Origin of the sequence: Myxococcus sp. CA056 (assembly GCF_013336715.1) — a bacterium.
GTDB classification, from domain to species: domain Bacteria; phylum Myxococcota; class Myxococcia; order Myxococcales; family Myxococcaceae; genus Myxococcus; species Myxococcus llanfairpwllgwyngyllgogerychwyrndrobwllllantysiliogogogochensis.
The window spans coordinates 529,887-586,070 of the sequence record NZ_JABUMT010000005.1; the positions used below are offsets into that span (position 1 = coordinate 529,887).

52 protein-coding genes and 2 tRNA genes (2 of these 54 running past the window's edge) are annotated in these 56,184 nt (G+C 69.1%); 39 read left to right on the plus strand and 15 right to left on the minus strand.

The features are described from left to right. Positions 1-853, plus strand: the 3' end of a protein-coding gene (locus tag HUA76_RS46500; RefSeq protein ID WP_174462197.1) for a protein kinase. The gene continues 1,763 nt to the left of window position 1, outside the view; only the last 853 of its 2,616 coding nucleotides appear in the window; its start codon lies beyond the left edge, outside the window; the stop codon is at positions 851-853. A gap of 76 nt (positions 854-929) precedes the next feature. Here the strand turns inward: HUA76_RS46500 and HUA76_RS24270 are convergent, their stop codons facing one another. Both HUA76_RS24270 and HUA76_RS24275 read right to left on the minus strand, forming a co-directional pair. Beyond that, on the minus strand, positions 930-2,240 hold the full coding sequence (locus HUA76_RS24270; RefSeq protein ID WP_174462198.1) for a tetratricopeptide repeat protein: 1,311 nt from the start codon (positions 2,238-2,240) through the stop codon (positions 930-932). 11 nt (positions 2,241-2,251) lie between these two features. Then, a complete protein-coding gene (locus HUA76_RS24275) occupies positions 2,252-3,625 on the minus strand; it encodes a DUF4331 domain-containing protein (protein WP_174462199.1) in 1,374 nt (457 codons plus the stop codon). Positions 3,626-3,855: 230 nt separating this feature from the next. Between HUA76_RS24275 and HUA76_RS24280 the strand changes: the two genes are divergently transcribed. Then, the gene (locus tag HUA76_RS24280; protein ID WP_174462200.1) at positions 3,856-6,012 is read left to right on the plus strand and encodes an alpha-amylase family glycosyl hydrolase; all 2,157 of its coding nucleotides are present in this window, start codon (positions 3,856-3,858) and stop codon (positions 6,010-6,012) included. A 60-nt stretch (positions 6,013-6,072) separates the two neighbouring features. Here the strand turns inward: HUA76_RS24280 and HUA76_RS24285 are convergent, their stop codons facing one another. Then, positions 6,073-6,285, minus strand: a complete 213-nt coding sequence (locus tag HUA76_RS24285; RefSeq protein ID WP_141648720.1) for a hypothetical protein — start codon at positions 6,283-6,285, stop codon at positions 6,073-6,075. Positions 6,286-6,511: 226 nt separating this feature from the next. Between HUA76_RS24285 and HUA76_RS24290 the strand changes: the two genes are divergently transcribed. Together HUA76_RS24290 and HUA76_RS24295 are read left to right on the plus strand one after the other, a co-directional pair. Next, the gene (locus tag HUA76_RS24290; protein ID WP_046713894.1) at positions 6,512-6,787 is read left to right on the plus strand and encodes a hypothetical protein; all 276 of its coding nucleotides are present in this window, start codon (positions 6,512-6,514) and stop codon (positions 6,785-6,787) included. 61 nt (positions 6,788-6,848) lie between these two features. Then, complete coding sequence (locus HUA76_RS24295; RefSeq protein ID WP_141648719.1) at positions 6,849-7,595, plus strand: PHP domain-containing protein; 747 nt, start codon at positions 6,849-6,851, stop codon at positions 7,593-7,595. Between the two features lie 12 nt (positions 7,596-7,607). Here HUA76_RS24295 and HUA76_RS24300 read toward each other — a convergent pair whose 3' ends face one another. From HUA76_RS24300 to HUA76_RS24310, 3 genes are all read right to left on the minus strand, one after another. Next, positions 7,608-8,354 (minus strand): hypothetical protein, encoded by a 747-nt coding sequence (locus HUA76_RS24300; RefSeq protein ID WP_174462201.1) that lies wholly within the window; start codon positions 8,352-8,354, stop codon positions 7,608-7,610. Between the two features lie 310 nt (positions 8,355-8,664). After that, complete coding sequence (locus tag HUA76_RS24305) at positions 8,665-9,003, minus strand: FmdB family zinc ribbon protein (protein ID WP_174462202.1); 339 nt, start codon at positions 9,001-9,003, stop codon at positions 8,665-8,667. Between the two features lie 15 nt (positions 9,004-9,018). Then, the gene (locus HUA76_RS24310) at positions 9,019-10,203 is read right to left on the minus strand and encodes a hypothetical protein (protein WP_371823514.1); all 1,185 of its coding nucleotides are present in this window, start codon (positions 10,201-10,203) and stop codon (positions 9,019-9,021) included. A gap of 403 nt (positions 10,204-10,606) precedes the next feature. Here HUA76_RS24310 and HUA76_RS24315 point away from each other — a divergent pair, with 403 nt between their 5' ends. From HUA76_RS24315 to HUA76_RS24330, 4 genes are all read left to right on the plus strand, one after another. Then, positions 10,607-11,089 (plus strand): Fur family transcriptional regulator, encoded by a 483-nt coding sequence (locus HUA76_RS24315; protein WP_174455471.1) that lies wholly within the window; start codon positions 10,607-10,609, stop codon positions 11,087-11,089. A 1-nt stretch (position 11,090) separates the two neighbouring features. Next, complete coding sequence (locus HUA76_RS24320) at positions 11,091-11,603, plus strand: TlpA disulfide reductase family protein (protein WP_174455472.1); 513 nt, start codon at positions 11,091-11,093, stop codon at positions 11,601-11,603. Between the two features lie 81 nt (positions 11,604-11,684). Continuing rightward, positions 11,685-11,966 (plus strand): septum formation initiator family protein, encoded by a 282-nt coding sequence (locus tag HUA76_RS24325; protein ID WP_141648665.1) that lies wholly within the window; start codon positions 11,685-11,687, stop codon positions 11,964-11,966. Then, positions 11,963-14,128 (plus strand): diguanylate cyclase, encoded by a 2,166-nt coding sequence (locus tag HUA76_RS24330; RefSeq protein WP_174462204.1) that lies wholly within the window; start codon positions 11,963-11,965, stop codon positions 14,126-14,128. The genes HUA76_RS24325 and HUA76_RS24330 overlap by 4 nt, the downstream gene beginning before the upstream one ends. Positions 14,129-14,197: 69 nt before the next feature. Here HUA76_RS24330 and HUA76_RS24335 read toward each other — a convergent pair whose 3' ends face one another. Further along, entirely contained in the window at positions 14,198-16,447 is a 2,250-nt protein-coding gene (locus HUA76_RS24335) for a di-heme oxidoredictase family protein (RefSeq protein ID WP_174462205.1), read from the minus strand. A gap of 208 nt (positions 16,448-16,655) precedes the next feature. Between HUA76_RS24335 and HUA76_RS24340 the strand changes: the two genes are divergently transcribed. Both HUA76_RS24340 and HUA76_RS24345 read left to right on the plus strand, forming a co-directional pair. Continuing rightward, on the plus strand, positions 16,656-17,453 hold the full coding sequence (locus HUA76_RS24340; RefSeq protein WP_174462206.1) for a class I SAM-dependent methyltransferase: 798 nt from the start codon (positions 16,656-16,658) through the stop codon (positions 17,451-17,453). A 97-nt stretch (positions 17,454-17,550) separates the two neighbouring features. Continuing rightward, entirely contained in the window at positions 17,551-18,450 is a 900-nt protein-coding gene (locus HUA76_RS24345; RefSeq protein ID WP_217440080.1) for a hypothetical protein, read from the plus strand. A gap of 84 nt (positions 18,451-18,534) precedes the next feature. On the opposite strand, the gene HUA76_RS24350 is transcribed toward HUA76_RS24345, so the two are convergent. Then, positions 18,535-20,244 carry an HAD-IG family 5'-nucleotidase gene (locus tag HUA76_RS24350; RefSeq protein ID WP_141648660.1) on the minus strand — a complete coding sequence of 570 codons (1,710 nt, stop codon included), beginning with the start codon at positions 20,242-20,244 and terminating at the stop codon, positions 18,535-18,537. 389 nt (positions 20,245-20,633) lie between these two features. On the opposite strand from HUA76_RS24350, the gene HUA76_RS24355 reads away from it, so the two are divergent. The 5 genes from HUA76_RS24355 to HUA76_RS24375 are packed head-to-tail and all read left to right on the plus strand — an operon-like array spanning position 20,634 to position 26,842. Continuing rightward, positions 20,634-22,685 carry a serine/threonine-protein kinase gene (locus tag HUA76_RS24355; RefSeq protein ID WP_174462208.1) on the plus strand — a complete coding sequence of 684 codons (2,052 nt, stop codon included), beginning with the start codon at positions 20,634-20,636 and terminating at the stop codon, positions 22,683-22,685. A gap of 2 nt (positions 22,686-22,687) precedes the next feature. Next, positions 22,688-23,353: a response regulator transcription factor gene (locus tag HUA76_RS24360; protein WP_174455477.1), complete on the plus strand. Its 666-nt coding sequence runs from the start codon at positions 22,688-22,690 to the stop codon at positions 23,351-23,353. A gap of 26 nt (positions 23,354-23,379) precedes the next feature. Continuing rightward, complete coding sequence (locus tag HUA76_RS24365; protein ID WP_141646480.1) at positions 23,380-24,696, plus strand: pitrilysin family protein; 1,317 nt, start codon at positions 23,380-23,382, stop codon at positions 24,694-24,696. 8 nt (positions 24,697-24,704) lie between these two features. Continuing rightward, positions 24,705-26,147: a pitrilysin family protein gene (locus tag HUA76_RS24370; RefSeq protein WP_174462209.1), complete on the plus strand. Its 1,443-nt coding sequence runs from the start codon at positions 24,705-24,707 to the stop codon at positions 26,145-26,147. Beyond that, positions 26,144-26,842, plus strand: a complete 699-nt coding sequence (locus HUA76_RS24375) for an RluA family pseudouridine synthase (protein WP_174455479.1) — start codon at positions 26,144-26,146, stop codon at positions 26,840-26,842. Before HUA76_RS24370 ends, HUA76_RS24375 begins: the two co-directional genes overlap by 4 nt. 9 nt (positions 26,843-26,851) lie before the next feature. Here the strand turns inward: HUA76_RS24375 and HUA76_RS24380 are convergent, their stop codons facing one another. The 3 genes from HUA76_RS24380 to HUA76_RS24390 are packed head-to-tail and all read right to left on the minus strand — an operon-like array spanning position 26,852 to position 29,595. Then, positions 26,852-27,622, minus strand: a complete 771-nt coding sequence (locus HUA76_RS24380) for a hypothetical protein (protein ID WP_174462210.1) — start codon at positions 27,620-27,622, stop codon at positions 26,852-26,854. Continuing rightward, a complete protein-coding gene (locus tag HUA76_RS24385) occupies positions 27,619-29,013 on the minus strand; it encodes a hypothetical protein (protein ID WP_217440081.1) in 1,395 nt (464 codons plus the stop codon). Before HUA76_RS24385 ends, HUA76_RS24380 begins: the two co-directional genes overlap by 4 nt. Positions 29,014-29,037: 24 nt before the next feature. Further along, positions 29,038-29,595, minus strand: coding sequence for a hypothetical protein (locus tag HUA76_RS24390; protein WP_141646475.1), 558 nt, complete (start codon positions 29,593-29,595; stop codon positions 29,038-29,040). Between the two features lie 198 nt (positions 29,596-29,793). On the opposite strand from HUA76_RS24390, the gene HUA76_RS24395 reads away from it, so the two are divergent. The 17 genes from HUA76_RS24395 (at position 29,794) to HUA76_RS24475 (ending at position 45,390) form a co-directional block, all read left to right on the plus strand. Continuing rightward, on the plus strand, positions 29,794-30,609 hold the full coding sequence (locus HUA76_RS24395) for an ABC transporter permease (protein WP_141646474.1): 816 nt from the start codon (positions 29,794-29,796) through the stop codon (positions 30,607-30,609). Between the two features lie 53 nt (positions 30,610-30,662). Then, complete coding sequence (locus HUA76_RS24400; RefSeq protein ID WP_141646485.1) at positions 30,663-31,400, plus strand: ABC transporter ATP-binding protein; 738 nt, start codon at positions 30,663-30,665, stop codon at positions 31,398-31,400. A gap of 100 nt (positions 31,401-31,500) precedes the next feature. Beyond that, positions 31,501-33,030 carry an MlaD family protein gene (locus HUA76_RS24405; protein WP_174455481.1) on the plus strand — a complete coding sequence of 510 codons (1,530 nt, stop codon included), beginning with the start codon at positions 31,501-31,503 and terminating at the stop codon, positions 33,028-33,030. Between the two features lie 115 nt (positions 33,031-33,145). Beyond that, complete coding sequence (locus HUA76_RS24410) at positions 33,146-34,072, plus strand: PfkB family carbohydrate kinase (protein WP_141646472.1); 927 nt, start codon at positions 33,146-33,148, stop codon at positions 34,070-34,072. Between the two features lie 102 nt (positions 34,073-34,174). Further along, positions 34,175-34,528, plus strand: a complete 354-nt coding sequence (locus tag HUA76_RS24415) for a TIGR02266 family protein (protein WP_141646471.1) — start codon at positions 34,175-34,177, stop codon at positions 34,526-34,528. Positions 34,529-34,554: 26 nt separating this feature from the next. Then, entirely contained in the window at positions 34,555-35,286 is a 732-nt protein-coding gene (locus tag HUA76_RS24420) for a metallophosphoesterase (RefSeq protein WP_141646470.1), read from the plus strand. 55 nt (positions 35,287-35,341) lie between these two features. Beyond that, on the plus strand, positions 35,342-36,058 hold the full coding sequence (locus tag HUA76_RS24425) for a hypothetical protein (protein WP_141646469.1): 717 nt from the start codon (positions 35,342-35,344) through the stop codon (positions 36,056-36,058). A gap of 13 nt (positions 36,059-36,071) precedes the next feature. After that, positions 36,072-36,914: an archaetidylserine decarboxylase gene (asd, locus tag HUA76_RS24430; protein WP_141646468.1), complete on the plus strand. Its 843-nt coding sequence runs from the start codon at positions 36,072-36,074 to the stop codon at positions 36,912-36,914. A 26-nt stretch (positions 36,915-36,940) separates the two neighbouring features. Continuing rightward, complete coding sequence (gene hisS / locus HUA76_RS24435; RefSeq protein WP_217440148.1) at positions 36,941-38,209, plus strand: histidine--tRNA ligase; 1,269 nt, start codon at positions 36,941-36,943, stop codon at positions 38,207-38,209. 137 nt (positions 38,210-38,346) lie between these two features. Beyond that, complete coding sequence (locus HUA76_RS24440) at positions 38,347-38,754, plus strand: S24/S26 family peptidase (RefSeq protein WP_256434488.1); 408 nt, start codon at positions 38,347-38,349, stop codon at positions 38,752-38,754. Further along, a complete protein-coding gene (locus HUA76_RS24445) occupies positions 38,751-39,047 on the plus strand; it encodes a PqqD family protein (protein ID WP_141646465.1) in 297 nt (98 codons plus the stop codon). Before HUA76_RS24440 ends, HUA76_RS24445 begins: the two co-directional genes overlap by 4 nt. Next, complete coding sequence (locus HUA76_RS24450; protein WP_174455485.1) at positions 39,047-39,589, plus strand: hypothetical protein; 543 nt, start codon at positions 39,047-39,049, stop codon at positions 39,587-39,589. Before HUA76_RS24445 ends, HUA76_RS24450 begins: the two co-directional genes overlap by 1 nt. A gap of 16 nt (positions 39,590-39,605) precedes the next feature. After that, on the plus strand, positions 39,606-42,704 hold the full coding sequence (locus HUA76_RS24455) for a PQQ-binding-like beta-propeller repeat protein (RefSeq protein ID WP_174462213.1): 3,099 nt from the start codon (positions 39,606-39,608) through the stop codon (positions 42,702-42,704). Continuing rightward, on the plus strand, positions 42,701-42,880 hold the full coding sequence (locus HUA76_RS24460; RefSeq protein ID WP_141646463.1) for a hypothetical protein: 180 nt from the start codon (positions 42,701-42,703) through the stop codon (positions 42,878-42,880). Before HUA76_RS24455 ends, HUA76_RS24460 begins: the two co-directional genes overlap by 4 nt. Then, on the plus strand, positions 42,868-43,770 hold the full coding sequence (locus HUA76_RS24465; protein ID WP_371823515.1) for a hypothetical protein: 903 nt from the start codon (positions 42,868-42,870) through the stop codon (positions 43,768-43,770). Before HUA76_RS24460 ends, HUA76_RS24465 begins: the two co-directional genes overlap by 13 nt. Beyond that, a complete protein-coding gene (gene miaA, locus HUA76_RS24470) occupies positions 43,763-44,689 on the plus strand; it encodes a tRNA (adenosine(37)-N6)-dimethylallyltransferase MiaA (protein WP_174462214.1) in 927 nt (308 codons plus the stop codon). The genes HUA76_RS24465 and miaA overlap by 8 nt, the downstream gene beginning before the upstream one ends. A 116-nt stretch (positions 44,690-44,805) precedes the next feature. Further along, complete coding sequence (locus tag HUA76_RS24475; RefSeq protein ID WP_174455488.1) at positions 44,806-45,390, plus strand: HdeD family acid-resistance protein; 585 nt, start codon at positions 44,806-44,808, stop codon at positions 45,388-45,390. 145 nt (positions 45,391-45,535) lie between these two features. On the opposite strand, the gene HUA76_RS24480 is transcribed toward HUA76_RS24475, so the two are convergent. The 3 genes from HUA76_RS24480 to HUA76_RS24490 form a co-directional block, all read right to left on the minus strand. Further along, entirely contained in the window at positions 45,536-47,272 is a 1,737-nt protein-coding gene (locus HUA76_RS24480) for a response regulator (protein ID WP_174462215.1), read from the minus strand. Between the two features lie 48 nt (positions 47,273-47,320). Continuing rightward, entirely contained in the window at positions 47,321-48,277 is a 957-nt protein-coding gene (locus tag HUA76_RS24485; RefSeq protein ID WP_141645883.1) for a diguanylate cyclase, read from the minus strand. Between the two features lie 397 nt (positions 48,278-48,674). Continuing rightward, positions 48,675-49,421, minus strand: coding sequence for a lipopolysaccharide assembly protein LapB (locus tag HUA76_RS24490; protein ID WP_141645884.1), 747 nt, complete (start codon positions 49,419-49,421; stop codon positions 48,675-48,677). Positions 49,422-49,517: 96 nt separating this feature from the next. Here HUA76_RS24490 and HUA76_RS24495 point away from each other — a divergent pair. From HUA76_RS24495 to HUA76_RS24525, 7 genes are all read left to right on the plus strand, one after another. Continuing rightward, a tRNA-Leu gene (locus HUA76_RS24495) sits at positions 49,518-49,603 on the plus strand. A gap of 99 nt (positions 49,604-49,702) precedes the next feature. Further along, the gene (locus HUA76_RS46320) at positions 49,703-50,371 is read left to right on the plus strand and encodes a response regulator (RefSeq protein WP_174462216.1); all 669 of its coding nucleotides are present in this window, start codon (positions 49,703-49,705) and stop codon (positions 50,369-50,371) included. A 96-nt stretch (positions 50,372-50,467) separates the two neighbouring features. Further along, a complete protein-coding gene (locus HUA76_RS24505) occupies positions 50,468-51,772 on the plus strand; it encodes an RsmB/NOP family class I SAM-dependent RNA methyltransferase (RefSeq protein WP_254614431.1) in 1,305 nt (434 codons plus the stop codon). Positions 51,773-51,828: 56 nt separating this feature from the next. Then, positions 51,829-52,230: a hypothetical protein gene (locus tag HUA76_RS24510; protein ID WP_174455490.1), complete on the plus strand. Its 402-nt coding sequence runs from the start codon at positions 51,829-51,831 to the stop codon at positions 52,228-52,230. Between the two features lie 55 nt (positions 52,231-52,285). After that, positions 52,286-52,358 (plus strand) — tRNA-Ala (locus tag HUA76_RS24515). A 383-nt stretch (positions 52,359-52,741) separates the two neighbouring features. Continuing rightward, entirely contained in the window at positions 52,742-54,526 is a 1,785-nt protein-coding gene (locus HUA76_RS24520; protein WP_174462217.1) for a TolC family protein, read from the plus strand. A 54-nt stretch (positions 54,527-54,580) separates the two neighbouring features. Then, complete coding sequence (locus HUA76_RS24525) at positions 54,581-55,216, plus strand: phospholipid-binding protein MlaC (protein WP_174462218.1); 636 nt, start codon at positions 54,581-54,583, stop codon at positions 55,214-55,216. Between the two features lie 74 nt (positions 55,217-55,290). Here the strand turns inward: HUA76_RS24525 and HUA76_RS24530 are convergent, their stop codons facing one another. Continuing rightward, positions 55,291-56,184: the 3' portion of an NAD(P)-dependent oxidoreductase gene (locus HUA76_RS24530; RefSeq protein ID WP_141645867.1), read on the minus strand. Its footprint extends 108 nt past the window's final position; the window shows 894 of its 1,002 coding nt (coding positions 109-1,002); its start codon lies off the right edge, out of view; its stop codon occupies positions 55,291-55,293.

The window sequence follows — 56,184 nt, forward strand, 5'->3', positions numbered from 1 at the left end:
GAACGAGGAGCGCCGCCACACCATCCACCTGGAGTGGATGACCACGGACCTGAGCAGGAGCCTCTTCGTGGACGGCCTGGACCCCATGGAGGTGTACACGCTGTTGCTGGAGCCGGTGGAGGGTGGGGCCTTCACGCGAGGAAGAGATCAAGGGCCGGTGGTGACGGTGGCGTGCGTGCAGCAGGTGTCGGTGGAGCGTGATGGTCCGAGCACGCCTCCGGCCCGGGCGCAGCGCTTCCTCCTGTCGCGGGGCGAGGACGTGAAGCTCAGCGGCGTCCACGGGTTGTACTGCGGCTTCATCGACGATGACCCGACGGACAACCAGGGCGCGGTGTCGGTCCGCATCGAGACGGCCCGAGCCACCGCGGAGCGCGCCGCCGCGGCCGCCGAGCGTGCCGAGGCCGAAACCGTCGAGGTCGAGGTCGAGTCCGCCAACATCGGGCACGAGGATGCGGGAGCGCGCCCTGGGGGACATGTATCGACGGGGACGCGTACGACCACGAGCAAGCCGGCGACATCCGGCAAGCAGCAGGAAATCGTGGTGGAGCCGGAGGAGTCGCCGGAAGCGAGTCGAGGCGAGCTGGCGCTCGAACAGGCCAAGGCCCTGTTCAAGTCAAAGCAGTTCGAGTCCGCGAGGACCCGGGCGCGCGAGTGCGTCGCGATGGAGCCGGAGAACTTCGAGTGCCACCTGTTCCTGGGCTCGGTGGCGGCGCGGCTCGGCCGCAAGGAGGAGGGTGCGAAGCACTACCGCCTCTTCCTCGACCTGGCCCCGTCATCTCATGCGCAGGCGAGCAAGGTGCTGCGCGTGCTGGAGGAGTACGAGTCCATGCAGGGCTCACCTTCCGAGCCGTAGCGCGACTGGCTCGGATGTTCGAGGGCCAGGGGACATGCTCCGAGCCGTCGCGACACCGGCGCGGAGATGCACGGCCTCACTTCATGGGCTGGCCGAGGGTCTGGGCGCTGACATTCGGCGAAGGGGAAGCGAGGGCGCCGAGCAGCGCCCGCGCCCGCTCCACCTGTCTCGGTGGAAGCGGTGGGAAACCTCGCAGCGCCGCGTCCAGGTGAAGCCGGGCCTCGTCCCGGGCCCCGTCCGCCGAGGCCACGAGTCCCGCGACATACTCCAGCCTCGCGTTGCGAGTCCCCAGCCGCAGCGCGGCCTCCGCCAGGGGACGCGCCTCGTCCAGCTTGCCGGCGCTGACGAGCGCATAGGCCAGCACCGCCTGCGTGAAGACGTCCTGACGGCGTGTCAGCTCACGCCGCGCGAGCACCTCCGCCTGGGCCACATCTCGTCCCAGGTCCAGGAGCAGCCGCGCCTGCTCCCTCGCGTCCTGGGCCGTGTCCTGGAACGCCTGGGTGTATTCGGCCTGGGCCTCCTGCTCGCGCCCCGCGGCCATGAGCGCGTCGGCCAGAAAGGCCCGATGTCCTGACTTGGGACGAGCGGTCATCGCCGCCCGGTACTCCACCGCCGCCGCGTCGGGGAGTCCTCGCATGCGCAGCACATGCCCCCGTCCCGCGTGCGCGCGGTCCAGGCCGGGCGCATGTGAGAGCGCCACGGTGAAGTACTCGATGGCCGTGTCCGGCTCGCCTCGCGCGAGGTACGCATCGCCCAGCTCACACAAGGCCCGAGCCACCGTGTCTCCATCCCGAGGGTCCGCCGACGTCGCAGCCAGCTTGAGGACGGAGATGGCCCCGTCCACGTCTCCGCGCATGAGGCGCAAGTAGCCCACGCGGGTGTACGTCGCATGCGAGGGCTTCAAGTCCATCATCCGCGCGTAGGCCGTCTCCGCCTCGTCGTAGCGCCCCAGCTCCAGCTCCGCGTCTCCGAGCAGCCCCTGGAAGAAGGCGTCGTGCGGGAACAACTCCGTCAGTCGCCGCGCGGCGTCGCGAAGGTCCTGGAACTGATGGTCGTGGTGGAGCAGGAGCAGCTCCACCTTGAGGGCGTCCACGCGCTCGGGGTCCACCAGCAACGCGCGTCGTGCGGCGACACGCGCATGCAGGAGGTGTTGCTCATCCCCCGAGCGGAGCCCCTCCCGCATCCACTCCGTGGCGAGTCGGGCCTGGGCCGGGGCATCGTCCAGCGAGGCTTCGCGCTGCATCCGAGCCAGTCGCTCCCCCGTGGATTCGGACGCCCGCGAGCCCGGGGGCGTCTGCCGTGCGGGCGCGAGCCACCACCGCGTGAGCCCGCCCGCGGAGATCGCCACCACCGCGACACCGAGGGCGAGCAGTTGTCGAGAGGCCATGGCGCGCGGGCTCAGGGGGTCGGGTCGCCGGAGTGGGGAGGCGCCAGGTACGGGAAGGTCGTGAGGAAGGCCTTGTCGTTGGCCGCCACGCCATCACTGAGCCCCGCGGCCGCCGCGGCGAAGGTGCCGCCTCCGTCGGGAAGAATGGCGGGACCTCCGTCCGCGAAGGTCGTGAAGAAGGCGCCGCCCACCGCCTTGAGCGCCACGTCCGTCACGTCGTCGGTCAGCAGCCGCCCGTTGGGGAACGTGGAGTCCGTGCCCGTGTTGATGTGGAGCATCTCGCCCGTGGGCTTGCCCTGGGTGTTGCGAGTGAAGATGGTGGCCAGGTCCGTGCGCGGCGCGGGTGGGGCCAGGGGAATGAAGCCCTTGGCCTGGAGGAGCTGGGGCAGCTCCGGATTGGAGATGATGGCGACGATGGCCGGCGTGGACAGGTCGTTCTGCGGCTTGGAGGCGTTGAAGAAGTCCTTGAACTTCATCGGGACGACCACCTCGTTCACCAGCGGATTGCCCAGGCGGGACACCTGGACCCACGAGCCGCTCGTATCCACCCCGCCATCCGTACGGCGCGTCGTGACCTTCGGCCGGCTGGACGTGGTCCAGATTCCCAGGTGCGGTGAGCTGAACTCCGTCAGCGGCAGCTCGATGACGAGCGACAGCACGTTGAGCCCCGCCAGGTCATCGCGGTTCGGCTTGCCGTCGTAGTTGAGGAAGTCGAACGTCTTCGAGAGGTTGACGAAGAACGGGTCGTCCCGAGGGCCCGCGAAGATCTTGTACTTGGCCGCGGTGCCCAGCCCCGTCTGGATGGCGCTCTGGGTGATGGGGTCCAGCACGGAGGCCCCCGCGGTCTGCGGATAGGCGGGCGTCGTCAGTCGCCCCACGTTGTTGGGGGCCACCGGTGCGTCCCGGACGACGACCTGCTGCGAGCCGCCCACGACCTTGGTGAGCGTGTACGTCTGGTAGCGGAGGATCTCCGGGGCCGTGGCCGTCTTCACGCCCGAGAAGGCGTAGAGGAAGGAGTCCTTGTACGCGTCATACCCCGCCACCGCGCCCACGGAGGGCAGGGGGCTGGGCCGAATCTGCGTGCGGAAGCGGAACTGGAAGCGCATGTCGGGCGCGCCGTCTCCCGACTGGTCGACCTGGATTTCGTAGAGGACGTTGTCGTCGAACAGGTAGTAGTTGGGGCCGCCGTAGGGAATGCCAATGGGGTAGTAGTTGGCGACCAGCACCAGGTTGCCGCCCTGCTTCCAGGTGTACATGTCCGTCCCGTCCGCCGCCGGGTCGTTGCTGATGAGCGGGGCCTCGCGATGGCTGGACGCCACCGCGACGCTGGCTGCGAGGAACAGCGGAACCGCGAGGAGATGCCACGCCGGATTGGGAGCTCTCATTCGTTTTCCTGGGAGGGGGGAAACCACGAGGGCGGGCGCGGGACGAAGCTGCGGGCTCGTTCGCCAGGGCCCCCTCCGTACCCGGCAGGTTGGGTCCCTGGCTCCTGTCCCAAGGTGCCGGAGGGCCTCCAGTGTCCGGTGGGCATCAGCCCGGCATGTCGCGGTGAGTCATAAAGCTGGCGGAGGGGGGCTTGGAAAAGCGAGGGGCCCTCCCGTAGAAAGGCAGCCGCATGACGCACTCCCGCATCGTCCGTTCGCTCGCGCTTCCGGTGTTGCTCCTCTCCGCGGCTTGCGGTGACTCCGAGGACTCGATTCCCGTCCGGACCTGCGAGGTGACGCTGACGTACGCGCCCCAGCAGTCACTCCAGGGCGCGGTGTCCATCACGGGCGAATGGAATGGCTTCTCCGCCACGTCCGCGCGCATGGCGGACCGGGGTGACGGCGTGTTCACCGCGCGCCTGGAAGGACTGGAGCCGCGCGACTACGGCTACCGCTTCGTGGTGGGCAAGCAGGAGCTGTTGGACCCGCAGAACCCGTACTCCCGCTGGGTGCGCACGGAGGAGTACTCGCGCCTGACGGTGCCGGACTGCCGCGAGCCCGTGCTGGAGCTGCGGCGCTTCGTGTCGACGCCGGAAGGCTCGCTCGACGTGGACGTCGCGTACGTCGACGGAACCGACGAGGTGGGGCCCGCCACCGACAAGGTGATGCTGTCCCTCGACGGGGAGGAGAAGCCCGGCGCCTTCGACGCGGGAACGGGGCGCTTCCGCTTGCAGGTCCAGGGACTGGCCCAGGGCAAGCACCACGTGAAGGTGGTGGCCGTGGACGCGTCCGGCCGCGCGGCGCCGCCGCTCTACCTGCCGTTCTGGGTGGAGCCCCAGAAGTTCCGGTGGGAGTCGGGGCTGATGTACTTCGCCTTCACGGACCGCTTCCTCAACGCGCGCTCGGAGAATGACGGAGCCGTGGCGGACGTGGACCCCATCGCCAACTACCAGGGTGGCGACTTCGCCGGCATCACCCAGAAGATCGAGGACGGCTACTTCGACGCGCTCGGCGTGCGCACGCTGTGGATCTCCCCGGTGGACCAGAACCCCGAGGGGCGCTTCATCGGCACGGGCGGCAAGTACTACGCCGGCTACCACGGCTACTGGCCCTCCCAACCGCGCGCGACGCAGCACCGCTTCGGTTCCATCGAGGACCTGCGCGCCCTCACCGCCGCGGCCCATCGCAAGGGCATCCGCGTCATCGCCGACCTGGTGCTCAACCACGTCCATGAGGAGCACCCGTACTGGGTGAGCCACCGGAACGACGACTGGTTCAACACCTCCGCCAGCTGCGTGTGCGGCACCCAGGACTGTGACTGGGAAGAGAAGCGGCTGACGTGCAAGTTCACCAACTACCTGCCGGACTTCAACTGGCGCTCGTCGAACATGGTGGACCAGTTCATCGACGACACGCTGTGGTGGCTGGAGGCGGCGGACTTCGACGGCTTCCGCATGGACGCCGTGAAGCACATGGACCAGGTGGCGGGCCGCACCCTGCGCGGTCGCCTGCGGGACATCACCGCGATGACGGGCACCGAGTTCTACCTGGTGGGTGAGACCTTCGTCGGCGCGGATGGCCGCTCGCAGATCGCCCGCTACATCAGCCCCCGCGAGTTGGATGGTCAGTTCGACTTCCCCCTGTACTGGCCGGTGCGCGAGGCCTTCGCGGACGGCCAGGGCCTGGAGCGCGTGGACCAGGCGGTGCGGGAGAACGAGGTCTTCTACGCGCCGGGCACCATCAACTCGCCCTTCATCGGCAACCACGACGTGGCGCGCTTCATCTCCCAGGCGGCGAAGCAGCTGGACGGGGAGGGGGGAGACCCCTGGAGCAGCTCGCGCCCCTCGGCCTCGGTGACGGACGCGGCGGCCTTCGAGAAGGCGAAGTTCGCCTTCACCTTCGTGCTGACGCAGCCGGGCGTGCCGCTCGTCTATTACGGGGACGAGGTGGGCCTGCCGGGCGCGGGGGATCCGGACAACCGCCGGTTGATGCGCTTTGGCTCCACGCTCACCCCGCTGGAGGCGGAGCTGCTCGCCGTCGTCCAGAAGCTGGGGCAGACGCGCCTGGCCCATCCCGCGCTCCAGACGGGAGCCCGACACACGCTGCGGATTGAAAGGGACTTGTACATCTTCCAGCGCTCGCTGCCGGACGGGCAGGGCGCGGTGATCGCCATCAACCGGAGCGACGTGGAGCGCCCGCTGGTGGTGGAGCCCCTGGGAAGCCTCGCGGCGAGCAGCGCCACGTACGAGGACGTCTTCAGTGGGCGGACGCTCCAGCTCGCCGGGACGGAGACCGTGATGGTGGTCCCGCCGCGCAGCGTCGCTGTGTACGTGCCTCGCACCGAGTAGTGCTTCCGCGGGATTGAGGGAAGGGGAGAGGCCGCCCCCTTCCCACCGCGGCCCCGCGAACTACGGCTGCTGCGGAGGGGGCTGCTGCGCCGTCTTGTGCTTGTAGAAGAGCACGAGGGTGTAGCAGTGGAATTCGTTATCGGACGACTGGGCCACCACGCGATCCACGATCTCCAGATCGGAGTTGCTCTTCATCCAACGGGTGACGTTCTCACCCAGCTCCTCGCGCTCCTTCGCCTTGGTGGCGGAGAAGACCTTCACGCCCGTGAACATCGCCAGCCACTCCTTGTGCGGTCCCGACACAGGACAAGGGGGCGTTATCGCACGGGGTGTTCAGAGGTGTCAAAAACCCGGCTTCCTGGAGGGTAGGGCGTTGCTGGCCTCGTGACGGGGGTTTGCACGCGAAAGCGCGTGCTTAGTTTGCCCAAGTCGCACCCGTTTGGGGGCGCTCGAGGCAGGGGGCCACGAGTGGCGGCGTGTTGGGGAAGGGGGCAGGCCCGTGGACGTGAAGACCAAGAAGGATCTGGCGGTTGATTTCATCAACACCATCCGGACGATGGAGCCCACCGCGCTGAATGCGCTCATCGTCAAGGAGGCGGGGGAGGAATTGGCGCAGTTCTTCCTGAACTACAGCGCCAATCTCATCTCCAAGGACCCATCCCGGGTGCTGGAGAACACGTCCTCGCTGATGCTGATGGGGTACCTCATCCGCACCTACGAGGAGAAGAACACGCAGGCCAAGCAGGGGACCTTCCAGTCCTACGCCTTCGCCTGAGGGACGCAGGGGGCAGCGCGGGCTCGACAGGCCCAGGGGAGCCTGTTAGGGAGCGGCGCCCATGCTCATCGACCTGCACGCCCATTCCCACCTGTCCAAGGGGTGCGAGTTGGACCCTCGCGCCGTGTTGGAACGGGCCGCGCTGTTCGGCCTGGACGGGGTGGCCTTCACGGAAACCAATACCCAGGACGGCTGTGACGAGCTGTTCGAGATTGGCGCCAAGTCGAAGGTGAAGGTGTTCGTCGGGTTGGAGTTGGTGACGGACCGTGGCCAATACCTGTGCTTCTTCCCGAAGCCGGAGCTTGCCCCCGAGCCCGTGCAGATGTGGGGCAGCAACCGCGAGAAGCCCTGGAGCGCCGCGGAGTGTCTGCCCAAGGTGAAGGCGATGGGCGCCGCCATCATCGCGGCGCGGCCCTTTGACAGGGACTCGCCCAACCCGGCCATGGACTACGTGCGCTCGCTCAACGTGCTGAGCGCGGTGGAGGGCTACAACGCCCGGGTGAAGCAGACCGCCAACGACCTGGCCGTGGAGGCCGCCGAGGCGCTCAAGCTGCCGTGCACCGGTGGCAGCGACGTGCGCGGCTCCCTGGACGAGATGGGCCGGGGCGCCACGTTCTTCAAGCGCCCCGTGGCGACGCAGGCCCAGCTGGTGGCCGAGCTGCTCAAGGGCGAGTTCTGGCCGGTGATGGCCGGGGAGCTGCCCCGCCTCACGCGCCCGGGCGAGGCCCAGGCGGCTCGCAAGCAGGGCGGTGGTGGTGGCGGCGGTGGGAAGCGCCGCCGCGGCGGTGGCGGCGGCGGGCGTCGGTAGTCCTCCGAGCGGTCAAGGCAGGACGGAAGCGCCTGCCTCTTCAGCCCGAGCGAGCCGGCCATCCGTGATGAAGGCCTTGCGGCGGCCTCCCGGATACGTCCACTCCTCGTTCTTCGCGGTGCCCTCCAGCGTGCGCCGCACCAGCTCCGGCGGCCCCCAGGCCATGCGCACCGCATCCGCCGACATGTTGGCCACCAGACGCTTCTCGCGCACGGCATCGCGCACGGGCGGCGCCAGGGCCTCCAGCTGGGACTTGGGATTCTGGGCGGAGAGGTACTTCTCCACCTCCGCGCGGAAGTCGTTGGGCTGCTCCAGGTTGGGCGGGAGCACCAACACGAGCGGCGGCGAGTCCGGCTTGCCTTCCTCGGCCAGGTAGACCCACGGCCAGGTGCGCGGCGTGTAGAGGACGCGCTCGGCGACGACCCAGGCGGTGGGGAACTCCACCTTGGTGATGCGCAGCTTCGTGCCCACGGGGAGCGTGCGCTCCACGGCGCCGGGGTTGATGGGCTTGCCGTTGCTGTCGTCCAGGAGGCGCACGTCGTCCGGCGCGTAGGGCGTGAGCAGCCGCTTGGAGCCGTCCCCGAAGAAGGGGATGACGTTGCCGGAGACGCGCAGGTACTGCTCCGCGTCCGGCCCCGTGAGGGTGCGCTGGAGCGACGTGCGGGCCTCCGGCGCCATGCGGGTGTAGTTGCCACAGCCGACCGCGAACGCGGCCAGCACGAGGAGGGACAGCGAGGGAAGGGGGCGTCGAGCGAGCATCGGGGCACCTCCGCGACAGGCACGCGCGGGAGCTCCCTGCTTAGCTCAGCGCGATGCCTGCGTCAGCGTCGACGGGGAGGAGGCTTCCCGCTTGCCGCCACGGCAGCCTCGCTGCGACGGACACACCGGCCCCCGTCCAGCCGGGTCCGGCACGAGCAGGAAGCGGCCGAGCCCGCGCGCATCCGTGAGCTCCGGGTGACCGCACAGAGCACATTGGCGGGGGGGACGCTTGGAGGGAGGGAAGGGCACGGGAAGCGAGTGTGCGTCGCTCCCGGACCCCGCGCGAATTTTCCGCCCCCTCCGCGTCCGTCTACTTCTTGTCGCCCGACGCCGCGGCCGGCGCGGGGGCGCTGCTCGTCGAGGCCGCGGCGGGCGTCGACGCAGAGGACGACGTGCTGCTCGAGGAGGTGCTGCTGCTCGACGACGAACCCGAGGAGGAGGACGACGAGGAGCCGTCCTTCTTCGTGGAGCTGTACAGGTCGGAGTACCAGCCGCCGCCCTTGAGGACGAAGCTGGAGCGGCTGAGCATCTTGGTCAGCGGGCCCTCCGCGCCACACGTGGCGCACGTGGCGGGCGGAGGATCCGAGAACTTCTGCAGCACGTCGATGATCTTTCCACAGCTCTGACAGGCGTACTCGTAGATGGGCATGGGTGCGGTGCCTTTTCAGGGAGTTGAGGGAGGGACGCCGGGGTGCAGCTGCTTGCGCAGCCCCTCGGCGAGCCCCAGGCGCTCGATGGCGCGGAAGACCAGCTCGCTGGGCGAGCCATACTTGCGGCCCACGGCATCACTGAGTCCGTGAAGGTCCGTGGCGCCGGGGAGTTCATCGCGCAGCAGCCGCTCCAGGTCCTTGCGGAGCGACTCGTTGAACTTGCGCTGGATGCCCAGGTCCGCGAGGTACTTCTCACGGCCCAGCAGATCCAACCGGTGCGTCAGGTGCGAGGTAGCCAGCGCCTCGCGACGGAAGCGCTCGCGCAGGGCCTCCACGTCCTCGGTCAATCCGCAGGAGGCCACCAGCCGCTGCAGCTCCGGAGGACTCACGCCCAGCGCCCAGCCGACCCGGCCCGTCGCGCCACGCTGCTGAGTGTAGGCGTCCAGGAGCTGGAGTCGCTCCTTCTCCTTCAGCGCGTCGAGCAGGCCGTGATCGCGCAGCACCGTCTCCAGATCCACCAGGGTCAAATCCCCGCGCGAGCCGTTGAACCGGTGCGACATGTTGCGCAGCAGGGCGAAGCGGTGCTCGGAGCCCTCCAGCAACGCCTCCAGGACTTCCTTGCCCGAGGCCCGTGTCAGCTCCACGAAGGGTGTGCGGGGCGCTTCCACGCGGGTGAAGCGGCCCCGGGGACGGGGCAGGTCGCGGCGCAGGAAGCTCGGCCCGTCATCCAGGGCCGCCAGCTCCTGCTCGGAGGGAGAGGTCGTCTCCTCGTCCACCAGGGTGGAGCGCTTCTTCGGGGCGATGCGCTCCAGGACGGTGGCCTCATCCGCCTTGGCGCCCTTCTTCGCCTTGCCGGAGGATTCTCCAGCGGGCTTGGCGGCGGGCAGGGCGAAGGAGGGGATGGACGGGTCCGCGGCCACGGCGCGGGGAGGCGTCTTCTCCTCCCGCACGTAGGCCAATTCGCGGGCCACGTCGTAGTAGCCGCAGCTCTGACGCTGGGCGGCAATGGCGGGGGCGGTACCTCGGAGGATGTCCACGACGGCGAAGGGCCCCAGGGGGGTGGTCTCCGGCTCCGCGTCGGTGAGTGCCCGGACCCGGAAGTCGTCGTCCTCGAGCAGCAGGGCGAGCGCTTCACGGACCTCGGGAGCGGGTGCCGGCGACTTCGCGCGCCGGCAGAAATCCGAGACGGCAACCGCCACGGGGGTGGGGACGTCGTCGGGCTGTCGTCTTCTCTGCCAGGGGCTGGTCATGGAAAGGTGCGGAAAAATGCTCGTTTACGAGGGCGGATGCCTCTATCTTCGCGGCCAGACAAGTGTCAATGAGCCAGTCCGCCTCCAATCTAAACAGCCAGCGGCTGTTGCAAGCCAGGATACGGGCCGGCCAAGGGAAGGAGCGATCCTTGACGCCGGCTGCCGGACGTTGCGGGCCGAGGAGGCAGGGGGTATCAGAGGCCCCGCTTCCGGAGACCAACAGAGGTCGCTGACAGTTTACTTCGAAGAGGACCGGAGCTGGGGGGGAAGGGCGGGGCGCGCGCGGTTCCGGGGCGCGGTTACACAAGGATGAGAGGGCCAACGCAGGGTCGGCCCCCTACCGAGGGATTTCATGCAGGGCCACGACCACGACCACGACGACATCAAGGACAAGGACGAGGTGCTCGCCCGCTACATGGCCCAGCATGGCCTGAAGAGCACGCGGCAGCGCAGCCTCATCATCGACACCTTCTTCGCCGTTGGCGGCCACCTGTCGGTGGAAGAGCTGTGGAACAAGGTGCGGTCCCAGGACGCGAAGGTCTCCGTCGCGACGGTGTACCGGACCATGAAGCTGCTCAACGAGTGCGGCCTGGCCCACGCCCGCAACTTCGGCGACGGCCAGACGCGCTACGAGGCCGCGGCGGGACGAGACCACCACGACCACCTCATCTGCACCCGGTGCGGCACGATCATCGAGTTCGAGAATGATCGCATCGAGACGCTCCAGGACGCGGTGGCCAGGAAGCACGGCTTCGCGGTGACGTCGCACAAGATGGAGCTGTACGGCCTGTGTCGGGACTGCCAGCGCGGGGCCCCCCTGCCCACGGAAGCGTGAGATGAGCGCCGCCGCGCGAGCCCTGGCCTGCATCGCCCTGCTGTCACTGGCGGGGTGTCGTGGCTCGCGGCCGGTGGATGCCGGACCGGCCTTCCTCCAGTCGCTGGCCCTGCCGTCGGTGGGCCCCACCCGCCACGACGTGCGCAAGCTGCAGGGCAAGGTCGTCCTGGTCTCCTTCTTCGCGACCTGGTGCTTCCCGTGCCTGGCGGAGATGCCGACGTTGGAGGCGCTCCAGCGCGACTATGGCGCGCAGGGACTGCAGGTCGTGTCGGTGGGGATGGACCTGGAAGGCACGAAGGTGCTCCAACCCTTCGCCGAGCACTACGCGCCCCGCTACCCGGTGCTGGTGGCCTCGGAGTGGATGATCGAGGGCCGCAGCCCGTTTGGCCCCATCAAGGGGCTGCCCACCACCGTCCTGCTGGACCGGCGGGGCCGCGCGGTGGCTGGCTGGCAGGGCGTGGAAGGCCACGGCGACGTGGCGAAGGCGATTGAAAAGCTGCTGAAGCAGGACTGAGCGCGCAAAGTCGACGGGTGCTACAGGTCTGGAGCGGATTTCTTGCGGGGGCGAGGCTCGCTGGTACCGTCGACGACGTTCATGACGGCTCGCGGAAAGCTCCTGGTGGTGGCGGTGGGTGTGGCGGGGGCCTTGAGCCTGCTGTCAGTGGCGGATGCCAAGGGCTTCCGCCGTTACCTCTCCTTGAAACAGGACGTGGGTGCGCTCCAGCAGCGCAACACCTCCCTGTCCGAGCAGAACGAGGCGCTGCGCCAGGAGATCGCCGCCCTGCGCAAGGACCCCGCCGCGCTGGAGCGGGCCGTCCGTGAAGAGCTCGGCTACGTGAAGCCGGGCGAGCTCGTCTTTCATCTGGAGTCACCATGACGTCGCTGAGCGCGTTTCCGTCGCCCGGAAGGTTGCTGCGTCATGTCGTGCGGCTGCTTCCCACCGTGGCCGGGCTGTCCACGTTCCTCCACCTGGCGCGCGGCGGCTTCCGAGGCCTCCACACGCTGGGCTGGACGGAGGCCGGGCTGGTGCTGTTCCTGCTGGTGGGCATCGCCGTGGCGGCGTGGCGCCGGGCCATGCGCGGCTCGGTGGGCGCGGTCATCGACCTGCGTGATGACCTGGAGCTGGGCGGCGGGCTGGTCGCCGCGGGCTTCATCGTCGTGGCCATCGGCGGCGGGGAGCTGTTCCCCATCGTCTATCTCTTGATGGCGTTCCTGGTCGCCTTCCTGCCGCGCAACGCGGGGCTGACGCTGCTGGGCGTGGCGCTGGTGTTCGACGCGCTGGTGACGCTGGGCGGCCCGGTGCCCAACGCGGCGAGCTTCGCGACGCACTCGGCGTTCCTCGTGCTCTTCGCCGGCCTGTACCACCTGGTGCTGGCTTCGCGCATCGCAGTGGCCCGCCGCGCGGAGAACGACGCGGTGCAGAAGCGCATCCGCGAGGTGGAGGAGCGCGCGCGCACCTTCCGCCTGGTGAGCTCCGGCACGGCGGACAGCTTCAGCGGCATGAGCTCCGACGAGAAGTGGCTCGTCGCCTCGGTGAAGGAGATTGAAGGCGCGGTGCACGCGGCGCTGGAGATCGCCGAGACGGGCCTGCGCACCCACACCTGCGCGGCCTTCCTCCTGGCCTCCGATGACCGCAGCCTCAAGCTCTACGACTGCCGCTCCGGCTCCGAGCGCGTGCAGCGCGAGCGCTTCGGTGCTGGCGAAGGCATCATCGGCGGCGTGCTCAAGCGCCGTGCGCCGGTGCGGATGAACTCCGCCCAGGGCCTCAAGGGCGTGACGTACTACGAAGGCAGCGGCCCCAACGTGCAGGCCCTGCTGGCGGTGCCCATCATCGAGGGCAGCGGCCTGGTGCGCGGCGTGCTCGTGGCGGACCGGCTGAGCCATGAGCCGTTCAGCGACCAGGACGAAAAGCTCCTGAGCACCATCGCCGGCGAGGTGCTGCGCTCCATCGAGGTCGAGCGGGTGATGAGCTACATCCGCAAGACTCGCGACGAGAAGGACCGGTTCTTCAAGGCCATCGAGGAGCTGAACCGCGCGGGCAGCCCGGAGCAGGTCTTCGTGGCGGTGCTGGAGAGCACCCGGCAGTTGGCGAGCCTGGACTTCTGCGCGGTGACGCTGGTGTCGGAAGTGGACGGCAAGCGGATGCACCGCGTGGCGCGGATGACGGGCGTGACGGCGCACGGCAAGGCGCTGGAGGGGCGCTCCTTCGCGGACAACAACGGGCTGGTCGCCAACGTGGTGCGCTACGGCGCGCCGCTGCCGGGACGAGACCTCAAGGCCATGGACCGGCAGGTCATCTTCGACGACGAGACGCAGATTCGCGGCCTGGGCGCGCTGAAGATCTTCCCGCTGGTGGCGGGGGACCGCATCCTGGGCACGCTGGTGGCGGGCTCGCGCAAGAAGGCGAACTTCGAGCAGGACGTGCTGCGGATGATCGAGGTCATCGCCATTCAAGCCGCGCAGGCCGTGCTCCGCGCGCAGCTCTACGAGCAGATGGAGCGGATGGCGACGACGGACGGCCTCACCGGACTGTTCAACCACCGCACCTTCCAGGCGAAGGCGGACGAGATTCTCGCGCAGGCGCGGCGCTACCAGCGCAAGTGCTCCGTCGTCCTCACGGACGTGGACCACTTCAAGAGCGTCAACGACACCTATGGCCACCCGACGGGCGACCAGGTGCTCAAGGGCGTGGCGCGCATCATCAAGTCCATGGCGCGAGACACGGACGTGGTGGCGCGCTACGGCGGCGAGGAGTTCGTCATCATCATGCCGGAGACGGACGCGAAGGGTGCGTTCACCATTTCCGAGCGGATTCGCGAGGCGGTGAAGGCGGAGGTCTTCCAGACGGAGATGGGGCCGCTGCGCATCACCATGTCGCTGGGCATCGCCACCTTCCCCGACCACGGGATGGAGAAGCAGCAGCTCATCGACCTGGCGGACCAGTGCCTCTACCACTCCAAGCGCAACGGCCGGAACCAGTCCGTCACCGTGGCGCAGATGCAGGGTGGCCGGAAGCTCCAGGCCGTGGAGGCCTCGTAGTCTCCCGGCTCGGAGAGCCCCTGTCTTCGGGACTCCCCGAGCCGAGTGGAACCCGACGGGTCCGACGGCCTACAGCGACTGGAGGAACCTCACCAGCGCGGCGCGGTCCGAGGCGTTCATCGCGACGAAGGCGTTCTTCGAGGCGTTGCCCTCGCCTCCGTGCCAGAGGATGGCCTCGGTGAGGCTGCGCGCGCGACCGTCATGCAAATACGCCTCGCCGCCGCTGACGCCCGCCGTCAGGCCGATGCCCCACAAGGGGGGCGTGCGCCACTCGGAGCCGGAGGCGATTCCTTCGGGCAGGTTGTCGGCCAGGCCCGTGCCCATGTCGTGCAGGAGCAGGTCGGTGTACGGGCGGATGGTCTGTCCGCGCAGCTCCGCGTTCGGGTGCCAGGCGCTGGTGGTGAGCGAAGCCGCGTGGCACTTCGCGCAGCCCGCGTTCGCGAAGAGCGTCTCTCCGCGCAGCGCCGTGGCATCGCGCAAGTCGCGCCGTGCGGGCACGCCGAGCAGCGCCACGTAGCGCACCATCTTGTCCAGGTCCGCGTTGTTCAGCTCCTGGCTTGCGCCCGCGCACCCCTGCTGCGACGGACCGCAGTCACCCGTGGGGAACACGGCGTTGGTGACGCCGATATCCCGGTTGAGGGCCTCGGCCACCTGGTGCTTCAGCCGGGCGATGCCGGCCTTCCACCCGAAGCGGCCCAGCCGCGTCTGGCCCGTCTCCGGGTCGACGACGGCCTGCATGCGGCCGGAGATGCCGTCCCCGTTGCTGTCATTCGGGTCGGCGAGCCCCGCGACGGCCGTCTCCGGAACGGCCTCCAACAAGCCCAACCCCACGAGCTGCGGCGTGATTCGCGCCGAGTGGTTCGTGGGGATGACGTTGAGGAAGCTGTAGTTGGGCCTGCGCAGCTCGTAGCCCGAGCCGTCCGCGAACTGACCGGTGCTCGTCGTCCAACTGGCGATGCGCACGTCCGCCTCGGGCGTGCCGCTGGTGCTGCGCGGCTGGAGGCGGAAGCCCAGGAACGGGTCCGCCGTCACCGTGGAGCCATTCACCCGGCCCACCTTGACGACGTAGTTGCCCAGGGTGGTGTTGACCGCGGGCGGGAGGCCTCGGCCGTTCTGCACGTGGCAGGAGATGCACGAGCGGGAGATGTAGTGGGGCCCCAGCTTGTTCACCTGCGACGACATGACGGGGTTGCCTGGCTCCGAGTGGCTGCCGTCGCTGAAGTCGGTGTGGTGCAGGCGGCGGCCCTCGACGAAGGGCTGCGCGTTCACCGGCGCCATGTTCAGCGCCATCTGCAGGAACCGGTTCCTCGGCTCGTTGGAGTAGGGGTAGTTCAGCGTCGTGCGTCCCCCTGACCAGCCCGCCGCGGGGAGGGCGAAGGAGTCGAGGATGGCGCCCTGGCCCTCGAACGGGACGATTCCCGCGCTGCCCACGAGGTAGAGCAGGGCGCGGCCGTAGTAGTTGAACCGACCTTCCACCGGTTGCCGAAGGAAGACGCCGGCCTCGATTTCCATGCGGTCTCCCACGCGGATGGCCCGGCCCTCCTTGGCGTTGAAGTTCACGCTCGCGGTGTAGAGGAAGTCGTTCACCCGCTCGAAGGTGCCGTTGTGGAAGTACTCCGCCACGGTGTTGAGGCCGCGGAAGAAGGCGCGGAAGTTCGTGCCGTCGTGCGGATATACCGTGTGCAGGTTCACCTTGATTTGACTGCCGCCCTTGGCCACCTCGTCGATGATTTCGAGCCAGAAGGTGCGGTTCTCGAAGTAGCGCGCCAGGTAGTGGTCATAGGCTTGGTACTGAGACTCGCGCGCGTGCCTGTCGCGGACGCGGTCTCCCACGCGGGTGATGAGCGCGGTCGACGTGTCCTGTGTCGTCGCGGGTTCCAGCGCGGTACCGCTGTTGAAGAGGGGAATGATGTTCCCCACGTCGGGCGGGGGCCCGGCGTCGGGGGTGCCCGTACCGGCATCCGGAGTCCCGGTGCCCGCATCCGGTTGCGACGTGCCCGAGTGCGTGTAGCGTGCCCACGCCGTGTCAAAGGCGCAGTTACAGGCCACGTCCCAATACGTGAACGAGTAGTCGACGAAGTCACCGGTGTTGAGACCGCTCACCGTGAACTCGTTGCGGCCGTTGGTGACGGCCATCCTCACGTTGAGCTGCAAACCGTTGTTCACCTTGTAGTGGATGTCTGCCCACGACGTGGTGTCGATGAAGAAGATGGCGGACGAGCCAGACGGCTGAGCGCCAGAGGTGGCGGCGCTCGCGGAACTGGCCGCGCATGCCGCCATCAACAATGCCACGGCCACTCCTGTTGCTCTCTTACTCATGCGTGTTCTCCAGGGGGATCCTCCGCATGGTGGCTTCGGCTTTCTCCACCATCCGAAGGAAGTGGAGTGTTAGGCCGAGAAGCCAAGAATTCCTATGATGTTCGGAAAATTTATCTACTAGGGTTATTTTCCGGACATCCCCGACAGCTCGGACTTGCGTCCTGATGCGTTGCGTTGAGGGGTGACTGGGGCAGGATGCGCGCCGCTCATGCCCCCCGTACCCCTGGCGGTGACGACCAGCACCAAGGTGGATGCCGCGCAGCTCCAGGAGGCGAGAGCCGTCGCGGCGCGGTGGGGCCTGCCGTTCCTTCCTCGTCGTTCGAAGGAGGGCATCGCCCCCTGGCTTGGGACGAAGGTGGAGGCGCTGCTGGTGGTGGGCGGAGATGGGGTGACGCTGTGGGAGCCGGAGGGTTCCTTCGGGTTCCATGCGGGCATGGCGCACCTGCGCCTCATGCGCCTGCGCGCGGGGGAGCCCGACACGTTCGTCCGGGTGGCGGAGCTCGGGGCTGGAGACTCGGTGCTGGATTGCACGCTGGGCCTTGCGCAGGACGCGCTGGTGGCCTCGCTGGCGGTGGGCCCCTCCGGACGCGTCGTCGGACTGGAGAAGAGCCTCGCGCTGTGCGCGGTGGCGGGGGAGGGGCTGCGTCGCTACGAGCGGGGGGCCGACGCGTGCGCCGTCGAGGTGGTCCATGCGGACGCGCGCGAGTACCTCAGGACGCTGCCGTCCGCGTCTTTCGACGTGGTGTTCTTCGACCCGATGTTCGCGAAGCCGAAGAAGGCACAGCCCGCCTTCGAGGTGCTGCGCCGCTTCGCGGAGCATGCGCCCCTCACGGCGGAGACACTCGAAGAAGCCAGGCGCGTGGCACGCCGGTGGGTGGTGGTGAAGGGCGCGCGCTACACGGATGACCTGCGAAAGCTCGGGCTCACACCGGAGCCGCTCTCCCGCTTCTCAGACGTCGCCTGGGGGCGTGTCGCCGCCCACGTCCCGGCGAAGTCGTCCTCGTGAATCGCGACGGTGCACATCGCGGTGACTGGGATGGGTTGGAACCGTCGGCGGGACAGGGGCGTCTGCAGGGAGCCCCTTCCTTCCCCCGGACTCCTCCGTGATGCGTCATCGCTGGCTGTTCGCCATGAGCCTCCTGGCCATCGCCGCGCCTGGCCCGCAGTCACCGGAGCCGAGGGCCGTGGCCGCAGTGACGAACGCACGCGCCTGGATGCCCGGCATCGAGCGTACCTACAACCTCTTCTATTACGAGGAGCGAGGGGCCCGCGGTCCGGGGGAGGATATCGCGCGACCGGCTCGGATCAGCTCCCTGCAGGGTGAGCTGCGCGTCGCGGTGGTGGGCCTTCGGGAAGGGGAAGTCGACCTGCGGGCCTCGGTCCGCGCGCAGGCGTACTTCGAGTCGAGTCGTGGCTCGGGTCTGCATTCCGAGTCCTCCATCACGCAACTTCAGGCCACCGTCTACGTGCTGCTCGATGCGCGAGGCGCGGCGCTCGTGACGTACTTCGAGCCCGGGTTGGAGCCCTGGAAGCGGGACATCCTGTGGTCGATTGTCGCGACCTCACAGTTCGTGAGGCCAGAGGTCCAGGGAGAGACCTGGCGGACGCAGGAGCTGGATGTCACCGGGGTGTATGCGGCCCGCTATCAGCACCACCCCAGTGATCACCCGTATCGCAAGTACCAACGGACGAAGGAGCACTACCTCCGACTCTCCAGGCCGGACGGACTGCATCCCCTCGCGGCCTCCGTGCAGGTCTCCCTGAACGCCCGGACCGACTTCTACCTGGGTGAGGACACCTGGCCCGAGTTGGTGGAGGCGCGTGAGTACCGGGCGATGACGTCGACCGTGGGGGAGGTGCCGCCCTCCGCACAGAAGCTCTCGATGACCTTGTCGCGGGTGTCTTCGCGTCGCGCTCCCGATCTCATCGGCGCGTTGGAGCTTCAACGTCCCCACCTGGACGCCGTGCCCCTGTCCACCCGGGTGCTTGTCCCAGGTGGATGACACCGGGGCACGCGGGCGGAATCAGGAGTCAGCGCCACGCGAGTGGCCCTTCCCTGGCGCGGACCAAGGAAGGGGAGGGCGCCGTCAGTCCTTGCCAGCACCCTTGGGCGGACCCTCGCCACCCATGGGGGACAGCCGCGCGGACAGCGCTCCGGCCTGCTCATGCGGCATCTGATCTCGCGGTGAGCGGTAGTACTGCATGGGCGAGTGGTGCAGGAAGTTGGAGACGCGGCTCGTGTAGAGGCACGCGTACTGCTCCACCTGGTAGCCGAAGCGGCTGTTCTCGTTGCCCTCCTTGAACAGCAGGCCCCAGTACGGGTTGAAGCCCTCCTCGACGTCTTCCTCCAGCGTGTCCGCGATGCCCGTCGCGTCCTTCAGCGCGCGACGCATCTTGTCCAGCTCCGACTTCAGCTGACGGCGCTGCTCCTCCACGGACTCGCGCTCGGAGGGCGTCAGCGGCTCGCGCTCCAGCCGCCGCTCCAGCAGGTTCAGCAGCGTCTTGTGGTGGTTGACCTCGTCATCCAGGCGCTCGCGGAGGATCTCCATCTGGGTGAGGGTGCCAATCTCCTCGCGCCGCGTGGCGGTGTAGGTGATCTCATCCTCGATCTCCTGCACCACCATGCACGTGCGCCACAGCGACGACTTCTTCGACTTCAGGATGTCGCCGTAGATGTGGTCGCCGACGTACAGGATGTTCTCACCCCGGTAGCCCGTGAGCTCCTCGAAGCGCGCCAGGTTGCCGCCCGAGTACGCCTTCCCCCGGTCCAGCGACGTGGCCTCGCCCACGGGGCGGCCTTCCTCCGTCGACGTGTCCAGTTCCAGGAACGGCCGCGCGTCCGTGAAGAAGCCCGGCTTGCCCGCGGCCGTCACGACCACGTCGAAGTAGTTCCGCCAGCTCGGGTACTCCGGCAGCTGCCCGTCCAGCAGGTACTTCATCACCGCGTCCGTGTAGTCCCACGCGGAGTTCGTCAGGAGGAACAGCCGCTTGCCGCCCGAGCGCAGCTTGTGCAACGCGGGCCCCAGCTCCGGGTCCAGGAACACGTACCGGCCCAGGTCCTTGCGAACCTCGCGCTTGAGCGAGTTGTCCCGGTGCACCGCGTCGATGGCCTCGCGGATGTCGTCGTAGAGCTTGCCGTAGTCCACGCTCTGGCCCAGCGACTCCAGCAGTTCGATGATGCCCGCGAACAGGCACGTCTCCGGCAGCGCGAACAGCGTGTCGTTCCAGGCGAACTGGGGGTTGCGCAGCCGCACGCGCTTGTTGCGGTACAGCTCTCGAGACACCTCCGGCTTCAGCGGACGCAGCCCGTGGTATGCGCGGCCCACGTGGCCGAACCGGTCCATCTTGAGGATGTTCCCGTTCAGGCGATCCACCGCGAGCCCACGCATCACGAAGTGGTGGTCGTAGAGCAGGTGCCCCACCAGCGGAGGGTAGTGGTACTCGCTGATGAGCTTGGCCAGCGTCATGTCGAACGACAGCTGCTCCAGCCGGCGCATGTGGTAGATGGCCAGCGTGTAGTCCATGTCGAAGCCGATGAGCTCCAGCCCAGACATGCGCAGGTTGCGGTTGACGAAGACCTCCCGCGCCCTCGGAACGGTGTCCCTGGGGGCTCGCGGGGTGGAGAGCAGCCGCGCCAGCGTCTCATCCTCGAGGAGCTGCTGGGCGTGCTGAGCCGCCGCCTCCGAGCGCGCGCGGTTGAGAGGTGAACGGAAGCTCCCGTGAAGCGGGTCCGGGGAGGGCCCGCCCGGGATGGGACGGAAGGGGGACAGGGTTGGAGCCACGGGACGTCCACACATAACACGCGTGCTGGTTCGCGGCTCGGTCCTTGAGGGCACTGGACGGGCGTGGCACGCTCAAAGGCCGCGATGCGTTCGCCTGTCCGACGTCAGCCCTCGGAGACCGCCGAGGAACTCCATGCGCGCCTGTCCACCCGGGTCGCCGCGCTCGAGGACCGGGTGCGCCGTCTGGAGGCCCGGCTGCGCGCGGCGTCGCCTCGTCCCGTCGCCACCCCTCGGAGCACCTCCGGGCGAGCGGCCGAGCCCTCGAAACCGGAGTCCCGGCGAGCGCGCCCGCGCTGCCCCGGCTGTACCTTGGAGCTCCCCCCAGGCCGACGCGGCGAGTCGTGCGTCTGGTGTGGCTTCGTCTTTTCCGCAGTGACTCGCCGTCGCCCGGCGCGAAAGAAGCGATGAGCGCCACGTATCGTCTGACGGGTCGAATCGAGTCCGGAGAGCTGGCGGAGCTATACGAGGCCGTCCAGGCTCCGTCGGGCGAGGTGGTGGTGAAGCTCTTCCACCCCAAGACGTCGGACCCCGCCTACGCGCTGGACCTGGCGGAGACGACGCGGCTGCTCCAGTCCGTGCGCCACCCGGGCATCCTCCATGTCGTGGACATGGGCGTCGTGCGTCAGCGGCTCGCCGTGGTCCGCCAGGACGTGGATGGCGCCCTGTTGGGGACCGCCCTCCAGCGTCTGCACACCAAGGAGGTCCTCCTCCCCTCGGCGGTGGCGCTCTACATCGTCATCCAGTTGCTGGACGCCGTGCAGCACGCGCACGACGCGGGCGTCATCCACGGAGCGCTCACGCCCGGCAACGTGGTGCTGGGCCGGGCTGGCACGCCCGCGGTCTGCGACTTCGGCGCGATGCGCGCGCTCCTGGCCGTGCCCCAGCTGCGCAAGTCCTTCGCGGGGCGGGGCCGCGGCACATACCGCGCGCCCGAAGTCACCCGGGGAGAGGCCGCCACGGAGGCGTCCGACGTGTACTCGCTGGGCGCCATCGCCTACGAGCTGCTCACGCAGCGCGAGCCGGTGATTCCCGGCAGCGGCGGTGTCTCCACGCGCCGCAGCGAGGGGCTGCCTCCGCCCAGCCGGTTGGATCGCCGCATCAACGCGCGGTTGGATCCGCTCGTGCTTCGCGCGCTGGAGCCCACCGCCGCACGGCGCTTCCGCTCGTGCGCGGAGTTCTCGAACGCGCTGCGCAACTTCCTTTCGGCCAGCGGAGGCATGCCGGGCGCGGACGACGTGCGCCGCTTCGTCACCGAGCTGTTCCCCAACGAGGTCAGCATCGCGAGTCTCACGGCCCCGCCGTTCAAGGAGCCCTTCTCCCTGGAGCCCATCTCCGGCGCGGAGATGGACGACCTGGGCGCCGAGGAGCCCGAAGCCTCCATCGTCCAGCGCGCCCCCTACACCCGCGCGCTCTCGGAGACGGAGGCCCGCGCGGAGACCCTGGAGTCCGTGCCCGGCTTCGAGGAATACCGTCCCGAGGACTACGAGCCGGACATCGCCGCCGCGCCCGCCCCGAGCGCTCCGGAGCCCGAGCAGCGCCTGCCCGACGGGGACTGGACGGAGGGGACGCAGGCCCCCGGTATCGAGCAGGGCTGGGATGCGCCTCCGGGCGCCGCGCCGCCCAAGCCGCGTCGGCAACTGGGGGCGAAGGGTGGGGGAGCCGACCAGGGGGCCGCGCGCGCACAGGTTCGCAATCCGCGCATGCGCGTCTTCGAGGACTTCTCCTCGCCGAGCCCGCCTCCCGACGATGACGAGGAGTTCTCCGTCGTCGGTCGTCGCGCCGCGGCTCGGGCCAAGCGCGCGCCGCCGCCCGTGGAGAAAGGGCCTCGCACGCTGCCGGACCCGTTCCCCGCGGTGGCGCACCCGGGCCGGCGCGACGACATCGCGATGCCACCGCCCTCCGCGCCCGCGCTTCCCGCGCAGCCCTCCCCGCGGATGAACACCGACGAGCGGAGCATCCGCGATACGCAGCACCGTCGCGGTCGACTGGTCGCCATCGCCGGAGTGCTGGCCCTCGTCGGCCTGTCGACGTTCGTCATCGCCGCCTGGCGCCTGGGAGGGGACGGCCCTCCGGTGCAGGAGCCCGGGGATGCCCCCGTGCTTCCTCCCGACCCGACGCCGATTCCCCGGCCCGCGCCGCCCCCGAAGGCCGCCGCCGTCCGCGCGCCCGAGCCCCGGGAGGAAGTGGAGGAGCAGGTCGTCGCGCTGGCCAAGCCACCCGTCAGGGTGCGCGGCTTCCTCTCCATCGAGACGAACATCCCCGCGAAGGTGTTCCTCGACGGAGACCTCATCAGCCGCTCGACGCCCGTGAGGCGCTACCCCGTGCGTGTCGGCTCGTACGAGGTCATGATGATCGCCCTGTCGACCGGTGAGATGAAGAAGATGTCGGTCCGCATATTGAAGGGCAAAGAGAATCAAGTAACCGTGTTGAACTTCAGCGTGCCCCCCCGACGGTGACCATGGACCGCACTCGCATCTTCGTCGTCGAGGACCAGCCGCAGCTGCTCAAGAACCTGCTCAAGGTGCTGAGCACGTTCGAGGAGCTGGAGGTCGTGGGCAGCAGTCAGGAGGGCGAGGCCGCGGTGGAGGACATCGTCCGCGTCCGGCCGCAGCTCGTGCTGCTGGACCTGGAGCTGCCCGGCATCAACGGCATCCAGGTGACGCAGAAGGTGAAGCGTCAGGCGCCGGAGGTGGAGATCCTCATCCTCACCTCGTTCGACGACGAGCAGAAGGTCTACGAGGCCATCCAGGCCGGTGCGTCCGGCTACCTGGTGAAGCGCGTGGGCCCGGAGAAGATTCGCGCCGGCATCCACGAGGTGATGGCGGGCGGCACCGTCCTGGAAGCCATCATCGCCCGTCGCTTCTGGAACTACTTCCAGTCCATCCAGGGCAAGCCCGCCACCCCGGAGAAGAAGGCGGACAACCCCTGGAAGCTGACGCCCACGGAGTTCGAGGTGCTGGGCTACGTGGCCAAGGGGCTGTCCAACGCGGAGGTGGGGCACGTGATGACGCTGGAGCGCCGCACCGTCCGCACGCACCTGTCACATATCTACCGGAAGATGGGCGTCAACTCTCATGTGGAGGCCGTGGTGTTGGCCCTGCGTGAAGGTGTCGTGGACCTGTAGCCTCGCCCTGTATACGTTGGGGGCCTATGCGCAAGGCTTCCACGAAGTCCGCTCCCGCCCGCGCCGCGGACCCCGCCCTCCAGTCCCTGTTCGACGTGCACGAGGCCACGCTGCCCAATGGCCTCCAGGTCCGCCTGCTGGCCAACCACCTGGCCCCCGTCGTCAGCCTCTACACCTTCTTCAACGTGGGCAGCCGCAATGAGCGCCCCGGCATCACCGGCATCAGCCACCTGTTCGAGCACATGATGTTCAACGGGGCCAAGAAGTACGGCCCCAAGATGTTCGACAAGACGCTGGAGTCCAACGGCGGCAGCTCCAACGCGTACACGTCCCACGATGCGACGGTGTACTACGACGACTTCTCCTCCGACGCGCTGGAGACGGTGCTGGATTTGGAGTCGGACCGGATGCGCTCGCTGCGCATCTCCCAGGACATGCTCACCAGCGAGCGCGAGGTGGTGAAGGAAGAGCGCAGCGTCCGCATGGACAACGACATCGGCGGGATGATGGGCGAGGAGCTGGATTCGCTCATCTACAAGGCGCACGCGTATCGCTGGCCGGTGATTGGCTGGTTGGCGGATATCGAAGCCATCAGTCGCGAAGACTGCCAGGCGTTCTTCCGCACCTACTACGCCCCCAACAACGCAATGCTCTACATCGCGGGCGACATCGACCCGAAGAAGACGATGGCCCTGGTGCGCCGCTACTACGGCGACATTCCCCGAGGCCCCGCGCCGCTGCCCGTCATCAACGCGGAGCCCGAGCAGCGCGGTGAGCGCCGCGCCACCGTGCGCCACCCCGCGCAGTCCCCGGCGGTGATGATTGGCTACCGTGGGCCCGCCGCGCGCAACGAGGAGACCCTGGCCCTGGACGTGGCGCAGTACGTGCTCACGAAGGGGGAGGGGAGCCGGCTGGTGCGCTCCATGGTGTACGAGCAGAAGGTGGTGGTGGGCGTGGGGCTCGACTGGAGCTGGCGCATCGACCCCGGCACCATCCTCTTCTTCCTGGAGCTGAAGCCCGGCGCGGACCCGCAGAAGGCCGAGGCGTCGCTGTACGCGGAGCTGGAGAAGCTGGCGCGCGACGGCATCACCGAACGCGAGCTCCAGAAGGCGCTCAACAACCTGCGCTCGGACCACCTGCGCGAGCTGGGCACCAACAATGGCCGTGCCCACGCGATGGGCAACTACGAGGCGCTGCTGGGCGACTGGCGCCACGTCCTCACGCTGCCTTCCGCCTATGCCGCCGTGACGAGCGAGCAGGTGAAGGCCGCCGCCGCGAAATACCTCCTCCCCGAGCGCCGCTCCGTCGTGACGCTGGTGCCCGCGCCTTCTGAAGAAAGCTGATTGCCTCCATGGCCTCCCGCAAGAGCCGAACCCCGAAGTCCGCCCCCCGCGGCGCCGCGAAGAAGAAGACGCCGGCCCGGGCGACGAAGTCCGCACCTCGCAAGGCCGCGCCCGTGAAGAGCTCGGCCAGTCGTGCCCTGGTTTTCCCCACGCTGCACGAGAGCACCACGTCCAGCGGGCTGCGCGTGGTCGCCGCCGAGCGCGGCCCCTTGCCCATGGTCTCCATGCGGCTGGTGATTCGCGCCGGCAGCTCCACCGACCCCGCGGGCAAGCATGGCATCGCGGACTTCGCGGCCCGGTTGCTGCGCCGGGGCACCCGCCGCCTGAACGCGGAGGCCATCGACGAGGCCGTGGAGTTCGTCGGCGCGAGCCTGGGCGTGGGCGTGGGCGAGGACACGCTGTCCGTCGCCATCACCACCCCGGCCGAGCACTTCGCGCAGATGCTGGGCATCATGGGCCAGCTCGTGCAGGAGCCCAGCTTCCCCGAGTCGGAGGTCGTGGACGCGCGAGACAGGGCGCTGGCCCAGTTCGCCAATGACCTGGACGAGCCGTCTGTCATCGCCGACCGCGCCATGGTCCAGGCCCTGTGGGGGAATCATCCCTATGGGCACGACGTGAGCGGCTCGGTGAAGACGGTGAGCACCTTCACGCGTGAAGACGCGGTGCGCTTCCACCAGGAGCGCATGGGGCCGAAGATCGCCATGCTCGTGGTGGTGGGCTCGGTGGACCCCAAGCGCGTGGCCGCGGCGGCCGAGGAGTCCTTCGCCGGTTGGACGGGCGGACCCGACGCGCCCGTGGTCATCCCGCCGCTGACCAAGGTGGCGAAGGCCGGCAAGGTCATCGTGGTGGACAAGCCGGACCAGACGCAGTCGCAGGTGCGCATGGGCGGCCCGGGCTACCGCATGGGCCACGAGGACTACTTCCCGGCCACGTCGATGAACGTGGCCCTGGGCGGCGGCTTCACCTCGCGCCTGATGAACGAGGTCCGAGTCAACCGGGGCCTCACGTACGGCATCGGCTGCTGGTTCGACGCGATGAACGCGGCGGGCATCTTCGCCCTTTCGACGTTCACCAAGACGGAGTCGACGCGGGAGATCATCGACGTGTCGCTGGCGGAGATCGCCAAGATGCGCGACTCCGGAATCAAACCGGGCGAACTGCGCGACGCGCAGGCGTACATGGGCGGCCTCTACCCGTTGCGCACGGAGACGAACGAGTCCATCGCCAGCAGCATCGCCGACATGCGCCTGCACGGGCTGGGGGACGACTGGGTGATGAACTTCCGCGACAGGCTGCGCGCGGTGACGCCGAAGCAGGTGGCCGTGGTGGCGAAGAAGTACTGCTTCGCGGAGCCGCCCACCATCGTCGTGCTGGGCAAGGCCGATGCGGTGAAGAAGCAGCTGCGCGGACTGGGGCCCATCTCCGTGGTGCAGGCTTCGGAGTACGAGTGACCGAGGTTCGCATCCTCTTCGAAGGAGGAGGACTGCTGGTGGTGGACAAGCCGCCCGGGGTGCCTGTCATCCCCGGGCGTGATGGCGGTCCATCCCTGCGCGATGCGCTGGAGGCACAGCGGGGCCAGAAGATCTTCGTGGTGCACCGGTTGGATCGCGACACCTCCGGTGCGCTCGTCTTCGCGCTCGACGCCCAGGTGCACCGCTCGCTCTCCGTGGCCTTCGAGGCGGGCAAGGTGCGCAAGCGCTACGTCGCGCTGGTGGAAGGGCGAATCGATGCGCCGAGCCTCGTGGACGCGCCGCTGGTCGCCGCGCGCAAGGGCCGCATGCGCGTGGCCCGTCCGGGAGAAGCGGAGGCGAAGCCCTCGCGCACGCGCGTGAGACCGGTGGAGAGCTTCGACCGCGCCACGCTGGTGGAAGCCGAACCCCTCACCGGACGCACGCACCAGATTCGCGTGCACCTGCTCTCGCTGGGGCACCCGCTGCTGCTGGACCACCAGTACGGCCGCGACACGCCCTGGCTGGAGAAGGAGCTGGGAGGGCAGGGGGAAGCCGTGGCGCTCGCGCGCACTCCCCTGCACGCGGCGCGGGTGGAGTGGCCCGCGCTACCCGGAGTGGAGGCTCGGGCGGTGGAGGCTCCGCTGCCTCCGGACATGGCGCGCGTTCGCGAGCTGCTGCGCCTCACGCTGGCCTGACGCGGCGGACTACTTCACCTTGAAGCTGTTGGAGTTGCCCTCGACTCCGAAGCGGTCCGTCACCGTCAGCGTCACGTTGTCGCCCTGGACGTCCAGGGTGATGGACTGCGTGCAGACCCCCGCGACGAACTGATCCAGCGACGTGGGGCTGACGCCCCCGTTGGACTTGTTCACGGTGAGGTCCAGCTTGTCCTCGAACTCCGCCGCGCGCGGGCCCAGGGCTCGGACCGTGATGACGAAGGGCTGGCCCCGGGTCTGCTCCTGCACCGACTCGAACTCGAAGCCGGTGATGTCCCCTGGCTGCATCGGCGTTCCCGGAGTCGGCCCACCATCCTGCTCCAGGCCTCCATCCGCGACGAAGATGCCTCCGTCGGGGACCTCCTCCACACCGCCGTCCTCGTCTGTGCCGTCCCCGTCGAGCAGGGTGAAGCCTCGTTCACGGCGGGCCTCCCGACCGTCTGCGAGGACGACGCGGACATCGTGCTCTCCCGGGGGCAGCAGCTCCGGCACATCCGCCGAGAGCGTGCCACTCTCGTCGATGTCGTGCAGGGGCGCTTCCACGGAGCCGAACCACAGCCGCGTCCCGGTCCCCGCGCGCGCCTCCTGGCGGGAGTAGTCCACGCGGATGGGGAACACCGCGTCCAGCGTCACGCGGATGGTGCCGGGATAGCCGACCTGCGCCTCTCTCGGACTCACCGCGATGATGGTCGGAGCCGGGAGCACCGCGCTCGAGCCGCAAGCCGCCAACAGCAGCGCGAGGAGCACGGTGACGCGAGTCATGGCTCGAACCTCATCCCCAGCAGCGCGGCCACACCGCCGAGCTGCGCGTCCAGCAGGGGCGTGCTCGCTGGTGCCCACGCGCCACGAAACTCTCCCAGCGCGCTCCAGCGCCCGAACCGGTACGCGCCCTGGACGGCCAGGAACCCCATGCCGGAAAGCTTGCTCTCTTTCACTTCCGCCTGGAAGTCGCTGCGGAGTCGATGACGGAAAGGCGCCAGTCCACCTCCTGCTCGGCCGTACAGGGTGAACGCGGCGAACTGGAGCACCTCCGCGCGCACCGACGCGAGGACGGGCACCGCCAGCACCTGGGAACGCACCGCGCCAAGCGTGCCCACCGTCCCGTTGAACGTGGCGCCCCGCATGCCCACCTCCAGCTCCGCCGCGAACCGTCCGTTCCACCACGGCGCGGTGAGCGACACACCCAGCGCGCCGAAAGGGCCCGTGTTGTCTCCGCTGGCGAACGAGCCCCCCGCCAGTACCTGCAGCGCCGGACGCCATGTGCCCTGAGCTTCCTCCGCGAGGGGAGACACGGGCACGAGGTCCTTCCGCGAGGGCACGCGTCTCACGTCGGCCCGGGTCCGAGCCACTTCCGCCCCCGGCGATTGCACGCTCACCGTGACGGAGGTGGCCTCGGGCACAGGCACCACACGGAAGCGCGCGACGTTGGCTCCTCCCCGCACGGGCTCATACCGGGCGCCCTCGACGGACAGCTCCAGCGCAGCCAAGTTGAGTGGTCCCCCACCCGCGACGAACAACCAGCCTCCCTCGGCGGGGAGGGGAGAGGGCGTGAGCACCGCGACGCGTGGGCTCGCGCGGGGCGCATCCAGGGGCGTGGCCGCATCGGTGCGCAGCTCACCTCGAGTGGCGAGCACGCGCGCGGACACGACACCGGGAGGCACCTCCACGGGGACCCGGGCCTTGCCTCGGGCATCCGCCTGGATGGGGCCGAAGCGCTTGTCGCCGAGCAACACCTCGACGGTGGCGCCAGGCGCGGTGGCCACGTCGAGCGTCGTCTGTCCGAGCAACCCGAGCCGGAACAGCGTCACCCGGGGAGGGCCGTCACCGGCCTCGACCCAGAACGCGAACACCGCCACCAGGGGGTGCCGCACGGGAGGGGGCGTCCAACGGAAGGTGCGCCGGGCACCGCCGTCCAGTCGCTCCTCCGCGAACCGCCCCGACGACGCCGCGGCCCGCACCGGCCCCGCGCCTGGAGGAACGCGGACCTCCAATGCGACGGCCAGGTCCCGCCCCAGGACGACCCGAGCGGGAGCGGCGCGCACCTCCAGGCCGGAGTCCGGAGGAGCCGCCGCCAGGGCCGCCGAAGCGGCCAGGGCCAGCACGAGGAACGGCAGGAAGGGCGGCGAGCGGGTGCGCACGAGCGTGCCGCCCAACTTCGCCCTCCCGCCTCGCCTCGGTCAATCCCCGGTTGCGGGGGATTCCTCGACGGGCGCTTCCGCCGGGACTTCTTCAGCGGCGACCTGCGGCTTGTCCGCGGGGCCGGTCGCCTGCCGGACGGGCGGGCTGAAGGCGGGCTTCTCCGAGGGCGCGCCGCCGCGGCCATGCACCAGCGTCTTGGTGTCGGTGCGGAAGGTGAGGTCCACCTTGTCGCCCCGCACCGCCGTCACCAGTCCCACGCCGAACGTCGGGTGCTGGATGACCTGATCCACGCTGTACGTGTCCTTCGGGCTGTAGCGGGGCGCGTTGGCGACGTCCCTTCCAGCCAGCTGCTCCTCGAAGGAGATGATGATCTTCTCCGCCCTGGTCAGGCCACCCGAGGCCCGGCTCGCGCGCGGGGTGGGAGCAGGGCGGTCCGTCGTGCCCGGGGCGCCTCGGTAGGCGTGGTCCCCGTTGCAGGTGTTACAGCGCACCCGAGCGATCTTCGTTCCCACTATCGCCAGGATGGTGTGCGCGAGGGTGAGCTTGCAGCGGGTGCAGTATGCGTCCACCTCGCCGCCGACCTTATGAGTTGCCATGTTCGTCTGAGTTCTCGGCCCGGTGCGCCTCGCGGGCACCGGGCTTGGAAAGAAAGGGGCGCGGAACATAAACGCATCGCTCCGAAGTGAGGTAGTCCCTTCGTCGCCCGCCCGCCTGGTGGTATCGCTCCCAGGCCTGGGAGGGAACACTTCGCTTGTGCCCCCCGTCGTGGCACGTAAGAGTAGGCGCCTGACCGCATGACCACGCAGACCCCCAGCAAGCCGGCCCGCGAGCCAGGGATTTTCACCCAGACGGTGGCCGGCTTCGGCAAGGGCCTCATCGACGTCGTCAGCACCATTGGCGGCGTCGTGACGCTGGCCATCGACGTGGCCCGCTGGAGCGTCCGGCGCCCCTTCCGCCTCCACAACCTGTTCGCCCAGCTGGACTTCGTGGGGGTGGGCTCCATCTTCATCGTCGGACTGACGGGGTTGTTCACCGGCATGGTGTTCGCCCTCCAGACGTCCGAGGCCTTCGCGCTCTTCGACGCGGAGAGCCTCGTCGGCCCCACGGTGGCGCTGACGCTGACGCGCGAACTGGCGGCGGTGTTCTCCGCGCTGATGGTCACCATGCGCGCCGGCTCCGCCATGTGCACGGAGCTGGGCACCATGCGCGTCACCGAGCAGGTGGACGCGCTGGAGACCATGGCCGTCAACCCGGTGCAGTACCTGCTGGTGCCCCGAATCCTGGCGGGCCTGTTCATGGTCCCCATGCTGACCATCCTGTTCAGCACCGCGGGCATGACGGGTGCCTACTTCGTCGCGGTGGGAGGCCTGGGAATCTCCCCGGGCACCTTCCTGACGCGCACCCAGCAGTGGCTGGAGCCGGTGGACATCTACGAGGGCGTCATCAAGGGGGCCGTGTTCGGCGTCTCCGTGGCGCTCATCTGTTGCTACAAGGGCTTCAACGCGTCGGGCGGCGCCAAGGGCGTGGGCCAGGCGACGACCGAGGCGATGGTGGCCAGCGCCCTGTCCATCTTCATCCTCGATTTCCTCGTGGGCATCGTGATGCACTGATGGCTGCCTCCGGTCCTCCGTCCGAAGACAACGCCGGCACGTCCACGAAGCCGATGATCGAGATCGTGGACCTGCACAAGACGTTCGGTGAGAACAAGGTCCTCACCGGCATCAACCTCAGCGTGCCCGCGGGCAGCACGTGCGTCATCCTCGGCGGCTCCGGCTCCGGGAAGACGGTGCTGATGAAGCACATGATTGGCCTGCTCCGCCCCGACAGCGGCCAGGTCATCATCGACGGCGAGGACATCATCCCCATGGGGGTGCAAAGCCTCCAGCGCGTCCGAAACAAGTTCGGCATGGTGTTCCAGGCCGCGGCCCTCTTCGACTCCATGACGGTGTTCGAGAACGTCGCCTTCCCCCTGCGCGAGCACACCCACCTGTCCGAGGACGAGCTGTACGCCAAGGTCCGCTCCAAGCTGGACTTGATGGGGCTCAAACGGGAGGTGGAGTCGAAGTTCCCGTCGGACCTGTCGGGCGGCATGCGCAAGCGCGTGGGCCTGGCGCGCGCCGTCGTGTTGGACCCGAAGATCGTCCTCTACGACGAGCCGACCACGGGGTTGGACCCCATCACCACGGACTACGTGGATGAGATGATCCTGGCGGCGCAGAAGGGGCTGGGCGTGACGAGCGTGGTCATCAGCCACGACATCTCCTCGGCGTTCAACGTGGGGGACCAGATCGCGTTCCTCTCCAAGGGCGTCATCGTGGCGCACGGCCCTCCGGAGCAGTTGCGCGAGTCCCAGCACCCGGCGGTGAAGGTGTTCCTGGAGACGTGGTTCGGGAAGAACTGAGGGCAGGGGCCCCGGGAGGCTCCGCTTTCAGGAAAATGTGGCACTCCAGATGCAAAACGTTAGAGTCGCGCCCGGCCGGTAGCCCTCGGAGTCACATCAGGTGAAGAAGCTCGTTACGCCCTTCCGTGTTGGCCTGCTGGTCATCGCCGCGGGGGCCTTTTTCGTCACCTTCGTGCTGTTCGCACGCGAAGGCGGCCTGAGCGACAGCGACTCCACGCGCGTGTGGGCCTATTTCCGGGACGCGTCTGGCCTCGCGGTGCGCGGCCGGGTGCAGATCGCCGGCATCCGGGTGGGAGAGATTGACGACATCATCCTGGAGGGCACGCGGGCGCGCGTCGTCCTGAAGATCCGCGAAGACGTGGACCTGCGCGAGGACGCGGTCGTCACCAAGCGCTCGGAGTCGCTCCTGGGCGACTACCTGCTGGACTTGAATCCCGGCACGGAGAACGCCCCCAAGCTGGAGAACGGCGGGCAGATCCGCCGGGTCATCGACACGCAGGGCATGGAGGCCATCTTCGAGTCGCTGTCGCAGATCACCTCCGACATCCAGCAGGTGACGGGCGCGCTGCGCGAGGTGCTGGGCGGAGAGCGCGGCGCCGGCTCGCTCCAGCGCATCGTCGAGAACCTCGTCCGTCTGTCGGACTCCGTGGACGCGACGGTGCGCCGCAACGCGGACCGGCTGGACGTCATCCTCGCGAACTTCGAGGGGGTGTCGACCGACGTGCGGACCATCACCCAGAACAACCAGGCCGACGTCGGCCGCATCGTCGACAACATCGAGTTCATCACCCGCGACGTGCGCGAGGTGCTCGCCAGCGTCAAGAACATCGTCGGGAGCGGGGAGGGTGACTTCAAGGAGAGCGTCGCCAGCCTGAAGCAGACGCTGACCAAGCTGGACAGCACGCTGGGCAACCTGGAGGAGATCACCCGCAAGGTGAAGGACGGGGAGGGCGCCGCGGGTGTGCTGCTCACCGACGAGAGCGTGGGCCGCGAGGTCCGCGAGACGGTGCAGGACGTGGCCCGCTTCGCCGCCAAGCTCACCGACCTCCAGACGGAGGTCGGCATCCAGAGCAGCTACCTGGCCGCCCAGGGCCGCTCCAAGAACGTCTTCTCCGTGCGGCTCATCCCCAAGCCGGACAAGTACTACCTGCTGGAGCTGGTGGACGACCCGCGCGGCACCGTGACGACGGAGACCGTGCAGACCAATCCGCCGTCCGAGGGCGACCCCGTCATCCAGACCCGCAAGGTGACGAAGGAGAGCCTGAGGTTCAGCGCGCAGTTCGCCAAGCGCTGGTACTTCACCACCCTGCGCGTGGGCCTCATCGAGTCCACCGGCGGCGTGGGCGCGGACCTGCACCTGTTCGACGACGCCCTCACGCTGAAGATGGACGCCTTCAACTTCGCGGCGGACGAGCTGCGTTATCCCCGGCTGCGCGCCACGCTGCGGGCTCAAGCGTTCGACCACCTGTTCGTCGTCGCGGGCATGGACGACATGCTCAACGCCCAGCAGCGGGACACGGCGACGCAGCGCCTCATCGCCGGCCGCGATTTCTTCGTGGGCGGCGGCCTGTTCTTCACCGATGACGACCTGAAGGCCATCCTCACGGCCACGGGCATCCCCACCCCCTGATCGGGGTTTTCACGGCTGCGCGGCTTGACGCCAGCCGTGAAACCGCGTACCCGGCACGGGCACGGGGTTCCTGGCAGGGCACCGTGCCCCCCTCTGTATTTCCAGGAAGCTCGCAATGTCCCTCCTTGTCGTCGGCTCCGTCGCATTGGACTCGGTGGAAACCCCCTTCGGACAGAAGGAGGACGTCCTCGGCGGGTCCGCCACCTACTTCTCCACGTCGGCGTCGTTCTTCACTCCCGCGCGCATCGTCGCCGTGGTGGGCGAGGACTTCCCTGAAGCTCACGTGAGCTTCCTCAAGGGGCGAGGCATCGACCTGGAGGGCCTCACCCGCGTGCCCGGCCGCACCTTCCGCTGGAAGGGCCGCTATGGCTACGAGCTGAACGAGGCGAAGACGCTGGACACCCAGCTCAACGTCTTCCAGACCTTCTCGCCCGAGCTGCCCGCGGCCTACCGCGACACGCCCTACGTCTTCCTGGGCAACATCCACCCGGAGCTGCAGGCGCGCGTGGTGGATCAGGTGCGCTCGCCCAAGCTGGTGGCCGCCGACACGATGAACTTCTGGATCCAGGGCAGCCGCGAGGCCCTGCTCAAGACGCTCCAGCGCGTCAACCTGCTCTTCGTCAACGACGCGGAGGCGCGCCAGCTGGCCGGTGAGCACAACGTCGTGAAGGCCGCGCGCGCCATCCTTGGCATGGGTCCGCAGCGCGTCGTCATCAAGCGCGGCGAGTACGGCGCGCTCCTCTTCGAGAAGGACCACGTCTTCGCCTGCCCGGCCTTCCCGCTGGCGGAGGTCTTCGACCCCACCGGCGCCGGTGACACCTTCGCGGGTGGCTTCATGGGCGCGCTGGCCACGGCGACGTCGGACATCGACTCGACGGTGCTGCGCCGGGCCATGGTGATGGGCAGCGTCATGGCCTCCTTCACCGTGGAGAAGTTCAGCCTGGAGCGCCTGCGCGAGGTGACGCATCCGGAGATTCGCGCTCGTTTCGCGGAATTCAGGAAGCTGACCCATTTCGACGACCTGGGCCCGCTGGAGCGTTGAGCGCCTGGAGGGTGAGGTGGGGTCCCAGCTCACCCACGAACTTGACGGTGGATTCAGGCCGTCTCTAGGCTTCCATCCTTTGGTGCTCGGGAAGGAAGAGGGTTGAGCGATAACCGAAAGTCCGCACGGGTACCCACCTTGCTGCGCTGCTGGTGCGAGGGAGACAACGTCACCCTGTATGCCCGCATCACGAACCTGAGCGAGGGAGGTCTGTTTCTCCGGACGAGCACTCCGCTGGCGCGAGGTGCGCGAGCGGTCCTCCGGCTGACGCCCGCGGAGGATCCCGAAGTACAGGCGGCGGCCACGGTGGTATGGCTGAGGGAAGAGGAGGACCGGGCCTACCCGCCGGGGATGGGGCTCCAGTTCGAATCGCTGGATGCGGAAACCTTGGGGCGGCTCCGGCGGATTATCTCGCAGCAGCAGAAGAACCCCGTGAAGGCGGTCTGGGCCGGCTGAACGCGGCGCCACCGACCGAGGCATCCATGCGCATCGCCGTCATCTCCGACATCCACTCCAACATCGAAGCGCTCACCGAGGTGCTCCGGGTCTCCGAGCATCAGAAGGTCGACCGCATCGTGTCCCTGGGGGACATCGTCGGTTACGGCGCGTCTCCCAACCCGTGCTGCGAGCTGGTTCGCTCGGTGGCGGAAGTCACGCTGCTGGGCAACCACGACGCCGCGGTGGCGGGGCGGATGGACTACTCGTACTACTACGACGCCGCCCGGCACGCGCTGGACTGGTCCGCCAACGTCCTCACGGACGAGAACATGGCGTGGCTGCGCAGCCTTCCGTACACGTACCGCATCGGCGAGGTGGGCTTCTGCCACGGCTCGCCCATCGACCCGAAGGCGTACGAGTACATCTTCGCGCTGGAGCAGGCGCGGGAGCTGACGCCCTACGTGGAGGAGCTGCCGGAGGTGACGTTCATCGGCCACAGCCACCTGTGCCGGGCGTTCGCCATCGGCAATGGCGAGGTGAACGACGTGGTGGCCCAGAAGTTCGGCATCCGCAAGGGCTACAAGTACATCATCTCCGTGGGCAGCGTGGGTCAGCCGCGCGACTACGACAACCGTGCCTGCTTCGTCATCTGCGACACGGATGCGCGCACGGTGGAGTACGTCCGGGTGGAGTACGACATCGAGACGTCCGCCCAGAAGATCTTCGACGCCGACCTGGCGCTCAACTTCGGCAAGCGCCTGTTCCTCGGCGTTTGACGCGGCGCCTTCTGAAAACTGGGCACGGCGGGGGGAAATGAAATAAACCGGGTGCGTGCGCCCCCAGGTCCTCCGAGCATCCCTCCGGCCCTTCGCGGCCCTTGTTTCCGCCCTCCTGCTGGTGTTGTCGGCCTGCCGTCGCGAGCCACCACCGCCGTCCGCTGAGTACGAGCAGGCCACCCGCCAGTTCCGCGAGCTGTACGCGCAGAAGCTGGATGACGCCTATCTGGACCCGCAGATGGGGTCCATCGAGGCGAAGCTCCAACGCGTGCCCCAGGACAGCCTGGATGCGCCCTCCGCGCAGGAGCTGCTCCAGCGCATCCAGAAGAACCGGGCGCGCATGCAGGAGGCCCTCGTCGCGAGGCAGAAGGCCGTGGCCAGCGCCCACGAGGTCGTCCCGAACGCGCCCTCCACCACGCTGGCACCGCCGCCGCCTCCTCCTCCCGCCGAGGCCGTGGACGCCGGTCCTCCAGACGCTGGCCCGGTGAACGGCCCCCAGACTGGCACCCCGGCGAACGAGCTGGTCGCCGGCTTCCGAGGCTGCTTCAAGCGTGGCACCCCCATCAACGTGGAGGGGCGCGGCATCCGGGACGCGTGGGAGCTGACTGACAGCACGGCCTGCCGCCTGGAGTACCCCGGACATCCCGACACGGTGCTGATCGTCGAAGAGGGACGGGTGTTGATGTTGTTGCCCAAGAGCTCCGTGCGGACGGTGACGCGGACGCTGGATGCCGGGACGGAGCCCCCCGCGGGGACCGACGCCGGCCGTTAGTCAAAGACGCCCCATGAACGAACAGACCTTCATGAAGTTGATGCGCGTGTTGCCCAAGTCCGCCCTGTCGACGGCGGTGGGCATGGCCACGCGAGTGCCCATTCCCGCGCCCGTCCACCAGGCGGCCATGCGGGCGTTCGCCAAGTCCTACAACGTGGACATGGCGGAGGCCGAGCACCCCATCGAGCACTACCCCACGTTCGCGCAGTTCTTCACGCGCGCCCTCAAGCCGGGCCTGCGCCCCATTGACCCGGACGAGAAGGCCGTGGTGTCCCCGGTGGACGGCCGCGTGTCGCAGGTGGGCTATTCCGAGCACGGCCGGTGCCTGCAGGCCAAGGGCATCGAGTACACGGTGGATGAGCTGCTGGGGGACGCGGAGGCGGCGAAGCCCTTCCACGGTGGAGCCTGGACGACCATCTACCTGTCGCCGCGCGACTACCACCGCATCCACTCGCCGCTGGCGGGCACCATCACCGGCTATGCGTACATCCCCGGTGAGTTCTGGCCGGTGAATCCGGCGTCGGTGAAGAACAAGCAGTCCCTGTTCTGCGTCAACGAGCGGCTGGTGACCTACCTCCAGACGGCGGCGGGGCAGTGCGCCGTGGTGAAGGTGGGCGCCACCTGTGTGTCGCGCATCAAGGCGTCCTACGAGGACATCACCACGCACACGGGCCAGCCGGGCAAGGTGCACCGGTATCAAGAGGGCTACAAGGTGGAGAAGGCCGGCGAGCTGGGTCGGTTCGAGATGGGCTCCACCGTCATCCTGTTGTTCGAGCCCGGCCGCGTGAAGTGGGAAGCGAGCCTCCAGGAAGAGGCGGTGCTTCGGCTGGGGCAGCGCATTGGAGTCATCCCGTGAGTCAGACGCTCAGCGCCGTCAAGGGCATGAACGACCTGCTGCCAGGCGAGATTGAGATCTGGCAGCACGTGGAGGGCCTGGCGCGAGAGCTGTTCGGTCGCTTCGGTTATGGGGAGATCCGCACGCCCATGCTGGAGGACACGGCGCTGTTCGTGCGCAGCGTGGGTGAGGAGACGGACATCGTCGGCAAGGAGATGTACACCTTCACCGACAAGAACGACCGCAGCCTGTCCCTGAGACCCGAGGGCACGGCGCCGGCGGCGCGCGCGTACATCGAGCACTCCATCGTGAACAAGGAGCCGCTGACGCGCTGGTTCTACACGGGGCCGATGTTCCGGTACGAGCGGATGAAGACGGGCCGCTACCGGCAGTTCTATCAAATCGGCGCGGAGGCCTACGGTTCGAAGGAGGCCGCCCAGGACGTCGAGGTGATGGACATGGTGGCCCAGTTCCTCCAGAAGCTGGGGCTCCAGGACATCACGCTCAACCTCAACTCATTGGGCGACGAGACGTGCCGGCCCGCGTACCACGCGAAGCTGGTGGAGTACCTGCAGGCCCACCGCGAGGAGCTGTGCTCCGACTGTCACCGGCGCATGGAGAAGAACCCGCTGCGGGTGCTCGACTGCAAGAACCCGACGTGTCAGGCGGTGGCCGCCAAGGGCCCCAACGTGCTCGAGTTCCTGTGCGAGCCGTGCCGCGCGCACTTTGATGACGTGCAGCGCAAGCTGACGGCGCTGGACATCAAGTTCGTCGTCAATCCGCGCATGGTTCGCGGCCTGGACTACTACACGCGCACCGTCTTCGAGTTCATCGCCTCGCACCCCGCGCTGGGCACCGCCAGCACGGTGGGCGCCGGTGGCCGCTACGACAAGCTGGTGAAGAGCCTGGGGGGGCCGGACGTGCCCGCCGTCGGCTTCGCGTGCGGCCTGGACCGCCTGGTGCTCCTGCTCAAGGAGAGCCAGCAGAAGTTCGGCGCGACGCCGGACCTGTTCATCGCGGTGGCGGATGCGGGCTCGCATGACGCGGCCTTCACCCTGGCGAGCCGGCTGCGGCGCGAGGGCCTTCGCGTGGACTTCGACACGCGCGGCGGCACCCTCAGGAGCCAGATGAAGCGCTCGGACAAGAGCGGGGCGCGCTTCACGCTCGTGCTCGGAGAGCTGGAGCGCACCAGCGGGCAGGCGAAGCTCAAGCCGATGGCCGGAGGGGAGCCCATCCCCGTGGCCCTGGACGACATCGCGCGGACGGTGCGGGCCCACTCGGCCGCCCCCCGGGCGGACGCCCCCAGCGCCTCCTGAGTTTGTAGTCGAGGGAATTCAGGACTCCCCGCGATTCAGACCAACCCGGAGGGGTCTTGTAACCTCCGGGAAATTCAAGGGGAATCCAAAGGGACTCATTCGCGCCGCCCTGGCCGGTGGAGTAGACTGGCTCGGAAATGTCGGGTGAGTCCCCCACCTCCGCTTCGCCTTCGGCCTTTCGCTGGATTCCCGTACGGGGAGACAGCATGTGGCCATCGTTGCGGGCAGGGGACTTCGCCGGTGTGGAGCCGCTGTCTGGCGAGCCTCGGCCGGGTGAGGTGGTGCTGGCGCGGTTCGACGACGCGCTCGTCCTGCATCGGGTCCGCGCAGCGGGGAAGGGCGTGCTGTCGCTGCGCGGGGACAATGCGCCGGCGGAGGACCCGCCGATTCCCGCATCGCGCATCCTCGGGCGCGTGACGTGTGTCCGGCGAGGCGCGGTGGAGCTGGGCGCGGGGTGGGACCGGGGGCCGTCGCGGCTCGGTCGGGTGCGCGCGGTGGTGCGGGGCAGGGTGGCGCGGTGGCTGGGACGGGGAGGGCGCCCATGAGCGGCGACTTCTCGGCGGACCATCTTCCGCGGCGACGGGTGGGGGCGGAGGGACAGCGCTTCGGCGCGGACTTTCTCCTGCTGGACGCGGAGGGGCGCACGTTGCGTGGCCTCAACGCGACGGCGGTGCGAATCTGGGAGCTCAGTGACGGGACGCGCTCCGCGCGCTCGGTGGCCGACGTCGTGGCCCGCGAGTTCTCCATGGACGTGGGCCAGGTGCTCACGGACACGTTGCGGTTTCTCACGGACCTGGCCCGACTGGGCCTGGTCGACGAGCTTCAGGAGGTACGGTGATGCGAGCGCGCATTGCGGCGGGCTGCTCGGCGGCGGCGCTGCTGCTGACGGCCTGTACGGAGAGCGGAATCTCTCCCCGGGTGTTCGACTGGACGGATGCACCCGCGGAGGGCACGCCGCCCGCCGTGGAGCCCGTTGCTCCCACGGACGTGTTGGGCGAGGAGAGCGAGGCCGCCCGGCCTCCGACGGCTGAAGCCGCGGAGGGAGAGCCGATGCCGACGCCCGTCTCAGGACACGCGGAGGTGGTGGGGCTGGACGCGCATGGCCTGTCGGACGTGTCCCAGGTGGACGTGGACCTGACGGTGAGCGGCGTGCGTGGCAAGGGCCGCGTGGAGGTCGAGTTCGTGTCGCCCTCGGGCCATCCGTACGAGCGTCGCACCTCCGTGGTGGAGGCGAAGCCGGACGTGACTCGTACCGTGCGCTTCTCGCTGCCCGTGGCCGGAACGACGGTGGCCACCTCCGGCATGAGCGGGACGTGGCAGGTTCGCTTCTTTCTCGACGGCGCGCCGCTGACCACGGCCGCCTTCACCCTGGAGCCGTGACGTGAGGCCTTCCGCCATGATTCCCACGCTGAACGCCCGCCTCGCCGTGCTCGTCGCGGTGCTCGTCCTTCCTTCCGCCGCGCTGGCCCAGAGCACGACCCGCGCCGCCGTCTTCACGACGCTCGCGGAGCCCGGGGAGACCCAGGCGACCGTGGTGATGGATGAGGTCTCCGAGCTGCGCGTCGAGGTGCGCAACAACACCCGGAGCACCTCGCCGCAGTTCCGGCCCATCAACCAGGTGTCGTTCACGCTGCCCACGGGCTACACGCTGCTGGAGAGCCCGGCGCCCACGGGTTGGGTCGCGGACCACTTCATCGCGGCGCGCCTGGTGACGTACAACATCCCGGTCAACTGCGCGCAGGCGGACGCCGGCCTGATGCAGAACCAGACGGCGACCTTCACCCTGCGGATGATTCCGCAGGTGGGCAACACGAACGCCGCGGACCAGCGGTTCACGGCGCTGACGGCCCACGAGTCCTGCGGAAACTCGTCCTTCGGCACGAACCGGACGGCGGACGCAGCGGAGTGGCGGCGCGTGGGATTGTCCACGCGGGTCGACATCCAGCCACGGGTTCTTCCCGTGGGCGACGACCTCACCGCGCGCCTCGTCATCGAGAACCGGACCAGCCAGACGGCCGCCCAGAACAACATCACGGCCGAAGGCCCCAGCACCGGCGTGGGCGGTGTCTCGTTCGAGGTCGTCGAGGTCCAGCCCGCCAACTTCCAGGTGAACATTCCCCTGCGGAACGCGGCCATCCTCTCCGCTCGAGCCACCACTGAGACGGGCGGGACGATGGTGGCCAGCGTCCGCGCCACCAACGGAAGCGGATCGGTCACCTCGGCCGTGGCCGACACGCCCATGGTGAACGTGGGTGTGCTCGCGGCCTCGGGTGACGTGGACAACGTCCACGCCTTCGTGGGTGAGACGGTGAAGGTGCGGCTCAGCGTCACCAACACGTCCACCACCGCGTCCTATCTGAACGTGACGCCTCGTGCCCCCATCTTCGTGGGCACTGCCGTGGCGGCCCTCGCTTCCGGCCCCAGTCCCGCGAGCGTGTCGCGCCTGGCCCCCGGCGCTTCCGCGCACTTCATCTGGAGCTACACCCTCACCGGCGCCGAGTTCTCCGACTTCGCCTTCGATGTGCAGGCGGATGCGACGTTGAACGGGAGCGCCGCGACGACCCAGGTCGTTCGTTCGGGACAGGGCCGCATCGTGACGCACCGCCTGAAGGCGAATCCGTCCGTGCTCGTTCCGGGCGTGCCGAACCAGACGGTGGTCTACACGGTGCAGAACCGGGGGACGCTGCCGCTCGAGCAGGTCACGCTGCTCCGGCCCGCCGTGAACTTCTTCCCGTTCGTCAGCGGCAGCCCGGCGGCTCCTGCGGGGTGGTCCATCTCGAGCAATGCGACGAGCTTCACCTGGACGGCGAACAACAACCCCGCGCGCATCATGCCCAACCAGGAACGCGCCTTCACCGTGACGTACGCGAATGTCGGAAACGTCACCGCGCCCACGGCGTTCCGCCACCGGATGCATCTGCCTCTCGCGTACGCGTCCGAATCGGCCGCGCGTATCGAGACCCCGGTGACCATCGCCACGGGCACGGCGCCGGAAGTCGAGCGACTCACCGCGGTGGCTCGAGATGCGAGCGTGACGGTGACGTGGGACAACCCCGCAGTGCATAGCGGAGTGCTGGTGCTTCGCGCCGCGGGGGCCGCGCCCGACACGCTGCCGGTCGCCGGTCGGACCTACGCCGCCGGCTCGACGCTGGGCAACGCCACCGTCGTCGCCTCCGAAAGCTTCACTTCGACGGCGTCCATCACCGACACCGCCGTCGTCAACGGCACCACGTACCACTACCGCGTGTTCAACACGGATGACGTGGGGCGGTACTCGGCGGGCAGCCGGCCCACGGCCTCGGCGGCGCTCATCGCGACGCCCCAGGCCCGCGTCGGTGCGGCGCCGTTGTGGTGCTACTCGGTGGGCCTGGATGCGCGCCTCCAGCCCATCACCGAGTTGGGCGTGGGCATCTTCAGCTCCTTCAACGACTCGGTCGTCGCCAACCTCACCAATGTCACCACGCCCTCGGCCGACGGTGCCGAGCGCTGGCGTCCGCTTCCGCTGTCGGGCCTCATCGGCAGCCGCTTCCCGGTGGTACCGCTCAATGGCCTGGCCGGGCAGTACATCCTCACCGCCGACCAGTCAGGCGTCGCCTACGCGCTCAACGCCACCACTGGCACGGAGCTGTGGCGCTGGGACAACACCGGCGCACCCATTGGCACCATCCAGTCCTTCCCCGTCACGCAGCTCCACGACTACGCGAACACCGCGTACAAGGCCGCGCGGCCGAACCTGGACCTGGCGTTCTTCGCGACGCGGTTGGCGAACCCGGCCCTGAATCGCGTGGTCGCGCTCAACGCGCGCACGGGCACGCCGGTCTTCACCTACCAGCCCGGAGACCTGGGCATGGTGAGTGGTGGCATGGTGGTCGACTACACCACCAACCGCCTCTTCATCGGCTCGAAGACGCATGGTGGAACAACGGCGTCGCTCCGCGTCCTGGACACGCTGACGGGCACCGAGGTGACGCGCCTCTCCCTGGGCGACCTGGAGCACAGCCTGGTGCGCAACGCCGTGGCGAATCAGATCTTCGTGACCAACAGCGATGGCGTCGTCCACGCCATCGACGCGGGCACCCTGACCTCTGTGTGGAGCGCGAATGTGGCGACGCGCCCCTCGCCGAGCACGCCCGCGTTCACCAGCTTCGTGCGGCCCCTGGGCGGAGGCTTCGTGGCCAGCCTCGCGAGTGGCAGCGTGGAGTTCTGGGACCACGTGACGGCTGGGGAGACGGCACCCTCTCAGGTGTGGACCACGCCCATCGCGAATCCCTCCGGCACCTTCACCCTCAACTCCAACGGCGTTGTCCGCATCTACGTGGGCAGCTCCGACGGGAAGGTGCATCAGCTCGAGATGATTGGCGGCGTGGACTCGCAGCAGGTGTCCATCGGCGACACTCAGCTCATCGGCACTCCGACCATCGACACCACCGTTTCCCGACTGCATGTGGGCTCTCAGGACGGCCGCATCTGCGCCTTCCCGGTACCGTTCCCGTGAAAAATCCCTCGACTCCTTCGTCCTCTCCGTCGCCGTCGACGGAGGTTCCTCGGACTGCTTCCACCGAGGCCGTTTCGCGCTACGAGGCTCCCGCCATCCTGTGGGAGCAGCCCTTCGTCGCGCTCGCGGCCATGTCCCAGTGCAACATCCCCGGCGAGTCGGAGTGCACGCCCTGAACGCGTCGGGAGCCGGCCCGTCCGGTCCCCAGCGCTCCGGCGGTTCCGACGAAGACGGCCTGGAGACGTCAGGCCCATGGCTCTCCATCGCTGGATGGACCGTGGGCCTCCAGGTGCCAGACTCCCGTGTCCGGGAGCTGCTGCACCGCTCCCTGGCGGGCTTCGTCATTGCTCCACCCTTGGCCGGTGTCCGAGTCTGCCGGCTGCGCGTCGCGGCCCCCTCCGTGGCCCGCCCCGAGCCGACGACCCGCGAGCTGCCCCGACCCTGGCGCGAGCAGGATGGCTCTCTCCGACTGGAAGGGGAGGACTACTCGGCGAGACTCGACGCGGACGGCCTCCGTGGTGAGGTGGTCGGCGCGGGTCGCTTCCCCGTGGAGGTGGTGCTGCGGGTGATGCTGGCGGCGGACCTGGCGCGTCGCGGTGGCCTGTTGGTGCATGGCGTGGCGCTCGTGCATGGCGACGGGGCGGCGCTCTTCACGGGGCACTCGGGCGCGGGCAAGAGCACCCTGGGTGGGCTATGGATGGACGCTGGCGAGGCGCTGCTCTCGGATGAGCTGGTGGCGGTCTGGCCCGATGCGATGGAGGGCTCATGGCGGGCCGCGGGGACGCCGTGGAACCTCGGGTTCCCACGTGAGGCCCGGCTTCGTGCCGTGGGGACATTGGCCTGGGATTCGAGCTCGCGCTGGGAGCGCCAGCGTGCCGGGGACGTGGGCCGGGTGCTGGTGCACAATGCGCTGTTGTCGGAGGCCTCCTCCGAGGGACGCGGTGCGCTGCTCGCCTCGGCGGGGAGGTTGCTGACGGACGTGGAGCCGGTGCGGCTGGTGTTCTCGCGAGATGCGTCCGCCGCCACCGTGGTGCGTGAGGCCCTGGGAGTGTCGGGACATGGGTGAGGCACAGGAGGGGAGACCGACGTTGACGGTGCTGGCCGGGCCGACGGCGTCGGGGAAGACGTCGCTGGCCATCGAGGTGGCGCGTCGCCTGGGTGGGGAGATCGTCAGCGCGGACTCGCAACAGGTGTACCGGCACTTCGACGTCGGCACGGCGAAGCCCTCGACGGAGGAGCTGGCCGAGGTGCCGCATCACCTCGTGTCCGTGGTGGACCCGATGGAGACCTTCTCCGCCGCCGAGTACCAGCGTCGAGCGGACGCGGCCATCGCTGAAATCACCGGACGCGGTCGGCCCGTGGTCGTCGTGGGAGGCACGGGGCTGTATCTGCGCATCCTGCTTCACGGCGTGGTGGACGCCCCGGGAGCGCTCCCGGAGCTGCGCGCGGAGATGGATGCGCTCGCGGCGGAACAGGGGCGCGAGGCCGTCCATCGCCGGCTTGCGGAAGTGGACCCGGAGACCGCGGCGAAGCTGCCCATTCAAGACCTGGTGCGAGTGGTCCGCGCGCTGGAGATCCACGCGCAAACGGGCGTGCCCGCCTCCGAGTTCCGCAAGGCCCATGCGTTCGCTCCGGACCGGTATCCCTTCCGGTTCTACGTGTTGGACCCGCCGCGAGAGGAGCTGTACGGCCGCATCAACGCGCGCACGGAGGCCATGTTCGCGTCCGGGCTCGTGGAGGAAACCCGGGCACATCTGGAGCGTGGCCTGGGTGATGCCGCCCCGATGAGAAGCGTGGGCTACGTGCAGGCGCGTGCGGTGGTGGAGGGCCGCCTGTCCGTGGACGAGGCGATTCGAGACACCGCGCAGGAGACGCGGCGGTACGCCAAACGCCAGCTCACCTGGTTCCGCAAGGAGCCGGGCGCCGTCTTCATCCAGCCCCCGTATGCCTCCCTGCGCGAGAGCACGCCGAGCGCACCGGGCTGAAGTCACCCTCCAGGGAGGGGCGGGGAGGGGAGGAGCGGGAAGTGAGGCCGTTGTCCCCGTGCTCCGAGGCACCCATGTTCGCCGCTGAATCTTTCCTCCAAGGGAGGCGGACCGACATGGACACCAGTTACAAACGTGAACCCGCGACAGGTGACAGAAGCAAGGCCGCCTCGGCGGCCTGGGGACCGCCATTCGTCCTGGGGCTCTTGATGGCCGTCCTCGGCTTCGTCGCGCTGGGGGCCTCATTCCTCACGAGCCTGGTCTCCGTCATCCTCTTCGGCGCGTTGCTGGCCGGAACAGGCATCGCGGAGATTGTCTCCTCGTTCCGTGTCCGCAAGGCCGGCGGGCCCTTCTGGCTCTATCTGCTGAGCGGCGTGCTCTCCACCGTGGTGGGCTTCTTCGTGCTCGTGTATCCGGCGGCGGGCCTGGGGGCGCTGACACTCCTGCTTGCTGGCTACTTCTTCGCCAGCGGCCTCTTCCACGTGGTGACCTCGCTGATGGACCGGTATCCCCAGTGGGGCTGGGACTGCGCCTATGGCGCCATCTCCATCGCCCTGGGTGTCATTGTCATGGCGCAGTGGCCGGTCTCCGCCGTGTGGTTGGTGGGTACCCTGGTGGGTATCTCCATCCTCATGCGTGGCATCGCGCTCATGGCCGGCTCGCTGGAGCTGCGCCGCGGCCTGCGTCGCATCGCCACGTAAGCGGGCGCTCGCGGAACGAACGAGGGGCACGGCGACCAGGAGTCCCCGTGCCCTTCCTCGTGGGCGTGCGGCGTCGCGCGCGTCACCCCGTCACGCCTCGGTGCGGGCACGGTGAACTGAAAGGCACCGTGCCGAGCGCCGCTCCCTAGGAAGCGGCGTAGCGGTCCGAACCACCCGCATCGGTCGGCTGTCGCGTCGTCGCGTCAGCCGTGGTGCTGGGCGAGGCCAACCGGCCGGTGAGGATGCGCAGCAGTCGCTCCGGATCCACGGGCTTGGGCAGGAACGCCTCGGCCCCCGCGTCGAGCGCTCTCTGGCGGACGTGCGGACGATTCAAGCCGCTCATCACCACCACGCGCGTGCTTCGCGTGAGGGGGTGTTGCTTCAGGCCTTCGCACAAGCGCAGCCCGTCCACCCAGTGCAGCACGACATCGAGGATGATGGCCGTGGGTGGCCGTCGCGCCACGGCGCAGAACAGCGCCAGCTCGTCCGCGAACGACACCACCTTGGCGCCCGTGCTCTCCAGCAGCGCCGTCAGCGCCTCACGCGCGTCTGGGTCATCGTCCACGACGTAGTACAAGTCGGGCTCCAACTCCGGCACCGCCATGGGCACGGGCTCCATCGTCGTGCGCAGCCAGGAGCCCACCACCTCACGCAGGCCCGCCCAGCGCATCGCCCCCAACAGGGCCAGCGGCGTGGGAGCACTCAGGCCCAGCACTCCACCCCCGTAGACACCGGACGACGTGCGCCGTCCCTTCGCCGCGACGAAGGCCCCAGGCGCTCGCTTCCCGGCGCGCCGCAGCCACGACGCCGCGCGGGCTCCGGCCGCCGCGTCCTCCATCAACTCGCACAGGCCCTCGCGGACGTAGCGACGCTCCAGGGCCGAGCCATCCAGCCCACCATCCAGCAGCGCCACCGCCGCCCGGCTGCATGAGGCCAGCGTCTCCGACAGCCCCACCTGGAGCGGATGTCCGAACGCGGCGGGGCCCACGGCGATCTGTCCCGGCGCCACCAGCGTGCGCCCCGGCCCGTAGGGCAACCGGGTCGGCTCCAGCGCGGCCAGCTCGAACCCTTCCTCCAGCAGTCCATCGCGCGCGGCCATCATCAGCGCCTGGCACAGGTCGGCCGGCGTCACCGAGGGGCCAAAGGCCAGCGCATAGACGGAGTCCGCGCCCGGCAGGAGGAACAGCCCATCCACCGTGGGAAGCGGCGCCACCCACAGCCGTGCGACGGGGGCGATCTCCAGCCGTGGCGAGGCATGCCGCAGCCGTGCCTGCACGGCCGCCACCGTGGGCGCGGGGCGGAAGCCCGGGAAGAACGCGTCACCCATCAACGGCCCCGCGCCACTGGCCAGGGCCACCGCATGGAAGCGCTCGCCGCCTCCCTGCGCTCGGACCACCAGCGGCCCGGCGCCTCTCACGGACGCGGGCGCATCCGGGGCCGCGGGTTGACGCTCCACCCGGTCCACGTGCCGCTCGAGGAAACGTGCGCCCTGGGCGCTGGCCGCCGTGGCAAGCACATCACGCACCTGGGCCAGTCCGCCTTCTCCATGGGGCCAGCCGTCCACCACCCAGAGGCCACCGGGGGAGGCGGTCAGCAGCTCGCGACGTCCCTCGGCGATGATCTCCACGCCCCGCAGTTCGTGGGCGCGCCACTCGGTGGGGATGCGACAGCCCAGCGCGGCCAGGCGAGAGCGACACTCGGGTGTCAGCACCGCGGGAGGCGCGGTGCGCTCGGACAGTCCCCCGGAGTAGACGCGCACATCGAGCGTCAGCCCCCGTGCCCTGCCGTTGAAGAGCAGCGAGGCCGCCAGCCCCGCCCCCGCGATACCGCCCCCGACGACCGCCACCCTCGAACCGCTCGTCAGCCTGTTGCCCAGAATCATCCGCGCCCTCTAGCTTCCCGCCGTCGCCTGCTTCGTCCCGCCCCGCGCTCAGTGTCGTTGCACGGGCGGCGCGAGCGCCGGACGGCCGAACACCACGACCCGGTCACGCCCTTCGCGCTTGGCCTCGTAGAGGGCCGCGTCCGCCGCCTTCATCAGCGCATCCGTATCGTCCCGGGGTGTTTCCAATGTGTGGTCGGCGATGCCGACACTCACGCTCAACCCGAAGGAAGCAGGGCGGCCGTCGCTCTTCTGCACGCCGACGGAATGCAGCCCGGTGCGGATGCGCTCGGCGAACACCGCCGCTTCCAGCGCCGTCTGGTGGGGAAGGAGCGCCACGAACTCGTCGCCGCCAAAGCGCGCCGCGAAGTCCGACTCGCGCAGATTGCCCTTGAGCTGGTTGGCCAGCGCGAGGATGGCCCGGTTGCCCACGTCGTGCCCCATCCCGTCGTTGATGGCCTTGAGGTGGTCCAGGTCGATGACCACCACGCTGAGCGGGTAGCCGTAGCGCTGGGCCCGGCGCAGCTCCTCTTCGAGCCGCACGGTGAGGGCCCGGAAGTTCGCCAGCCCCGTGAGGGCATCCGTCTGGGCGAGGATCTGAAGCCGCCGCTGCTGTTCGCTCTGCCGCAGCGCCCGGTCGATCCGTGCCATCAGCTCCCTCGCGCTCGCCGGCTTGTGGATGAAGTCCACCGCCCCCATCTCCAGGCAGCGCTCCAGGGTGGCCTCGTCCGCGTCCCCGGTCAGGAAGATGACCGGCGTCGACTCCGTGCGGGAGTCCCGCTGCAGCGCCTCCAACACCGCCAGCCCATCCCCGCTGGGCAGGAATCTGTCCAGGAGCACCAGGTCGGGACGATGTTCGCTCGCCAACTCCAGCCCCACGCCCGCATCCGCCGCGCCCAGGACATCGAAGCGCGAGGCGAGCAGGTCCGACAGGCTCTCCAACACGCTCGCGTCATCCTCGATGACCAGGAGGAGGGACCGCTCCGAGGTGCGCCCTCGCCGTTGCATGAACCTCTCCGCTTCGTTGATCTCCCGATGATTCGCGGTCCAGAGGTCTCGGATGCCACGCCCCACCAGGTGCTCTCGCCGCCCCTGCGCCCCACGCGCATCCGCCACCGCCCGGTCCTGCGAGCACCCATCCCCACCCGCAACCTTCACCCGAGACCTCCGGCCGCCAGGCCCGACTGCTGTGCGCGGCGGGTGTCATCCCCGTCGGCGCGCGTGGGCGAAGAGCAAGCAGCATGCCCTTGGAGCAGGCATGCGGCCGGGAGTCATTTCAGGGGGTTGCGATGCGAACGCTTCCTCGCGACAAAGGCGGATCGGAAGTCGTTCCAGCGTCAGGGCAGGGGAGGCGGTAGGAATTCCCGGGCGAAGGAGGGCGCGCACGCCCCCCTCGCTCCTGGGATCAACGTCGGGTAACGAACTGCATGCGGCGTCCACCACCGCCCATGGGCGGCATCGTCGGCGGGGCCTCGAGCCCGAACTGCCACCACAGCGGCTCGTAGGGCTTCATCTTCAGCCGCTTGTCGTTCTGGAGCTGGGCGAGGCTGGCCTTGAGCTTCTCGTCCTTCGGGTTCTCCTCCACGCCCCGGCCGAGCACCTTGAGGGCCTCGTCCTTCTCCTTGTTCTGCAGGAGGCACCAGGCGTAGACGGCCCAGACGATGGCTTCCTTCTTCCCGCTCTTGGTGGCGGACTCGAAGGCGGTCTTCATCCCCGCGAAGTCCTTGCGCTGGTAGCGCAGGGCACCCTCCATGGCCTTCGCCATGTAGTTGCGGGAGCTGCCCTTGCTGAAGGCCGCCTGCGCCCCGTCATGGTCCTTCACCATGTACTTCAGCATCCCGATCTGCGCGTGAATCTCCGGACCCACCATGAACTGCCACTTGTCATAGACGAGTCCCTTCTCGAGCGTCTTCACGGCCCGGTCGACCCGGCCCTGCGCGTCCTTCTGACTGGTGGGCTGGGACTGGAGGTCCTGTTGCACCGTCGTCATGAGTGCCTGGATGCGGGTGGCGACCCGCCGGGCCAGGAAGATGAAGGTACCGAGTGCGGCGATGAGGCCGGGCACCAGGCCCGCCCAGATGGAGAAGCCGGCGAACTTCACCAGCAGCGCGACCACGATTCCCACTGCCAGCGAGATGAGCAGGTTGTACATGCGGGGGCCCTCATAGCGATGTGCGTCCGGCACCGCAATCTTCGGATGCATACGGGCGACCGTCGCGGTATACGTCTGGCCGCTTCCGTAACAAACGGCCCTCTGTCGAAATTGGTAGACGAGGCGGACTCAAAATCCGCTGCGGCTGACCCCGCGTCCCGGTTCGAGTCCGGGGAGGGCCACTTCCCGAAAGGGGTGGGTGACTGGCAGGGCATCGCCGGTTCCCCCGCCTGGGACCGTGGAGGACGTGCTCCGGTCAGGGGCGTTGGAGATACCCCGAGATGAAGGTTCTGCTGGTCGAGGACGACGCGAGCCTCCGGGAAGGCATGGGTGAGCTGATCTCCGACCTGGCGGAGGTGCGCTCGGTCGGCGAAGTGAGCTCGGCGCTGGCGGCCCTCGGCCAGGAGCGCTTCGACCTCGTCGTCACGGACCTGCGCATCGGCGGCGGAGAGTCGGGCGGGCGCTCGGTGCTGGAGGCGGCCCGGAAGGGGCGCCAGGCGGTGGCCATCGTCAGCGCGGCGTCTCCGGAGGAAGTGGCGCGGGCCCTGAGGCCCTTCGTCCCGGATGGCGTCCTGGTGAAGCCCTTCCAGATCGAGGACATCCTCGGGTTGGTGGAGCGCTTCCTGGCCGTGCACCGGAACGTGGAGCTGGCGTCGAGGGGACAGGTTCCCTCCGAGAGTGACTGGGTGGAGTGCGCGCCGGGTGTGCACCTGGCCTCGCCGGGCGGCAAGGCGGCGGGTGCCATCTGGGTGCGGCTGGCGGCGGCGGGGCAGTGGGCCTGGTCGGCCCGGCCTCATGGGCGGGAGGCGGCCCTGTTGCTGGAGGGCGAGCTGGAGATCGAGGGGACACGCTTCGTGGCCCCGGCGACGTTCTTCGTGGGTGCGGACGAAACGCCCGAGGTGCGCACGCCCACCGGGTGTCTCGTCATCACGCTCGGCCTGGACGGTTGAAAGGGCAGGTTGGCACCCGTGGACACTGTTTGGCCTACAACTCCGCATGATGCGGCACGTCTCGGTCGTCCCTCGCGGAGGGCGGCGACGGCGGCGTTGGAAGCGCACATCGCGGTGCTGCGGGGAGATCCGCTGAAGGCCGCGCTGGCCAATGCGCTGAGGGACGCGGATGGGCTCGGAGGCCAGGAGCGGCGCTTCGCCGCGCTCGTCGTTCGCGAGCTGTCCCGTCATCAGCGCCTCTTGGATCTGGCGGCGAAGCTTTTGGGCCACCCGCCGGGCAAACTGGTGATGGTGGAGGATCAGGCCCTGGTGCGGTACGCGCTGTGGCGGCGCATCTTCTGTGGTGAGACCTGGGCGCGCATCGGCCCGGAGGTGCGACTGCCGGGCCCCATGAGGCCGCGCACCCTGAAGGACGAGGTGCTCCAGAAGGTGGTGGAGTCGGAGCTGCCCGAGGCGCCGCTGCCGGACTCCCACGCGGAGCGGCTCGCCATGCGGTACTCGTTCCCCAACTGGCTGGTGCAGAAGCTGGCGCAGGCGTACCCGGACGAAGCCACGCTGGAGGGACTGCTGTCGTCGCTCGACGAGGAGCCCGGCCTGCACTTCCGCGTCAGGCCTCCGGGCACGCGGGATGAAGTCCTGGCGGCGCTGGTGGAGGAGGGCGTCGCGGCGGAGGCGGTGCTCGCCGCTCCGGACGCGGTGCGCGTGGTGGATGCGAGCCATCGCGTCTTCGAGACGCGGATGATGAAGACGGGGCGACTGCAAGTTCAGGACGTGGGCAGCCAGCTCATCTCAGAGGTCTGCCGTCCGGTGGGCGGCCCGCTGACGGGCCTCACCGTCGCGGATGTCTGTGCGGGCGCGGGCGGCAAGACGCTGGCGCTGGCGGACTTTGTCGGTCCCTCGGGACGGGTGCTCGCGGGAGACCGCTCCCGACGCCGGCTGGCCGAGGCGCGTGAGCGGGTGCGTCACTTCTCGCTGCGGCAGGTGGCCTTCCCGCATCCCTTGCCCCTGTCCGACGCGGACGTGTTGCTCATCGACGCGCCGTGCAGCGGCACGGGCTCACTGGCGCGCGAGCCGGATCAGAAGTGGAAGCTCACCGCGCAGGAGATCGCCAAGTACCAGACGACGCAGTCCGAGCTGCTGGAGGAGGTCTCCCGGCAGGCGAAGCACGGAGCGCTCATCGTCTACGCCACCTGCTCGGTGTTGCCGGACGAGGACGAGGCCGTGGTCGAGGGCTTCCTGGCGAAGCATCCGGAGTTCACCCTGGAGCCTGTCTCAGACGTGCTCGGAGCGGAACGGGCTGCGCTGGCGGCCCACGGGCCGTACCTCAAGTCCCTGCCGCCCAAGGTGCCAGGGGGCGGATTCTTCGCCGCGAGGCTGCGCCGGACGACGGGGCAGGGTTGACAGTCCACGAGCCCACACGCTACGCCAGTATTGGTTCTTCAAGGGGTGTCACCCACGTGGCGGCCGACGCGAAGCAGTCCGAGGTGGTGAAGCAGATCAACGAGGCCTTCCAGGCGGCGCAGGCCCGTCTGGCGCAGCTGCGCGAGGCGGTGGAGCGCAACACCGACCTGGCCCGCGCGAACGCCAGGGCCACCGTGCTGAAGGACCAGAAGGACCGTGCTCTCAAGGAGCTCGGTGACCTGGTCTACCGGCAGATCCAGAAGGGCAGGCTGGAGCTTCCCGCGGGCTTCGCGTCCGCGCTCAAGGCCATCGAGGCGGCCGAGCAGGCAGCCGAGGCGCATGCTCGCGAGCTCACCGATATCCTTCGGGAAGGTGAGGAAGTCGCCGAGCGGTTGAAGGTTGGAAAAAACGCACCGAAGCCTCAAACAGTTCTTGGCCCTGGGAACAAGAAACGGTAGAAGGCACGCACTTTCGACGTCGGGCCGCAACCCAAGGCGGCCAGCAGCAAAAGACGGGGCTATAGCTCAGCTGGGAGAGCGCTTGAATGGCATTCAAGAGGTCACCGGTTCGATCCCGGTTAGCTCCACTCTGAAGTAGAAAGGCCCGCCCGGGAAACCTGGCGGGCCTTTTTCATTTCCGACAGGCGGTCGCGAGCGATGGACCCGGTTTCGCGCCGGGCCCTCACGCGGCTTCCTCGGGTGCGTGACCGACGACTCCCCGGAGCTGCTCCGCGCTGGCGTCCCGTCCTCCGCATTCTTCCAAGCACGATTCGAGGTCTCGGCGATGTCGCGACGTGGTGAACGTGGCCCCTTCGACGCTACTCACTGTGGCGCGGCACGGGGACATGGGGACGCGATGGACGAGGACTCTCGACAGCGGACGAAGTTGGTCGGTGACTGTGCCCTGGCGAAGGAAGATGCTGCGACGTCGCGGGCTTCTCGGATATGGGGGCCCGCGAGAGGCCGAGCAATGCGCAGACACCTGGATCGAGGCGTGGCAGTGGCGCTGGTGCTCGCGGGTGGGCTGTCGGCCGCCCAGCTCACCCCAGGCTCGGCGGGGCAGGGCGGTGGCTCGACGCCGGGAACGACGGGGACCTCGGGCAGCTCGACGCCGGGGACGACGGGAACCACCGGCAGCGGTCAGTCCGGGACGGGAACCGGGACGACGGGAAGCCCCACGCCCACGCCCACTCCCACTCCGAGCACGGGGACGCCGACGCCTGGCGCCGCCGCGCCGCAGGCTCCCGCCACGTCGACGGGCTCGACGGGAGGCACCACGCTTCCTCCAGGTCCGCCGACGATTGCGCCCGAGACGGTGGACAGCTCCACGAACCCTTCCGGGGGCCGCACGGTGTCTCCGGCGCCCATGCGAGAGACCGCGCGCGAGGCGCAGCAGGCCAAGGAGGGCGTGGCGCAGGTACCGGATGCGGACGCCCCGCCCGCCAAGGCCGCGCCCCTGACGTTGGGGCAGTTGGTGGAACGGGCGCGCGCGACGGACTCCCGCGTGGAGGAGGCGAGCGCGGAGCTGCGCAAGTTCCAGGCGCTCTACAAACAGGCGAAGTGGGCCTGGTTCCCCAAGTTCGAGATCTCCGTGGGCGCGGGAGGCCCGGTGCCCGAGGCGCGCAATGACGGCGTCGGCGGCCCGCCCACCACCGAGGCGTCCTACGAAGGAGACTGGAACCTCGGCAGGGTCGGCATGACGGTGTTCTCCTCTGGAAACGCGGTGCTGCCGCTCTACACGTTCGGCAAGCTGACCGCGCTGGAGAAGGCGGGCGCGCAGGGTCCCATCCTCGGCGCGGCGCTGCGCGAGCGGGCCCAGGACGAGGCGGGCTTCCAGGCCGCTCAGGCGTACTTCAGCTACCAGCTGGCGCGCTCCGGGGTGCAGCAACTCGAGGAGGTCTCCAAGCGACTGGAGGACGCCGCCGAGCGCATCGCCGCGCTCCTGAAGGAGGAGTCACCCCAGGTGACCCAGGTGGACACGTACAAGGTCCGCTTCTTCCGGCAGATCGTCGAGGCCAAGAAGGCCGAGGCGATTCAAGGGCGCGCGCTCGCGCTGACCGCCATCGGCGTGCTGGCCAACGCCACTCCCGGCGCGTCGGTCGACGTCGTGGAGGAAGAGCTGGCGCCCGAAGCGGAGGTGCAGCCCCCCTCGCTGGAGCGGGCGGTGGCGTTGGCCGAGCAGTACCGGCCGGAGTTCACCGCCATCGCCGCGGGCATCGTCGCGCGTGAGTCCGAAGTGCTCATCCGTGAACGGAGCTACTTCCCGGACCTCGGGCTCGCGGGATTCTACGACGTGCGATTCACCACCAGCGCCACGCGGCAGCGCAGCCCCTTCGCGTATGACCCGTACAATGATCGCACCGCGGGCCTCGGCCTGGTGATGCGGGGGACGTTCGACATCCCCATCAAGGACGCGCAGTTGGATCAGGCGCGGGCGGAGCTCGACAAGCTGCGCGCCCAGGAGAAGCAGATTCGCGCCGGCATCCGCCTGGAAGTGGCGAAGGTGCATGGCGAGCTGGTGGCCGCATGGTCTCGGGCCCGGGCGTATACGGACGCGGAGAAGAGCGCGCGTCGCTGGGTCACCTCCGCGTTCGCCGCCTTCGACCTGGGGACGGGCGAAACGCGCGATTTGGTGGACGCCTTCACGGCCTATGCGCAGGTTACAGGCGACCGGTCGAAGAGCTGGTTCGACGTCCGGTTGGGAATGGCGGCCCTCGCCCGAGTCACGGGGACGCCACCCGCCCCGGGTGAATAATCGGGGCGCCGCGTCTGTCCGCTGTACCGTCCTCCTTCACGGAGTCGAAAAGCCATGATTGCTTCCCTGCTTGCCGCCACCCTGATCGCCGCGGCGCCTGGTCCCCTCTCGGTCGTCAAGTCTGGGAACGCGGATGTCCAGAAGGCCGCCAACGCTCCCGGCGCCACCGTTGAATCCCTCGCCAGCGTCGTCGAGAAGTTCGTCGACTTCCAGGAGCTGGCGAAGCGCGCCCTCGGAGACAAGACGTGGGCCACGCTCACGCCCACCCAGCGCAAGGACTTCTCCGAGACGATGACGGGGCTCCTGCGCGCCTCCTATGCCCAGAAGGCCATTGGCCAGGCCCAGGCCGAAGTGAAGTACGGCAAGGAGTCCATCGAGGGCACCGAGGCCACCGTCAACACGACGCTCACCCTCAAGAAGGACCAGATTCCCGTCGACTACCGCCTGTACAAGCCCAACGCCAAGAGCGACTGGCGCATCTACGACGTCGTCACCGACGAGGTGTCCCTCGTGGACACGTACAAGGGCCAGTTCCAGAAGCTGCTGAGCACCAAGGGCTTCGACGGCCTGCTCTCCACCTTGAAGACCAAGCGGGCGCAGCTCGAGAAGGAGAACGCGGCCAACTCGGCCAAGGGTTCCACGGGCGCAACGGGCTCGGCGACGGGCGGCTCGGCGGGTCCGACGAAGTGAGCTGACGCGAACCCCGCGTCACCGAAGCACTCCAGGCCGGGGCTCCCACGCGAGGGGCCTCGGCCTTCGTCTTTTCAGGTGCGCGCGAGCTGCTGGTACGACGCGAGGGTGCCGACGAGCCCCTCGGCCAGGGCAATGGTGGGCAGGAAGCCCAGCTCACGCGAGGCGCGCTCGGTGGTGCAGGTCCATGCCGCGGCGGTCATCTCCCGCACCTTGTCGCGGTTGAGGATGGGGGTGATTCCGCGCAGTCGGGCGATGACCTCGGACCCCAGGCCAATCATGTAGCCCACGCTGTCGGGCACGGGCAGCACGGTGGGGGCCTTGAGGCCCAGCGCATGGGCCACCGCCGCGCACAGCTCTTCCCAGGTGTACTCACGTCCATCGGAGACGGTGTACACGCCGCGCGCCGGGTCGGCCTTGTCCAGCGTGGGGCCTCGCTCGGCGGCCGCGAGCAGCGCGGTGTTCAGGTCATCGACGTGGATGAGCGAGTAGCGCTTGGGCCCGAAGCCGCTCTTGAGCGCCAGCCCTCGCTCCGCCATGGGAATCACGGAGGGGATGAACTCCACGTCGCCAGGGCCGTAGACCATGGGGGGCCGGACGATGACGGAGGGCACCCGGTCCGCGAGCTCGCGCACGGCCTCCTCGCCCCCCAGCTTGCTGCGGCCGTAGACGGAGACGGGCGCCGGAGGGTCCTCCTCCCGGCGCGGACGCTCCGGTGTGGACGGCCCCGCGGCGGCCAGCGACGAGCAGTAGACGAGCCGGGGAGGGCGGGGCAGTGACGCCATGGCCTCCGCGACGCGGCGGGTGCCATTCGCATTGCCCTCGAAGTAGCCCGCGGGCTCCCGGGCCTTGGTGACGCCGGCCAGGTGCAGGACACAGTCGACGTCGCGCACGGCCTCCGCCAGGCCCTCGCCCGTCGTCAGGTCTCCCACGGCGAACCGGGCACCGAGCGCCGCGAGCGCGTCGCG

What these genes read in the sequence shown, in the direction of transcription:
- HUA76_RS24270 (WP_174462198.1), bottom strand. Translation starts at nt 2,240, where the DNA reads ATGGCCTCTCGACAACTGCTCGCCCTCGGTGTCGCGGTGGTGGCGATC.
- HUA76_RS24275 (WP_174462199.1), bottom strand. Translation starts at nt 3,625, where the DNA reads ATGAGAGCTCCCAATCCGGCGTGGCATCTCCTCGCGGTTCCGCTGTTC.
- HUA76_RS24280 (WP_174462200.1), top strand. Translation starts at nt 3,856, where the DNA reads ATGACGCACTCCCGCATCGTCCGTTCGCTCGCGCTTCCGGTGTTGCTC.
- HUA76_RS24285 (WP_141648720.1), bottom strand. Translation starts at nt 6,285, where the DNA reads ATGTTCACGGGCGTGAAGGTCTTCTCCGCCACCAAGGCGAAGGAGCGC.
- HUA76_RS24295 (WP_141648719.1), top strand. Translation starts at nt 6,849, where the DNA reads ATGCTCATCGACCTGCACGCCCATTCCCACCTGTCCAAGGGGTGCGAG.
- HUA76_RS24300 (WP_174462201.1), bottom strand. Translation starts at nt 8,354, where the DNA reads ATGCTCGCTCGACGCCCCCTTCCCTCGCTGTCCCTCCTCGTGCTGGCC.
- HUA76_RS24305 (WP_174462202.1), bottom strand. Translation starts at nt 9,003, where the DNA reads ATGCCCATCTACGAGTACGCCTGTCAGAGCTGTGGAAAGATCATCGAC.
- HUA76_RS24315 (WP_174455471.1), top strand. Translation starts at nt 10,607, where the DNA reads ATGCAGGGCCACGACCACGACCACGACGACATCAAGGACAAGGACGAG.
- HUA76_RS24320 (WP_174455472.1), top strand. Translation starts at nt 11,091, where the DNA reads ATGAGCGCCGCCGCGCGAGCCCTGGCCTGCATCGCCCTGCTGTCACTG.
- HUA76_RS24325 (WP_141648665.1), top strand. Translation starts at nt 11,685, where the DNA reads ATGACGGCTCGCGGAAAGCTCCTGGTGGTGGCGGTGGGTGTGGCGGGG.
- HUA76_RS24330 (WP_174462204.1), top strand. Translation starts at nt 11,963, where the DNA reads ATGACGTCGCTGAGCGCGTTTCCGTCGCCCGGAAGGTTGCTGCGTCAT.
- HUA76_RS24335 (WP_174462205.1), bottom strand. Translation starts at nt 16,447, where the DNA reads ATGAGTAAGAGAGCAACAGGAGTGGCCGTGGCATTGTTGATGGCGGCA.
- HUA76_RS24340 (WP_174462206.1), top strand. Translation starts at nt 16,656, where the DNA reads ATGCCCCCCGTACCCCTGGCGGTGACGACCAGCACCAAGGTGGATGCC.
- HUA76_RS24350 (WP_141648660.1), bottom strand. Translation starts at nt 20,244, where the DNA reads ATGTGTGGACGTCCCGTGGCTCCAACCCTGTCCCCCTTCCGTCCCATC.
- HUA76_RS24355 (WP_174462208.1), top strand. Translation starts at nt 20,634, where the DNA reads ATGAGCGCCACGTATCGTCTGACGGGTCGAATCGAGTCCGGAGAGCTG.
- HUA76_RS24360 (WP_174455477.1), top strand. Translation starts at nt 22,688, where the DNA reads ATGGACCGCACTCGCATCTTCGTCGTCGAGGACCAGCCGCAGCTGCTC.
- HUA76_RS24365 (WP_141646480.1), top strand. Translation starts at nt 23,380, where the DNA reads ATGCGCAAGGCTTCCACGAAGTCCGCTCCCGCCCGCGCCGCGGACCCC.
- HUA76_RS24370 (WP_174462209.1), top strand. Translation starts at nt 24,705, where the DNA reads ATGGCCTCCCGCAAGAGCCGAACCCCGAAGTCCGCCCCCCGCGGCGCC.
- HUA76_RS24380 (WP_174462210.1), bottom strand. Translation starts at nt 27,622, where the DNA reads ATGACTCGCGTCACCGTGCTCCTCGCGCTGCTGTTGGCGGCTTGCGGC.
- HUA76_RS24390 (WP_141646475.1), bottom strand. Translation starts at nt 29,595, where the DNA reads ATGGCAACTCATAAGGTCGGCGGCGAGGTGGACGCATACTGCACCCGC.
- HUA76_RS24395 (WP_141646474.1), top strand. Translation starts at nt 29,794, where the DNA reads ATGACCACGCAGACCCCCAGCAAGCCGGCCCGCGAGCCAGGGATTTTC.
- HUA76_RS24400 (WP_141646485.1), top strand. Translation starts at nt 30,663, where the DNA reads ATGATCGAGATCGTGGACCTGCACAAGACGTTCGGTGAGAACAAGGTC.
- HUA76_RS24410 (WP_141646472.1), top strand. Translation starts at nt 33,146, where the DNA reads ATGTCCCTCCTTGTCGTCGGCTCCGTCGCATTGGACTCGGTGGAAACC.
- HUA76_RS24420 (WP_141646470.1), top strand. Translation starts at nt 34,555, where the DNA reads ATGCGCATCGCCGTCATCTCCGACATCCACTCCAACATCGAAGCGCTC.
- asd (WP_141646468.1), top strand. Translation starts at nt 36,072, where the DNA reads ATGAACGAACAGACCTTCATGAAGTTGATGCGCGTGTTGCCCAAGTCC.
- hisS (WP_217440148.1), top strand. Translation starts at nt 36,941, where the DNA reads ATGAACGACCTGCTGCCAGGCGAGATTGAGATCTGGCAGCACGTGGAG.
- HUA76_RS24440 (WP_256434488.1), top strand. Translation starts at nt 38,347, where the DNA reads ATGTCGGGTGAGTCCCCCACCTCCGCTTCGCCTTCGGCCTTTCGCTGG.
- HUA76_RS24445 (WP_141646465.1), top strand. Translation starts at nt 38,751, where the DNA reads ATGAGCGGCGACTTCTCGGCGGACCATCTTCCGCGGCGACGGGTGGGG.
- HUA76_RS24450 (WP_174455485.1), top strand. Translation starts at nt 39,047, where the DNA reads ATGCGAGCGCGCATTGCGGCGGGCTGCTCGGCGGCGGCGCTGCTGCTG.
- HUA76_RS24455 (WP_174462213.1), top strand. Translation starts at nt 39,606, where the DNA reads ATGATTCCCACGCTGAACGCCCGCCTCGCCGTGCTCGTCGCGGTGCTC.
- miaA (WP_174462214.1), top strand. Translation starts at nt 43,763, where the DNA reads ATGGGTGAGGCACAGGAGGGGAGACCGACGTTGACGGTGCTGGCCGGG.
- HUA76_RS24475 (WP_174455488.1), top strand. Translation starts at nt 44,806, where the DNA reads ATGGACACCAGTTACAAACGTGAACCCGCGACAGGTGACAGAAGCAAG.
- HUA76_RS24480 (WP_174462215.1), bottom strand. Translation starts at nt 47,272, where the DNA reads ATGATTCTGGGCAACAGGCTGACGAGCGGTTCGAGGGTGGCGGTCGTC.
- HUA76_RS24485 (WP_141645883.1), bottom strand. Translation starts at nt 48,277, where the DNA reads ATGCAACGGCGAGGGCGCACCTCGGAGCGGTCCCTCCTCCTGGTCATC.
- HUA76_RS24490 (WP_141645884.1), bottom strand. Translation starts at nt 49,421, where the DNA reads ATGTACAACCTGCTCATCTCGCTGGCAGTGGGAATCGTGGTCGCGCTG.
- HUA76_RS46320 (WP_174462216.1), top strand. Translation starts at nt 49,703, where the DNA reads ATGAAGGTTCTGCTGGTCGAGGACGACGCGAGCCTCCGGGAAGGCATG.
- HUA76_RS24520 (WP_174462217.1), top strand. Translation starts at nt 52,742, where the DNA reads ATGCGCAGACACCTGGATCGAGGCGTGGCAGTGGCGCTGGTGCTCGCG.
- HUA76_RS24525 (WP_174462218.1), top strand. Translation starts at nt 54,581, where the DNA reads ATGATTGCTTCCCTGCTTGCCGCCACCCTGATCGCCGCGGCGCCTGGT.